Source organism: Streptococcus mitis, from assembly GCF_946190065.1.
Lineage (GTDB): Bacteria > Bacillota > Bacilli > Lactobacillales > Streptococcaceae > Streptococcus > Streptococcus mitis_DE.
Genome location: NZ_CAMHZD010000001.1, coordinates 173,014 through 218,173 on the forward strand (window position 1 = coordinate 173,014; position 45,160 = coordinate 218,173).

39 protein-coding genes and 2 pseudogenes (1 of these 41 cut by a window edge) are annotated in these 45,160 nt (G+C 37.3%); 30 read left to right on the forward strand and 11 right to left on the reverse strand.

Translation table 11 applies throughout. From position 1 onward, the window contains the following. The 8 genes from OCF96_RS00860 to msr(D) all read left to right on the forward strand — a co-directional run. A protein-coding gene (locus OCF96_RS00860) for an FtsX-like permease family protein (protein WP_261445103.1) crosses the window boundary here: on the forward strand, window positions 1-1,681 show its 3' portion. It extends 338 nt beyond the left edge of the window; only the last 1,681 of its 2,019 coding nucleotides appear in the window; the start codon falls outside the window, past its left edge; the stop codon is at window positions 1,679-1,681. 75 nt (window positions 1,682-1,756) lie between these two features. Beyond that, a complete protein-coding gene (locus OCF96_RS00865) occupies window positions 1,757-3,337 on the forward strand; it encodes a sensor histidine kinase (RefSeq protein WP_261445105.1) in 1,581 nt (526 codons plus the stop codon). Further along, window positions 3,318-3,914, forward strand: a complete 597-nt coding sequence (locus OCF96_RS00870) for a response regulator transcription factor (RefSeq protein ID WP_261445108.1) — start codon at window positions 3,318-3,320, stop codon at window positions 3,912-3,914. Before OCF96_RS00865 ends, OCF96_RS00870 begins: the two co-directional genes overlap by 20 nt. Window positions 3,915-4,119: 205 nt before the next feature. Further along, the gene (locus tag OCF96_RS00875; protein WP_000286248.1) at window positions 4,120-4,341 is read left to right on the forward strand and encodes a helix-turn-helix domain-containing protein; all 222 of its coding nucleotides are present in this window, start codon (window positions 4,120-4,122) and stop codon (window positions 4,339-4,341) included. A 489-nt stretch (window positions 4,342-4,830) separates the two neighbouring features. Further along, window positions 4,831-6,582 carry a recombinase family protein gene (locus tag OCF96_RS00880; protein WP_261445114.1) on the forward strand — a complete coding sequence of 584 codons (1,752 nt, stop codon included), beginning with the start codon at window positions 4,831-4,833 and terminating at the stop codon, window positions 6,580-6,582. A 542-nt stretch (window positions 6,583-7,124) separates the two neighbouring features. Then, window positions 7,125-7,295, forward strand: coding sequence for a hypothetical protein (locus tag OCF96_RS00885; protein WP_000873143.1), 171 nt, complete (start codon window positions 7,125-7,127; stop codon window positions 7,293-7,295). Between the two features lie 385 nt (window positions 7,296-7,680). Then, on the forward strand, window positions 7,681-8,898 hold the full coding sequence (gene mef(A), locus OCF96_RS00890) for a macrolide efflux MFS transporter Mef(A) (protein ID WP_000417519.1): 1,218 nt from the start codon (window positions 7,681-7,683) through the stop codon (window positions 8,896-8,898). 119 nt (window positions 8,899-9,017) lie between these two features. Continuing rightward, window positions 9,018-10,481: an ABC-F type ribosomal protection protein Msr(D) gene (gene msr(D) / locus OCF96_RS00895; protein WP_261445118.1), complete on the forward strand. Its 1,464-nt coding sequence runs from the start codon at window positions 9,018-9,020 to the stop codon at window positions 10,479-10,481. 117 nt (window positions 10,482-10,598) lie between these two features. Here the strand turns inward: msr(D) and OCF96_RS00900 are convergent, their stop codons facing one another. The 4 genes from OCF96_RS00900 to OCF96_RS00915 are packed head-to-tail and all read right to left on the reverse strand — an operon-like array spanning window position 10,599 to window position 11,843. Continuing rightward, a complete protein-coding gene (locus tag OCF96_RS00900) occupies window positions 10,599-10,898 on the reverse strand; it encodes a DUF5960 family protein (RefSeq protein ID WP_001072467.1) in 300 nt (99 codons plus the stop codon). Beyond that, window positions 10,885-11,253 (reverse strand): hypothetical protein, encoded by a 369-nt coding sequence (locus tag OCF96_RS00905; protein ID WP_000567222.1) that lies wholly within the window; start codon window positions 11,251-11,253, stop codon window positions 10,885-10,887. The genes OCF96_RS00900 and OCF96_RS00905 overlap by 14 nt, the downstream gene beginning before the upstream one ends. A 12-nt stretch (window positions 11,254-11,265) precedes the next feature. Then, the gene (locus OCF96_RS00910; RefSeq protein ID WP_000806926.1) at window positions 11,266-11,601 is read right to left on the reverse strand and encodes a DinB/UmuC family translesion DNA polymerase; all 336 of its coding nucleotides are present in this window, start codon (window positions 11,599-11,601) and stop codon (window positions 11,266-11,268) included. After that, a complete protein-coding gene (locus OCF96_RS00915; RefSeq protein ID WP_001813542.1) occupies window positions 11,598-11,843 on the reverse strand; it encodes a hypothetical protein in 246 nt (81 codons plus the stop codon). Before OCF96_RS00915 ends, OCF96_RS00910 begins: the two co-directional genes overlap by 4 nt. Before the next feature lie 422 nt (window positions 11,844-12,265). On the opposite strand from OCF96_RS00915, the gene OCF96_RS00920 reads away from it, so the two are divergent. From OCF96_RS00920 to OCF96_RS00965, 10 genes and pseudogenes are all read left to right on the forward strand, one after another. Further along, window positions 12,266-13,003: a CPBP family intramembrane glutamic endopeptidase gene (locus OCF96_RS00920; protein ID WP_060628313.1), complete on the forward strand. Its 738-nt coding sequence runs from the start codon at window positions 12,266-12,268 to the stop codon at window positions 13,001-13,003. A gap of 360 nt (window positions 13,004-13,363) precedes the next feature. Then, the gene (locus tag OCF96_RS00925; protein ID WP_261445130.1) at window positions 13,364-13,981 is read left to right on the forward strand and encodes an RpiB/LacA/LacB family sugar-phosphate isomerase; all 618 of its coding nucleotides are present in this window, start codon (window positions 13,364-13,366) and stop codon (window positions 13,979-13,981) included. Between the two features lie 203 nt (window positions 13,982-14,184). Continuing rightward, window positions 14,185-14,991 carry an alpha/beta hydrolase gene (locus OCF96_RS00930; RefSeq protein WP_261445133.1) on the forward strand — a complete coding sequence of 269 codons (807 nt, stop codon included), beginning with the start codon at window positions 14,185-14,187 and terminating at the stop codon, window positions 14,989-14,991. 11 nt (window positions 14,992-15,002) lie between these two features. Further along, window positions 15,003-15,117: pseudogene (locus OCF96_RS10280) on the forward strand (ADP-ribosylglycohydrolase family protein); the annotation flags it as partial. Between the two features lie 119 nt (window positions 15,118-15,236). After that, on the forward strand, window positions 15,237-15,854 hold the full coding sequence (locus OCF96_RS00940) for an SAP domain-containing protein (protein ID WP_004254379.1): 618 nt from the start codon (window positions 15,237-15,239) through the stop codon (window positions 15,852-15,854). Further along, window positions 15,853-16,026, forward strand: a pseudogene (locus tag OCF96_RS00945) (ADP-ribosylglycohydrolase family protein); the annotation flags it as partial. The gene OCF96_RS00940 and the pseudogene OCF96_RS00945, both read left to right, overlap by 2 nt. A gap of 111 nt (window positions 16,027-16,137) precedes the next feature. Then, a complete protein-coding gene (locus tag OCF96_RS00950) occupies window positions 16,138-17,022 on the forward strand; it encodes a diacylglycerol/lipid kinase family protein (RefSeq protein ID WP_261445148.1) in 885 nt (294 codons plus the stop codon). Window positions 17,023-17,183: 161 nt separating this feature from the next. Then, window positions 17,184-18,926: a glycoside hydrolase family 13 protein gene (locus OCF96_RS00955; protein WP_261445150.1), complete on the forward strand. Its 1,743-nt coding sequence runs from the start codon at window positions 17,184-17,186 to the stop codon at window positions 18,924-18,926. A gap of 119 nt (window positions 18,927-19,045) precedes the next feature. Further along, complete coding sequence (locus tag OCF96_RS00960; protein WP_261445152.1) at window positions 19,046-19,357, forward strand: hypothetical protein; 312 nt, start codon at window positions 19,046-19,048, stop codon at window positions 19,355-19,357. Between the two features lie 3 nt (window positions 19,358-19,360). Next, the gene (locus OCF96_RS00965) at window positions 19,361-20,077 is read left to right on the forward strand and encodes an alpha/beta hydrolase (protein ID WP_261445154.1); all 717 of its coding nucleotides are present in this window, start codon (window positions 19,361-19,363) and stop codon (window positions 20,075-20,077) included. A 129-nt stretch (window positions 20,078-20,206) separates the two neighbouring features. On the opposite strand, the gene OCF96_RS00970 is transcribed toward OCF96_RS00965, so the two are convergent. The 3 genes from OCF96_RS00970 to OCF96_RS00980 are packed head-to-tail and all read right to left on the reverse strand — an operon-like array spanning window position 20,207 to window position 22,056. Further along, entirely contained in the window at window positions 20,207-21,022 is an 816-nt protein-coding gene (locus OCF96_RS00970) for a TIGR03943 family putative permease subunit (protein WP_261445155.1), read from the reverse strand. Then, entirely contained in the window at window positions 21,019-21,924 is a 906-nt protein-coding gene (locus OCF96_RS00975; RefSeq protein ID WP_261445157.1) for a permease, read from the reverse strand. Before OCF96_RS00975 ends, OCF96_RS00970 begins: the two co-directional genes overlap by 4 nt. Beyond that, window positions 21,925-22,056 carry an SPJ_0845 family protein gene (locus OCF96_RS00980; RefSeq protein ID WP_000268685.1) on the reverse strand — a complete coding sequence of 44 codons (132 nt, stop codon included), beginning with the start codon at window positions 22,054-22,056 and terminating at the stop codon, window positions 21,925-21,927. A gap of 256 nt (window positions 22,057-22,312) precedes the next feature. Between OCF96_RS00980 and OCF96_RS00985 the strand changes: the two genes are divergently transcribed. The 6 genes from OCF96_RS00985 to OCF96_RS01010 all read left to right on the forward strand — a co-directional run bounded on the left by OCF96_RS00985 (window position 22,313) and on the right by OCF96_RS01010 (window position 29,748). Further along, window positions 22,313-23,629 carry a DUF1919 domain-containing protein gene (locus OCF96_RS00985; RefSeq protein WP_261047801.1) on the forward strand — a complete coding sequence of 439 codons (1,317 nt, stop codon included), beginning with the start codon at window positions 22,313-22,315 and terminating at the stop codon, window positions 23,627-23,629. A gap of 101 nt (window positions 23,630-23,730) precedes the next feature. Further along, on the forward strand, window positions 23,731-25,860 hold the full coding sequence (locus OCF96_RS00990) for a Tex family protein (protein ID WP_261445159.1): 2,130 nt from the start codon (window positions 23,731-23,733) through the stop codon (window positions 25,858-25,860). After that, entirely contained in the window at window positions 25,847-26,296 is a 450-nt protein-coding gene (locus OCF96_RS00995) for a SprT family protein (RefSeq protein WP_261067493.1), read from the forward strand. Before OCF96_RS00990 ends, OCF96_RS00995 begins: the two co-directional genes overlap by 14 nt. Window positions 26,297-26,354: 58 nt before the next feature. Further along, on the forward strand, window positions 26,355-26,627 hold the full coding sequence (locus OCF96_RS01000) for a PspC domain-containing protein (protein ID WP_084949699.1): 273 nt from the start codon (window positions 26,355-26,357) through the stop codon (window positions 26,625-26,627). A gap of 372 nt (window positions 26,628-26,999) precedes the next feature. Continuing rightward, window positions 27,000-27,758, forward strand: a complete 759-nt coding sequence (locus OCF96_RS01005; protein ID WP_000173372.1) for an ABC transporter ATP-binding protein — start codon at window positions 27,000-27,002, stop codon at window positions 27,756-27,758. Between the two features lies 1 nt (window position 27,759). Next, window positions 27,760-29,748, forward strand: coding sequence for an ABC transporter permease (locus OCF96_RS01010; RefSeq protein WP_261445163.1), 1,989 nt, complete (start codon window positions 27,760-27,762; stop codon window positions 29,746-29,748). A 42-nt stretch (window positions 29,749-29,790) separates the two neighbouring features. Here the strand turns inward: OCF96_RS01010 and OCF96_RS01015 are convergent, their stop codons facing one another. After that, window positions 29,791-30,486, reverse strand: coding sequence for a VIT1/CCC1 transporter family protein (locus OCF96_RS01015; protein WP_261445164.1), 696 nt, complete (start codon window positions 30,484-30,486; stop codon window positions 29,791-29,793). Window positions 30,487-30,665: 179 nt separating this feature from the next. Between OCF96_RS01015 and OCF96_RS01020 the strand changes: the two genes are divergently transcribed. Beyond that, on the forward strand, window positions 30,666-31,367 hold the full coding sequence (locus tag OCF96_RS01020; protein ID WP_112443585.1) for a response regulator transcription factor: 702 nt from the start codon (window positions 30,666-30,668) through the stop codon (window positions 31,365-31,367). Continuing rightward, on the forward strand, window positions 31,364-32,242 hold the full coding sequence (locus OCF96_RS01025; RefSeq protein WP_261445168.1) for a sensor histidine kinase: 879 nt from the start codon (window positions 31,364-31,366) through the stop codon (window positions 32,240-32,242). The genes OCF96_RS01020 and OCF96_RS01025 overlap by 4 nt, the downstream gene beginning before the upstream one ends. 38 nt (window positions 32,243-32,280) lie before the next feature. Here the strand turns inward: OCF96_RS01025 and OCF96_RS01030 are convergent, their stop codons facing one another. From OCF96_RS01030 to OCF96_RS01040, 3 genes are all read right to left on the reverse strand, one after another. Next, window positions 32,281-33,033, reverse strand: a complete 753-nt coding sequence (locus OCF96_RS01030) for an ABC transporter permease (RefSeq protein ID WP_112443587.1) — start codon at window positions 33,031-33,033, stop codon at window positions 32,281-32,283. Between the two features lie 10 nt (window positions 33,034-33,043). Beyond that, a complete protein-coding gene (locus OCF96_RS01035; RefSeq protein WP_261445173.1) occupies window positions 33,044-33,952 on the reverse strand; it encodes an ABC transporter ATP-binding protein in 909 nt (302 codons plus the stop codon). A gap of 141 nt (window positions 33,953-34,093) precedes the next feature. Next, window positions 34,094-34,903, reverse strand: a complete 810-nt coding sequence (locus tag OCF96_RS01040; RefSeq protein WP_112443589.1) for a Cof-type HAD-IIB family hydrolase — start codon at window positions 34,901-34,903, stop codon at window positions 34,094-34,096. A 117-nt stretch (window positions 34,904-35,020) separates the two neighbouring features. Between OCF96_RS01040 and rexB the strand changes: the two genes are divergently transcribed. The 4 genes from rexB to OCF96_RS01060 form a co-directional block, all read left to right on the forward strand. Beyond that, window positions 35,021-38,296 (forward strand): ATP-dependent nuclease subunit B, encoded by a 3,276-nt coding sequence (gene rexB / locus OCF96_RS01045; protein WP_261445175.1) that lies wholly within the window; start codon window positions 35,021-35,023, stop codon window positions 38,294-38,296. After that, window positions 38,293-41,943 carry a helicase-exonuclease AddAB subunit AddA gene (gene addA / locus OCF96_RS01050; protein WP_261445182.1) on the forward strand — a complete coding sequence of 1,217 codons (3,651 nt, stop codon included), beginning with the start codon at window positions 38,293-38,295 and terminating at the stop codon, window positions 41,941-41,943. The genes rexB and addA overlap by 4 nt, the downstream gene beginning before the upstream one ends. Window positions 41,944-41,960: 17 nt before the next feature. Further along, window positions 41,961-43,139, forward strand: coding sequence for a hypothetical protein (locus tag OCF96_RS01055; protein ID WP_261445183.1), 1,179 nt, complete (start codon window positions 41,961-41,963; stop codon window positions 43,137-43,139). 243 nt (window positions 43,140-43,382) lie between these two features. Next, on the forward strand, window positions 43,383-45,160 hold a 1,778-nt coding region (locus OCF96_RS01060), incomplete at its 3' end, for a G5 domain-containing protein (RefSeq protein ID WP_261039357.1).

A 45,160-nucleotide genomic window follows, 5' to 3' on the forward strand; every position in this document is an offset into this window, starting at 1 on the left:
GTTAGTAAATATCTTTGCTCTAGTTCTAGGATTTACTTTTGGGCTAATCTTACTTATTTTACTTGCTCACATTGCTTCTGAGTTTTTTATGGCAAATTATTTTGGAAATCTATTCTTTTTAGATCCTAAGTCACTCTCTCTGTTGGGCTATTCCTATGTGGTAACTAGTTTAATAGTTGGTTTAATGGACATTTTGAAATTTAGAAAGAAAACAATCATTAGCTTAATTCAAGAAAACGGCATTGAAAAATCACGAATTATTAAAGAAAGTTCTATTTTACAATTGTTAATTTTCATTATTTCAAGTATTGTTATCATCTCTGGTAGTATTTATTTTTCTGATTATCATCACTTATCCATTTTGAAAAACTGGGGAGTTTTATTAGTATCTATTTTAGTGATCTTTGTCATTTTATTTTACAACACCTTAAGTAATTTCTTACTTGGAGTTGTTAAGAAAGTATCTTCATTCTATTATAATAAATTAAACTCATTTAAAATCCGCCAATTTTCCAAACAAGCGGACAGCAATTCTGTAACGCTAGCAGTACTATCTATGACCTTGACTTTGGCTCTTAGTTTACTAGTGTTTGGTGGCAGTTCATACACAACCATGAACCATGAGTTGAATCGTTATGCCCCTTATGATTTACAAGCAAATTTATATAGAGGTAATGAGTTTCATTATGGAAACGAGAGTGTAAAAGATAGATTACAAGCAGACGGCTTTGATTTTGATGTCGTAAAAGAAGACTATGTTTATTCAACTTTTACGAGTGATCTGACTTATAAAGATATCATAGATACTAGTCAGTTATGGGAGCACGATAAAGGGTTACCTGATTCAAAAGTCCATATTTTAGGAATTTCAACTTATAATCATCTAAGAAAGCTACAAGGTGCAAAATATATTGACTTAGCTGATGATGGCTATCTAGTAAATGCCAATTACAAAGGAACCATTAAACAAATCCAAGAATTTTTACTACAAAAGAAAGATTTATCAATTGGCGGTTATTCTTTAAAATTGGCATCATCCCAACCATTAGATACTGTTTATTTTCTTTCTTCAGTAGGATTAAATGATTCGGGGACTCTTATTGTACCAGATAAAGTTATTAAAGAATTAAACGAAGACTTTACAACTTATGTGGTTAAATATAAAGAAAATATTGATAAAAGAAAAATTGAAACATTTATGAAAGAGTGGGTTGATAAGCATTACTTTACGGTGGATGGTACAGAATTAAATGACTTCACTTATCAAAGTAAGGTGAGATTATCTGAGCTTTATATAGGATTTATGGGAGTCATTGTACTAGTATTGATATTTATTAGTGTTGTGTTTATTATTATTTCACTTAGCATTTTATCTCTACAAATCTCAACTAGTGCACTAGACAGCATTAATGATTATCGTATCTTATATCTATTGGGAAATAAGAAAAAACAAAATAAGAAAATACTTATTCATCAAATTATAAGTTACTTCTTTGTTCCCTTGCTACTTGCTGTTCCATTAGTGGTTTCTCTAAGCAAGTCCTTATTAGGTTACTTTGAAAACTTTGCCAATACAACTATCACAATTGATGTGACCTATCTAGGAGTGGCAGCTCTCCTCTTTCTAATTTACTTAGTTATAACTTATAAAGTAAGTTGGCATATTCTCGATAAAAATTAGGATAAAACTAGGATACTGTTAAATAGTATTCTAGTTTTATGCTATACTATACTTATAAAATAGAGGGAGATGATTATGATGAAAAAAATTGTAAAAATCATTTCTAATCATTCATTATGGTTGTGGCAATTAACTTTGCTGAATCACTTGATCTTGATGTTCTACATATACTATAGAGTTCCTATTTATTATGCAAGTGGTCTCACGCAAAAGTTCTCCGTAATACTTGTGATTTTGTTGATTGTGTCCAGCTATGTTTGTAACTTTATCAAATTTCGATATAGTGAACTAAAATTATGGATAATACTTTTGTTATCTTTAGTTAGCTGGCAAGCAATCTTTCAACAAGAAATAAATAATACTCTCCTCCATTTTTTTGATATACTGAATCCAATTAATTCATTTTTATTGGTTTATAGTTCTCTTTCGATTATTTTACTAGGTGAGAGGATTGGGGAAGAATTGGTGAATGTTTCACTAGGTTTAACCATCATTACAATTTTTTCTTATGTGATTTACTTCCCACTATTTTTATTCCTATCGATATTCACTACTTTTTTTCTTACAGCTGTTCCTTTGCTTTTATTGCTCTTGTATCGAAAAGAGTTGAGAAATGTAATAGCTTCTCAAAGGAGAAATATTGTGATTCTTTCGGTAGTGTTACCTGTTTCCTACTTTGTATTATATGTTAATACTAGGGGGTCAAGTGTTCTAAATTTAGTGTGGTATATTGAGGTATTATCTATACTGACTTTTTTACATTTTAAAACAATTTTTACATCACTAAAAAAGAAAATTGATGAATTGAAATTATCATATTTAAAAGCCTTTACTCGCTTATTTTTTTTAGTGGGAGGATTGTTATTGCTTTCGTTTATCGGTTTTCAACTAGAATTGAATGTGAGTTTTTTAATTTTAAATATAATTTTGATAATCATGGCAATTGTTGCAGAAGAATGTATTCGATTGTTTCGTGTATCGGATATGAGAAATGCGAAAGATTACCTGGAAATTCTATTTTTGAAGAGAAATAAAATGGTTAATCATCTTCTTTCTAATGAAGTTGTAGAACAGCAATTTTCAGAATTTCTCCATAATGAAATTTTACAAAGTGTGATGGCTATTAAGAATTTCAATGCTTATAGTCAAAATGAGATGTTTGGAAATCAAATAAATCTTGTTACTGAAGAACTAGTACAACGAATTAGAGAACGAATGGATTATTACCAGCCTATGAGTGAGGTAGATGAACCTCTTTCAAAAAAATATCAGGCACTCATCGAAAGGATCGAGAAAAGATATAAGAAAAAAAGTTCAGTAGTGGTATATTTTCCACCTAAATTTTTTTTAATGACTCCCTATGATAAAATTGTCTACCGTTTTATTGAGGAGTTAATTACTAATGCTGTTAAATATTCACAAGAAGGAGAGATTTCTTTAGAAATCGAGACAAAACAGGATGTTATTTTTATAGTTTCTGAGAATAAATCTATTTCTAACAAAGAACATTCTCTGGGATATGGCTTGAAAAATATGGAAAATAAATTAAGTGTTTTAGGTGGTAAGATGAATACTTTAGATAAGAATGGTATTTTTCGTATTGTTATTGAACTACCGATTGATAAGGAGCTATGTTATGAAAATTTTGTTGATTGATGATCATAAATTGTTTAGTCAGAGTATTAAACTGATTTTGGAATTATCAGAGGATATTGAAAGGGTAGATTTGATGGATGATTTTTCTTCTGTCTTGGATTTCCCTTTTGATGACTATGACATTATTCTGATTGACATAAACTTGACTAGTTTGTATCAGGAGGATGGGCTATCTTTAGCTCAAATGATTATTAAAAATGGATGTTCTGCTAAAATTGTTATCTTAACTGGATATAGTAAAAAAATGTATGAGTATCGTGCTAAGATAATGGGTGCCTGGGGATTTTTGGATAAGAGTATTGCTCCAGTGGAGTTACTTCAAAACTTGATAGAAATTTATCAGGGTAGAAAGATTTTTTCAGATGAAGTAGTGGTAGATGTTTTAACTTCACGTGAAATAGAAATATTAGAATTAGTTCGAAATGGTCTAAGTATAGATGATATTTGTGAAAAGGTTTATGTGAGTAAGCGAACTGTTTCGAATCATCTTGCAAATATCTTTTCAAAATTAGGAGTGTCCAGTAGACAGGAAGCTATTCATGTCGCGGAACAGTTAGGTTACTTTTCACCCGAATAATTGATAAGTTCTATTGTTTAGAAATCTTTAATTGAATTTGAGTGAGGATGGTTGCAAAAGCAATTATTACTTACTCTTTTTTTTAAAAAAACTTTACATATAAATATAAGTCTATATATAGGTTGGAAAATTCTTTTGTCCGATTTGGACAATCTATTAAATATTTAAAATTTATGGTCTATACTTTTTCTCAGGAGAAAGCTAGATGTACAGACGTTTGAGAGATTTGAGGGAAGATCACGATTTGACCCAAAAACAAATAGCTAAAATACTTTCGTTTACAAACTCAGCTTATGCTAAAATTGAACGGGGTGAGCATGCCTTGACGGCAGATGTATTGGTAACTCTCTCAAACTTTTACGATGTCAGTACAGACTATCTATTGGGATTGACAGATTTTCCTGATAAAATTCGCTTTAGAAAATAATCTCCTCAATTGCATAGAGTCTGAAAATGAGGAGATTTTTTATTTGTTCTTTGACAATTGAATAGTCCAAAATGGTACTTTCCTCATTTGTGGAGCAGATTTGAATGGCTCGCCATGATAAGAGCGATTTTAAAACCATCAATAAAATAGAGCGATACTTTATATGCCATGATACAAATGATATACAATGATACTTCTGACCGTTCAGGCTGCCAACGTAAAAGAGCAGCAAGTGAAATTCTTATGATGACTTCATCAGTCATGCCATGGAGGTAAATGATAAAAATCAAAAGGAAGTGATTTTTTGAAATCAAGTTTAGAAAATTATGTAGTAGAGCTAGAGATGTTAAATCTATTATTCTTAAAAAAACTTATTAGTGAAAAAGAATATGATAAAATAAAGCTGAAACTACGTAAAATGTACATAAATTAGCTGACCTTTTCTATTGGTTGCGGTAAAATAAATGCAGAATAATAGGAGGTTAAGTCATGACAAATAATGTTGAAATCATAAAAGCAAACCCTTTAGTAACGAGAAGAAATGATAGTAATGGTTCTCTATTAAGAAGAGTGGCAGCGTATTGTCGTGTTAGTTCTGATAGTGATGACCAAAAGAATAGCTATGATTCTCAAGTTCGACATTATCGGGAATATATATCACAGCATAAAGATTGGAATTTAGTTGATATTTATGCTGATGAAGGTATATCGGGAACTCAAGTTGGAAAAAGACAAGATTTTCAAAGATTGATTTCAGATTGCCTTGATGGAAAAATAGACTATATCATTACTAAAGCTATTGCTCGATTTGCTAGAAATACATTAGATACTCTCAAATATGTTCGTCTGCTCAAAGATAAACAAATTGGTGTATTTTTCGAAGAAGAAAATATTGATACTTTAACTATGGATGGTGAGCTACTATTAACGATATTAAGTTCAGTGGCTCAACAGGAAGTTGAAAACACATCTGCTCATGTTAAAAAAGGGTTAAAAATGAAGATGCAACGTGGAGAACTTATTGGTTTTCAAGGTTGTCTTGGTTATGACTATAATCAAGATACAAAGTCAATATCAATAAACGAAAAAGAAGCCAAGATAGTACGTTATATTTTTGAACGATACATTGATGGTATTGGGGGTAGGGCAATAGCTAGAGAACTTGATGAACTAGGTTATAAAACTCCGAGAGGTCTTGATCACTGGCAGGATACAACAGTTTTAGGAATTATTAAAAACGAGAAGTATAAAGGTGATATTCTAATGGGAAAAACTTTCACTGTTGACCCCATTAGTAAGAGACGTTTAATAAATTTCGGTGAAGAAGATAAATACTACATTAAAAATAATCATGATGCAATAATTAGTCCAGAAATTTTTACACAGGCGCAAGAAATTAGATTACGGAGATCAGGAAACAAAAAAACCATAGCAAATACAAAAGGTAAACGAGAAAGATACTCAAGAATGTACCCTTTTAGCAGTAGATTGGAATGTGGTTTTTGTGGTACTGTTCTGTCTAGAAGAAGTTGGCACTCTAGTTCAGAGTACAAAAAGATTATTTGGCACTGTACAACATCTATAAAGAGAGGTAAAAAGTATTGCACTCATAGTAAAGGAATAGAGGAAAAAGCAATAGAAAATGCTTTCTTACAGAGCTACCAACAGTTGTTTTATGAAAATAATAACCTAACTGAAGACTTTCTTGAAATTATAAAAGAAGAGCTTACTGATGATACTTTAAAAGTGGAGTTGAATAAGATAGTTAGTAAATTAAATTCGTTGTACAAAAAAGAAGAAAAATTAGTTTCAATGAATCTTGATGGAAAAATAAGTGATTCTGTATATGAAGATAAATTCAATCAAATACAAATTGAGAAAGAAAAACTTTTAGAAGAAAAAGTAAACTTAGAAGTAACTTTAAAATCAGAAGTTGATATAAAAAGTAGATTAGAGAATTTTAAAGAAATTTTAACTTCACAAAAGACTTTGACTGAGTTTGACAAGGACATTTTTGAAAGTATCGTTGAAAAAATCATAGTAGGCGGAATAAATTCTGATGGAGAAATTGATCCAGCAATGTTGACTATAATTTTTAAAACGGGAGATTCTTCGACTAAAGATGCAAAATCTTACAAATCTAAAAGGAAGAATGCTAAAATAGAAAATGATAAATTGTGTTTTAATACCGTAACCGATGACGAAAAAAAGTGTACAAATAAAGAAAACAACGCATGTTGAGGCGGTAAGTTTGCTAGTCAAGGAGTAAAACGACGAAGATTAGCATTTACTTCCGCCCATGCGATAGCTGTCCGTGATTGACAAGTGCTAGCACGCAGACAGAACGGAGATAGCGAACCGCTGAGTGTGTCGCTCTGCTCGTAAAAGCTTAGAAACCTTTGAACGAAAGGGATAATGAAAGCCTTGATTGCAAGGCTTTTTGCTTTATGGTGGGTAAGTATCAGAGTGAGAAAATTTTTGGAATGAGTAGAAGTGATAGCTAGAAATTATCAGTTTCTATTTCCATTTACCCTGTGGGTACGTGTTTGTTTCCATTGACAAGGAGTTTGTGGGAATAGAAATGTACCCACCTTGTTTGAATCAAGTGAAGTGTAGTTGAAGGAAATCTGTTGAAAGCAATACTTCATTTTACCGAATAAGTAATAATTTAGGCAACTTCAAATCGATTAAAAAAAACTATTTTAAAGGTTAAGAGTAGACAAAAATTGTCCACTCTTTTTTGCAAACTCAATTTATCAATAAATGAAATGAGGGAATGTAAAATGAAATATTTTGAGGTTGAGTTAGAAAATCCTGATGAATTTTTAAAACTACAAACAGAAGATTTTGTGAAAGCTAATCGCTTGCTACTAAGGAAGATAATCCAGAGCGTTACAGTCTATGAAGAAAACTTCGTCATATCCTTTAAATCTGGCATCGAATTGGAAGTATGAGTCTCATTCCATAACTTTTATATTGAACATATCATCTTTTTGTGTTATACTATAAATTGATATAAACAAAGATGTAGGAGGAACCGAAACTATGACAGCCTCAATGCGTTTAAGATAAGCTGGCAATAAAAAAAGCAGAATCTATACCCGATGATAGGCTTTTTTGTTGTGCTTATTTATACGATATTGAGCATTCATTAGTTACGGTGAGGATATTGGTTATTTAACTATACCTTTATTTAACTATGTCTTTAATATGAATGTTTCCAAATTGTATGTATGCAGACCAAAAGCCACATTGTGGGGTTTGGCCTGCATTTTTTATTGCCTAGAATGCTATTCAAAATAGAAATTCAAGCAAAATAATATGCAGGAGATAATATAAATGGAAAAATACAACAATTGGAAACGAAAATTTTATGCAATATGGGCAGGGCAAGCAGTATCATTAATCACTAGTGCCATCCTGCAAATGGCGATTATTTTTTACCTTACAGAAAAAACAGGATCTGCGATGGTCTTGTCTATGGCTTCATTAGTAGGTTTTTTACCCTATGCGATTTTGGGACCTGCCATTGGTGTGCTAGTGGATCGTCATGATAGGAAGAAGATAATGATTGGTGCCGATTTAATTATCGCAGCAGCTGGTGCAGTGCTTGCTATTGTTGCATTCTGTATGGAGCTACCTGTCTGGATGATTATGATAGTATTGTTTATCCGTAGCATTGGAACAGCTTTTCATACCCCAGCACTCAATGCGGTTACACCACTTTTAGTACCAGAAGAACAGCTAACGAAATGCGCAGGCTATAGTCAGTCTTTGCAGTCTATAAGCTATATTGTTAGTCCGGCAGTTGCAGCACTCTTATACTCCGTTTGGGATTTAAATGCTATTATTGCCATCGACGTATTGGGTGCTGTGATTGCATCTATTACGGTAGCAATTGTACGTATACCTAAGCTGGGTAATCAAGTGCAAAGTTTAGAACCAAATTTCATAAGGGAGATGAAAGAAGGAGTTGTGGTTCTGAGACAAAACAAAGGATTGTTTGCCTTATTACTCTTAGGAACACTATATACTTTTGTTTATATGCCAATCAATGCACTATTTCCTTTAATAAGCATGGAACACTTTAATGGAACGCCTGTGCATATTTCTATTACGGAAATTTCCTTTGCATTTGGGATGCTAGCAGGAGGCTTATTATTAGGAAGATTAGGGGGCTTCGAAAAGCATGTATTACTAATAACAAGTTCATTTTTTATAATGGGGACCAGTTTAGCCGTTTCGGGAATACTTCCTCCAAATGGATTTGTAATATTCGTAGTTTGCTGTGCAATAATGGGGCTTTCGGTGCCATTTTATAGCGGTGTGCAAACAGCTCTTTTTCAGGAGAAAATTAAGCCTGAATATTTAGGACGTGTATTTTCTTTGATCGGAAGTATCATGTCACTTGCTATGCCAATTGGGTTAATTCTTTCTGGATTCTTTGCTGATAAAATCGGTGTAAATCATTGGTTTTTACTATCAGGTATTTTAATTATTGGCATTGCTATAGTTTGCCAAATGATAACTGAGGTTAGAAAATTAGATTTAAAATAAACAATATTGGAGGAATATTTATGTATCTTATTTTCATGTAACTCTTCCTGCTAAAATCGCAGGGTTTTCCCTGCATACAAGCAAATGAAAGTATGCGATTATAGACAGGAGGAAATGTTATGGAATTAATATTAAAAGCAAAAGACATTCGTGTGGAATTCAAAGGACGCGATGTTTTAGATATAAATGAATTAGAAGTATATGATTATGACCGTATTGGTTTAGTAGGAGCAAATGGTGCTGGAAAAAGCACTTTACTCAGGGTACTTTTAGGAGAATTAACTCCCCCAGGATGTAAAATGAATCGTCTGGGTGAACTTGCCTATATTCCCCAGTTGGACGAAGTAACTCTGCAGGAGGAAAAAGATTTTGCACTTGTAGGCAAGCTAGGTGTTGAGCAATTAAATATACAGACTATGAGCGGTGGTGAAGAAACAAGGCTTAAAATAGCACAGGCCTTATCGGCACAGGTTCATGGTATTTTAGCGGATGAACCTACGAGCCATTTAGACCGTGAAGGAATTGATTTTCTAATAGGACAGCTAAAATATTTTACAGGTGCACTGTTAGTTATTAGCCATGACCGCTATTTTCTTGATGAAATAGTAGATAAAATATGGGAACTGAAAGATGGCAAAATCACTGAGTATTGGGGAAACTATTCTGATTATCTTCGTCAGAAAGAGGAAGAACGTAAGAGCCAAGCTGCAGAATACGAACAATTTATTGCGGAACGTGCCCGATTGGAAAGGGCTGCGGAGGAAAAGCGAAAACAGGCTCGTAAAATAAAACAGAAGGCAAAAGGTTCTTCAAAGAAAAAAAGTACTGAAGACGGAGGGCGTTTAGCTCATCAAAAATCAATAGGAAGTAAGGAAAAAAAGATGTATAATGCTGCTAAAACCCTAGAGCACAGGATTGCGGCCTTAGGAAAAGTAGAAGCTCCGGAAGGCATTCGCAGAATTCGTTTCAGGCAAAGTAAAGCATTGGAGCTCCATAATCCATACCCTATAGTCGGTGCAGAAATTAATAAAGTATTTGGGGATAAGGCTCTGTTTGAAAATGCATCTTTTCAAATTCCGTTAGGAGCAAAAGTGGCGTTAACTGGTGGTAATGGAATCGGAAAAACAACTTTAATCCAAATGATCTTAAACCATGAAGAAGGAATTTCTATTTCGCCTAAGGCAAAAATAGGTTACTTTGCACAGAATGGTTACAAGTACAACAGTAATCAGAATGTTATGGAGTTTATGCAGAAGGATTGTGACTACAATATATCAGAAATTCGTTCAGTGCTAGCATCTATGGGGTTCAAACAGAACGATATTGGAAAAAGTTTATCTGTTTTAAGCGGTGGAGAAATTATAAAATTGTTGCTTGCTAAAATGCTCATGGGTAGATATAACATCCTAATAATGGATGAACCCAGTAACTTCCTTGACATACCAAGTTTAGAGGCTTTGGAAATACTAATGAAGGAGTACACCGGAACTATCGTGTTTATCACCCACGATAAACGATTACTCGAAAATGTAGCAGATGTAGTTTATGAAATTAGAGATAAGAAAATAAATCTGAAACATTAAATTTAAGGTAGTCGCTGGTCAGTATAGTCTGTTCTGGTTGGCGACTCCATTGTTAAAGAGTATAAAGACTTTAGATTTTATGAATATTAAAAATAGGAACAGTCAATTGAACTGCTCCTATTTTTCTGCTAAATATATTGTAGTTTTCTTATATGTATAATGATAGATTAGCGGATTCTCATCTACGGTACTTACTTCAAATATGAAGAAGTGATCGCGGTTATCTCTGGACTTTTCCTTATTGAGGACAAAGTAATTCTTACGTGAAGTCGCCATTGTTTTTAGGATATCATCAGTTAGGAAGGTCAATGGAATATTCATGTTAGAGTAGCGGTAGAAGTCACGTTCAAAATCTTGGTAGCTCTCGCTATAATAGTCCATTTGTAGGTGATTACGCTGAAACTCAAGCTGATTCATAGAGCACCTCCTCGACAAGTTCAATACTAATAATGTCTTTTAATTTCAAATTGATGTGACCTGTTGTAGTTTTTATCAAAATGAAATCTTTGGTCAGACTTGGTATTGTTCCAGTGTAGGAAACACGCTTGTTTTTTTCAATCACTTGAATGCGTGTGCGTAGCTGCCCGGCGTATACTTGACTGAGGAGTAATAATTTCTTCTCTAGTGATAAGTCAGACATGTACGTTACTTTGTTTGTATCATCAGAGAGTGCTGATGCATGTTCAGATAGGAAAAAGCCCATCCATTTTTGCATCTTTGTATCCTGGTACTCTCTTGCTGATTGAAATGGTAAATATGAACGGTCAATCATATCAAATCCTTTCTATGCAGAGGCAAGGGTATTTTTATCAAATTGAATCGTAAAACCTTGAATTCCCCCACCTGTGTAACATTCTTTAAAGCGATTGATTACCTCAGTATAGATTATCACAGATGAGCTTGTTGGCTTAATGCTAAATGTAAATTCCAATGGTAATCGGTTTTCAGATTTAGCATGTACTAGTCGTATCGATATTTCAGTTGTTTTGAGTTTTCTCTGACGAAGTTTTGAAGTTGCTGTTTCAACGATTCCATGTAAAAATCTTTCAAGCATTTCAATATCATTACATCCTTTGCTACGGATTTCTGAAAATTGTACTGTATTTTTTTCTTGTTTCATTTTAATCCCTCCAATCCACCCGCGGAATGACCACCGATAAGTTTACTGCGTTCAATATTTCTGGAACCTTCAGTTAGGACGGTTCCTTTTTGTATGGCTAAAAAACCAAACTGTTCTCTGACAACATCAATAGCTGTCTGAAGTCTATTATCTTTTTCAATTTGTTCTACATCATCAAAGAGTGATAGTAGAGTATAGCTTTCATCTACGAAGCCACTATAAGATACACCAATTTGTCTCACTGCACCAGAGGTGTATTTTTTCGGAATAATACAAGTACATGACTCACCATTGTTTTGGGGAGATTTGCGGGTTCAATTTTATTCTGAGCATTTATAGATTTTTTCATCTCAGTCCTAGAATAGCCAATATGAATAGAAACGACAGTAGTCAATACTAGGGCTACTGTTCCGTTCCACAGTATCATTTAAAAATCATTTTCACACCCTTTCGTCTATTAGTATAGAAGAAAGCTCTCAGCACATGTTGAGTGTGTAGCTTTGCTGGTAAAAGCCTAGAAACCTTCTAACAAAAGGGATACTGAAAAGCCTTGATTGTAAGGCTTTTTTGTGTTTTTATGATAGAATATAGGTAGTTATAATCGAGAGCAACTAAGAAGCAGTAAAAATATTATTCATAAAATAATCAAGATAAGGAAGATAAAATGACAGAAATTGACAAAAAGAATTTAAAAAATTATCTTTATTGTACTTTTGGAATTACTTATATAGCTTGGGTGCTTCTTGCCATATTTACTCAATCTCATATTTTGGGATTAGAAACATTTATAGGGAGAATGTTACATATAGTAGGTGCACTTGGTCCAGCTATTGCAAGTGGCTTTTATTTGAAAAGGAATAATATAAAATTTAAACATTTTGTATTTAATAAAAGAAAAAATAGTAGTATTTATTTCATTATTCATTTGTTAGCAATTTTGATACTATTCTCTGTATCTTCCTTAGAATTAAACGGAGTATCAATTTATCTGATGCCACTATTCTTTATACAATTAATTTTTTTTGGTGGTGGACATGAAGAATTAGGATGGAGAGGTATATTACAACCGTTACTTGATAAAAAATATACTTATTGGCAATCTAATTTGATTGTAGGATCAATTTGGGGGATTTGGCATCTGCCTTTATGGTTTATAGTTGGAGAGAGTCATCAAGGATTTCCTTTTATTTTATTTTTTATATATACATTATTTTTAAGTTTTGTTTTAGGGCTTCTTTACCGTCAAACGAAATCTGTGGGGTACTGTCTATTATTTCATGCGTTCGCAAATTTGTTAAATCTCTATTTTGTGTTAAAAATTAATGTTATTTTTATCATCATTTTTATTGGTTATTTGATTTATACAATATTGGCTAGTAATAGAATTAGTAAGGAAAAGTAATTTTAACTTTAGATTAGTATATCCATTATTGAAAGTAACGATTTGCTAATTAGATGATCTATGTTAGAGAATTATCTATTATAATTTAAAGTGGAGTGATGAATGCCGTTTCTTTTGAAGTGGTGAAAATCTTTCCGTTCCACAGTATCATTCTAAAATGATTTTTACTGCCTTTTGTTTATTAGTATAAAAGAAAAATATTTTCATATGTGGAGGCGGTAGTTTTGATGTCAAAAGTTGCAACCAGTGAATAAATGAAGTGTAGAAAATAAAGGCTTATTCAATTCAATATATGATGAATTACCTGCACCCAAACCAAAGAAAAAGAAATAATTAAATTAGAAGTTGTAGGGGGGAAGAATGAGAATCGGAGTTATTCAAGCAAGTTCGCAAGCGACCAAAAATCAAATAATCTATGATGCTGTATTAAAGTATGCTCCAAAGAAATCTGAGGTTATAAATTTTGGCTGTACGATGGAAGAAAATGAAAAATACTCGTATATAGAAATTTCTATTCTTATAGGTATCTTGTTGGCAAGTAGGACAGTTGATTTCGTTGTTACGGGCTGTTCTTCTGGACAAGGAATGATGCTTGCTTGTAATAGTATGCCTGATGTCATTTGCGGGTATGCACCTACACCGAATGATGCCTATTTATTTGCTCAGATTAATAATGGAAATGCGATATCATTACCATTAGGTGAAGATTATACATGGTCAGGTACTGAAAATCTTGAAAGAACAATAGAAGCTCTTTTCTCGGAGCCATTTGGGCAAGGATACCCCAAGAGTGAGGCAGAGAGAAAGATAAGAGATGCCGAGCAACTTAAAGAGATAAGAAGAATCGGACAGGTTCAGTTTAAAGAATTAGTAAATATACTAGATATATCACTGCTTGAATCAATCAAGAGGAAACAGAATGTAATTCAGAATGTAAAGGCGTATGGGAAGAAAGAAATAGCTGATTTAATGAAATGAGTAAATCACAGTTTGTCGGGGTAATACCTTTTAACGATAACCTTATGCTATCGTCAAAAGGTTTATAGACATGTTCCCACATACATGTTCACTTGGCATACATAGTGTTCACTCGTTTTATGTCGAGTATGTGGTACTGCTTTTAAGAGCTGATTGAACAAGGAAAACTAGCTAGTGAAAGTTCTACAGTAAGGAGTTTAAACATGAAATTCCATGAATTTGGGGATAAGAATTTACCTCCTATCTTACTAATACACGGTGGCGGCAGTTCTTGGTGGAATTATCTTCGTCAAGCACGTATCTTGTCGGTGGAGTATCGTGTCATTCTACCCACCTTGAATGGCCACGGCGAAGAATATCAACTTGATTATGTTTCTACTGAAGATTCTGCTTTGGAGATTCTAGACTATATCAAAGCAAACTGTGGTGGGAAATTGTTTGCGATTGGTGGTGTTTCACTTGGTGGTCAAATTGCCATGGAGCTTTTGTCTTTAGACAGTGAAATTGCTGAGAAGGCCATCATAGACGGAAGCCTCTGTATTCCTCAACCAAGTTTAGCTAAAATCAGCATCTTTCTAGTGTCTCTATTTGGTAAACTGATGTTCAATAAATTCTCTTGTAAACTTCAGTTAAGCATGATGAACAAACTCTATCCTAAACTGGCTTATCCAGAGGAAATAAAAGCTTATTATTTGGAAGATTTGCCAAGGACGCCTGTCAAAACATTGGTGACAATTTACAAAAACTATATGGGATGTTACAAGCTGAAAGATATGATTTCTGCTAGCAAGGCTCAGGTTTTGTATATCTATGGTGAAAAAGAATTGAACTGTGTGAAAGAATCAGCGAAATTATTTCATCAGCTACATTCAAATACAATTTGGTATGAAGCAAAGGGGTATAACCACGGTTATTTATCAGCTTACCTGCCTTATGAGTGGATTGATTTGGTGGTGCCATTTTTAAAGAGTGATTCATTAGAAATGTGTAACGAATCTGAAATGTCATAAGGAGGAAACGGATGCTAGGAGCAATTATTGGAGATATTGTAGGTTCAGTTTACGAATGGAACAATATCAAAACGAAGTACCTTTCCTTTATTTTGGAAAGACTGCTTTTTTACAGATAATACGGTAAGTTCGAACCGCTGAGTGTGTGAGTTTGTTAGCGAAACGTAGCTAATCCTCAGAATAAAGAAACTAAAACTCCATTATTTTGAGATGACAACCTAAATTGGTTTTAAGGAGGTGTTATATTGATAGAAAGCAGACCTGAGTTTGATAAAATCGCATCCTTTGATGAGTTTAATAAATACTATTGGTATCGTGATGAACTTTCACAGATATGCAAGTCATTAGGACTTGAATATAGAGGGACAAAACAGGAACTAAATGATATTATTGAGCAGTACTTTAAGGGTAATTTGATTAAAAAATCATCAATAAAAAGGAAAAAGAAACAAGTAGAAGTTATTAGCTTAGATACAGCCTTGTTTGAATGTGGATTCTCTTTTAACACTCACTTTAGAGAATATTTCTCAACTTTAACAGGTGTTTCGCCATTTAAATTTACTGCTGATATGGCTACAGCTTGGAGAAAAGTAAAAAGAGAAAATGATTTGAGTTTTACAATCCAAGATATGCTAAAAGTCTATTATGGAAATTCAGATTATGCTAAGTATGATCATTCGGTTTGTCAATGGAATCAGTTTTTAAAGGATTTCTGTGCAGACGAAAATAGTCGAACCTACTCGAACAAACTAAAAGTAGCTTCTATTCTTTGGAAAGAAGTCCGAGACTCAAAGAATGAAAAAGTTTATTCAAAGAATCTTTTGACTGAATATGCTGACAAAATAAAAGAGTATGGTAAGTAAAAATGCCATTTCCTTTGGTGGCGACAGTGATACACTTGCTGCAGTAACTGGTAGCATTGCCTAGGCAGCTTACGGAATTCCTGATTTAATCAAGGAAAAGGCCTTTTCTTACTTAGATGACCCCTTAAAGGATGTAGTTAGACGATGGGAAAATAGAATAAAAGCGTATTAATCTCCAGTACGTTATATTTCTTTTTTCTGAGTTTTCATTGTATAATAGGGTTACATTTAGTTTCATATAATGAAATATAAAGATTTCTAACGAATATTGAGGAGAATATTAATGAAAAAAGCAATGGTAATTATCAACCCTACTTCTGGTGGCGAGAAGGCTTTGGATTACAAAGAAAAGCTGGAGAATAAAGCAAAAGAATACTTTGAGCACGTAGAAACCAAAATTACCGAAAAAGCGCTGGATGCAACACATTTTGCTGAGGAAGCTTCTCGTGAGCAGTACGATGCAGTGGTTGTGTTTGGTGGAGATGGGACTGTCAACGAAGTCATTTCGGGTATTGCTGAGAGAGACTACATTCCTAAGTTAGGGATTATCCCTGGCGGTACGGGTAACCTCATTACAAAACTATTGGAAATCAATCAAGACATCGATGGCGCTATTGATGAACTGGATTTTGATTTAACCAATAAGATTGATATCGGTAAAGCGAATGACAATTATTTTGGCTATATCTTTAGTATCGGTTCTCTTCCTGAAGCGATTCACAATGTTGAAATCGAGGACAAGACAAAATTCGGTATTCTAGCCTATGCTGTAAATACCATGAAGTCTGTCATGACGGATCAGGTCTTTAACATTAAGGTGGAGACAGAGAATGGAAATTATGTTGGTGAAGCTAGCCATGTTTTGGTTCTCTTGACAAATTACTTCGCTGACAAAAAAATCTTTGAAGAAAACAAAGATGGCTATGCTAACATTTTGATTCTGAAAGATGCTTCAATATTCTCTAAATTATCCGTTATTCCTGATTTACTAAAAGGGGATGTTGTTGCAAATGATAATATCGAGTATATCAAAGCGCGTAATATTAAGATCTCTTCAGATAGTGAATTGGAGTCAGATGTTGACGGTGATAAATCGGATAACCTACCTGTAGAAATCAAAGTCCTAGCTCAGCGAGTAGAAGTATTTTCAAAACCGAAAGAGGATTAGTATATAGAGAAAGCCTTTTTTAAGGCTTTTTGTATACTTTAAAATATAGTTCTTTTAAGAACGGACATTCCTTGCAAATAATTTACAAAAATAGTATACTGGATTTATTAACTTTGAAAACGTTTGCGTAAAAATCGATTAAAAATTTAGGAGCCAAATTGATGGAATTAAGCGCTATTTACCATAGGCCTGAGTCAGAGTTCGCCTATCTTTATAAGGATAAGAAACTCCATATTCGGATTCGAACTAAGAAAGGGGATATTGAAAGCATCAACTTGCATTATGGGGATCCTTTTATCTTTATGGAGGAGTTTTATCAGGATACAAAGAAAATGGCCAAGATAACTTCTGATGCCTTATTTGACCATTGGCAGGTTGAAGTGTCCGTCGACTTTGCACGTATCCAGTATCTCTTTGAACTCAAGGATACAGAAGGCCAAAGTATTTTGTATGGCGATAAAGGGTGTGTGGAAAATTCTCTAGAAAATCTTCATGCTATTGGTAATGGCTTTAAGTTGCCTTATATTCATGAGATCGATGCCTGTCAGGTTCCCGACTGGGTTTCAGACACGGTATGGTATCAGATATTTCCTGAGAGATTTGCTAATGGAAATGCTCTATTAAACCCAGAAGGGACATTAGACTGGGATTCCTCTATCACACCTAAAAGTGATGATTTCTTTGGTGGTGATTTACAGGGGATTATTGACCATCTGGATTACTTGCAAGACTTGGGCATTACTGGACTATATCTTTGTCCGATTTTTGAATCTACGAGCAATCATAAGTACAATACGACAGATTACTTTGAAATTGACCGTCATTTTGGAGACAAGGAGACCTTTCGGGAGCTGGTCGAGCAAGCTCATCAGCGTGGTATGAAAATCATGCTGGATGCTGTATTTAACCATATTGGTTCGCAATCGCCTCAATGGCAAGATGTTGTCAAAAATGGTGAACAGTCTTCCTATAAGAATTGGTTCCATATTCAACAATTCCCAGTGACAACTGAAAAACTAGCCAACAAGAGAGAGTTGCCTTATCATGCTTTTGGTTTCGAGGACTATATGCCTAAGCTAAATACAGTCAATCCAGAGGTCAAGGAGTATCTTTTAAAGGTTGCGACTTATTGGATTGAAGAGTTTGATATTGATGCTTGGCGTTTGGATGTGGCTAATGAGATTGACCATCAGTTCTGGAAGGATTTTCGTAAGGCAGTTTTAGCTAAAAAGCCTGATCTTTATATCCTAGGAGAAGTCTGGCATACGTCTCAGCCTTGGCTAAATGGAGATGAGTTCCATGCGGTCATGAATTATCCTTTATCTGATAGCATCAAGGAGTATTTTTTACGAGGTATTAAGAAGACGGAACAGTTCATCAATGAAATCAATGGTCAATCTATGTATTACAAACAGCAGATTTCAGAGGTTATGTTTAATCTCTTGGATTCACATGATACAGAGCGAATCCTGTGGACGGCAAATGAAGACGTTCAACTGGTTAAATCAGCCTTAGCCTTTCTCTTTTTACAAAAAGGAACACCCTGCATTTATTACGGAACAGAGCTAGCTTTGACTGGCGGTCCAGACCCAGATTGTCGTCGTTGTATGCCTTGGGAACGCGTATCAAGTACCAATGATATGCTGAATTTCATGAAGAAACTAATCAAGATTCGCAAACACGCGTCAGCAATTATTCAGCATGGCAAATATGGTCTTCAAGAAATCAAACCAGATCTAGTAGCTCTGGAATGGACATACGAAGGCCGGATCCTTAAAGCTATCTTTAACCAATCAAAAGAAGATTATATTGTAGAGAAAGAAGCAGTATCACTAGCAAATAATTGCCAAGAATTGGAAAATCAGCTTGTGATCTCTCTAAATGGATTTGTGATTTTTCATTAAAGAGCAATTAAGAGTGACAGGAAAATTGTAGTATAGAGAAGATTTTATAAACAGACTATTTGTCGTCTTGCTACAATTGGTATATAATTTAACATAGAGAAAATAGGAGGATTTATCGAATGGAATTAAAAGATTTTACAGAAAAAGAACAGGAAATGATTAATAAGGGGCTTACGACGTCTAAGATTAGTGATAAGGAAACTGCTGAGAAGATTCTTGCACTAGTACCACAAGACTTGATTAAGCGAATCCCGTTTTTTGTCAGAAAGCATGCTACGACACGCACGATTAAACGCATTTCAATTGAACACCCTGAACTCTACGCTGCAGCTCAAACAAGTGGTGAAATTCCTGAAAAAGAAAGAGAAGAATTGCGTCAGATTATCACGACTATCTTTGAACAAAAGATGAATAAGCATAGTATTAAGTAGAGAATGAAAAAATATTTTATTGGCGGTTTGGGAAGCAATGTCTATCATAGCAAGGATTTTTTTCAAGAACTAAATTCGCAGATTTATTTTCTAAATCCATATGAAAAGCATCTTCGAGATGAGACAGAATTGAAATCATGGTTTAAAAAATCGATAGAAGAGGAAGAATCTATTTGTCTGATAGGCCATTCTCTTGGAGGAGATTTGGCGCGTTATCTTGCATCGGAATTTTATGAAGTGACAAAACTGATTCTTTTGGATGGTGGCTATCTAGATTTAGATAAGATTTTACCTTTAGATACAGAGTTAGAGGAAACTAAAAACTATATTGAATCTCAAGTCATTTCGGACTTAAATCTTCTTATTTCTAAAGAAAAATCCGAAGCAAAGCATTGGTCAGAAAATATGGAGAAAGCCGTAAGACAGTCCTATCACTGGAGTTCTGAGTATAATAGATATGAGTTATCTATAAATTATGAAAATATAGAAGCGATACTCAGCCTACGGAGGAAAATACAAGCTTTTAAAAGAGAAGTGGGAGATACCTTGTTTATCAGTCCTTGCTATTCCAATGGAGCTACATGGAGAGAGGAAGCCTTAAAAGAATTGCCAGACTATTTTGATACTATTTTTCTAGAGAACGTTAGCCATGAAGTTTATACTGAAGCACCCAAAGAAATCGCTAGTATGATTAATGAGTGGCTCGATTATTCTCAATGAGCTACTTATATTGCTTGAAATGGTATAAGATTTAAATCTACAAATCATTAATACTCAGATAACAAAAAACGAACAGGCTCTTTTTCTATCATTCAGAAGAGAACTTGTTCGTTTTGTCTTTTTATTCTTTTAAAACACGCGATACACATAGGGATTCTCTGGTTTATCGACTTTGGTAAAGCTATCGATTTCCAAGGTTGGGAGGTTTTGTTTGAGTTCTTTATGGTAGCGATTGACCAGTTTTCCTTTGGCTGTTATCCAGGTGTTATTCTCATACTGACGGGTATTTCCCTTGGTCAGTAATCCATAGACACCAGAATCCGCGATACAATGGATAATGCCGAAGCGGAACAGAAATTGGCTATTGGCATGACTGGGGTCGTTATAGACAAAGCCTGTAAACTGGACTGTCTTGCCCTCGAATTCATCTGGATAGTCGTAGATAGCCTCCATGACTTCCATATAGTTTTCATTAGTGATCTGAATACTATCTTGGGACAAGTATTTATCCGCCGCAGTTCGCATTTCCTTTTCATAAGCTGCTTTTGAAAAATAAGAACTGGTATCTGGTTTCAAATATTGGCTTGTCGTACCTTCAATTGTCTGAATGGCTTGATCCGTTCCTTCCGATAAGGGGAAATGATAGCCTTTGGCTGAAACGGTCTGAGAATCCAAGCTAACAGTTGGAAAAGTTAAACCGACGACAATTGGAATGGCAAGAAGAGCAATACTAGTTCCTTTAGCTAATCGGCTATTCAGATGACTGTGGGTTTTGACTTGCTTCATCCAGATATACAGCTGGACGATTGCCAAGATAAAGGAAAGCACCATGGAAATATAGGCCAGATAGGAATAGTGCATGTTGATGTACTGGTTTAATTTTCCGGACAGATGGAGATAAATAGTCAATTCAAAATAGCCAGCTAAAACTAAAAATCGAATCATAGGATGACTCCAATCAAGAGAGAATAGACTAAAACGACCAGAGTTACAATCGTTATGAAGTGACTGATAAATCGTGCTTTCAAGTAATTTTTCATCATGAGAATATTTTTGATATCCAGCATTGGGCCAATCACGAGAAAGGCCAGAACTGGTGCCAAACCGAAACTCGAGAGAAGAGAAGCACCGATAAAGGCATCCGCCTCACTACAGAGCGAAAGAAGAAAGGCCAAAAGCATCAAGAGCAGGATGGCAAAAAGAGGGGTCGCACTGATAGAGGTCAGAATGCGTGTAGGAACGTAGACCTGTATAACAGAGGCAAAGAGACAGCCAAATACCAAGTAACATCCCGTATCAAAAAATTCATCAATAGCTTGCACAAAGACCTGAAAAACTTTTTTTGCAGGAGTCAAGTGAGAAAAATCATGCTCATGACAGGCCAGACGATTTTCTTTTTGAATGGGTTCTTGCCAGAAAAATCCTAAAAAAATTCCTAGTATCACAGCCACTACAATGGATCCCAGAGCTCGTAACAGGGCGATGTGGAAGGAATTGCCAAAGGCAGAATAGGTCGCAAAAAGAACAATGGGATTGATAACTGGTGCAGTCACAAGAAAGGGAACGGCTGTGTAACTGGGAACCTTTTTTTCCAGAAAACGATTGATAATGGGGACAATTCCACATTCACAAGAGGGGAAAAGCATCCCGACAAAGGTCCCAAAAAAGATTCTCCCCCAACGATTTCGAGGGAGAAAATGATAAACCTTGTCAGGTGTGATATAAACCTCAATCAACCCTGAAACAATACTTCCTATCAGAACGAAGGGTAGTGCTTCAATGATTATAGAGAGAAAAATAGCCCCAGTCTGAAGCACACTAGAAGGGAGTTGTTGGAAAGCAGTCATCTAGTTTTTCTTTTCTGCTTTGGCTTTTTTCTCTTTGTCATCAGGGAAAGTAACTTGTTTCAAATCAGGGAGTTTGGCAAACTCTTCAAACATCTTGTCCAAGTCGTCTCGTTTTGTAAATTTTACAGCCATAGGTATACCTCGATTCTAAATTCTACCTCTATTATACTATTATTTTGAGGAAAAGGGAAAAGTTAAAATTTCAAATTGAGTAGCTAATAAATAATACAGCTTGATATCACATGATGTACACTATAATTGTGCTATAATTAAATAAAAGAAAATCATTATCAGAAAATTATAGGAGGTAGTCAAATTGACTGACTCAATTAGTGTTATTTTGTTACACCAAGGAGACAGAAATAGTTTATTAGAGTCTTTATCAATAGTGGATAGACAAACATTAAAAGATATAGAAGTTATTATTGTAAACCAATCCACAGAGGAAATAGATTCCATTAGCCAACAGATAGATCTAGCACTTGATATTAAGATTATAGGTGAGAATTCTTTTGCTGAGTTGTCTGATATGATTACGGGAGATTATATTACGTTTCTATCATCAAATGATTCATTATTTGATTGGACATTTGAAAAGATGTATCATGCGATAAAATTATCTGATTCTGATGTTGTTCTTGGTAATTTTGCTGATTTGGTTGATGGAGTATTTTACTTTTATCCTTGGGGTGATAATTGGTTGACAAAAAACTTAACGAATGTTCAAGTTTTAGAAAAGATGGATGATACAGATCATCGAATTAGAAAACAATATTGCTCATTGTTCGGAAAATTATTCAATAGTAAACTTTTACGAAAAATAAATCAATTTGATATAAATAACCTTATTTGGAGACTTTATATTCAATCTAAAACTGCAACCTATATTAATTTACCGACATATATCTATAAACCTGTTGTAGATGTTAAACCTCTCAAAGATTCCTATAAAATCATATTAGAAAATTATGAAAATAGAATAAAAGATTGCGTCGTCTTAGAAAACTATGATATAGAAATAGCGAAAAGACAATATATTCAAGAATTGGCAAATTTTAGTGCTTGGTTAAAAAATGACGGTGAACATTTAGATTCTGAAATTGTTTATCATAAGTTGATAGCTGCAGAGAAAGGAATTTTCCCTTTTCTTGACCTTGATAGATTAGATTTCACGATTATAAGTAATAATTGTGTTGGAGGATTAATTTATAAACAACTTGGTTTTCAATATAGAACACCTTTTGTTGGTTTATTTATTCTTCCTGATGATTATTATAAACTTACAAAGGATTTTCGGTACTATATGGAACAAGAACTTGTTTTCGAAGAGGAACTTATTTCACCGAGCTGGACTCATGAAGTTTATCCTTTGGGACATTTAGGAGATATAGATATTCATTTTCTACATTATTCTAGTATTGAAGAAGCACGAACTAAGTGGGAAAAAAGAAAAAAACGTATAAATTGGGATAATATTTATTTTAAATTTGATAATAAAGATTCAGCTAGTGAAGAAATTCTAAGTAAGATGGATAATCTTCCCTATTCTAATAAATTAATTTTAGTCAATCGTCCATATAAAAACTTGAAAAGTCAATGTGTTATTCCAGGTCAGGAACATCTTCCAGAACTGGCTATTATGTCTGATCCATTAAATACTTTTGATATCATGGCTTGGTTAAAAAAAGGCGGCAATGCTCTATAAGTACAAGTTATTGCTCTATAGCATATAAATCTATTCCCTACATATTTTTTAAATGTTCTACGAGTTAATTTGAAACGTTTAGCTTATGGTATAATAGATTCATGGATAAAAAATATGAAAAAATCTCCCAGGATTTGGGAGTGACGTTAAAGCAAATTGATACCGTTCTAAGTTTGACAGCTGAAGGGGCTACTATTCCCTTTATCGCGCGTTATCGCAAGGACATGACTGGTAGTCTGGATGAGGTGGCAATTAAGGCCATTATCGACTTGGATAAGAGTCTGACAAATCTCAACGACCGTAAGGAAGCTGTTTTAGCTAAGATTCAAGAGCAAGGCAAGCTGACTAAGGAATTGGAAGAAGCTATCTTAGCTGCCGAAAAACTAGCTGATGTAGAAGAACTCTATCTTCCATACAAGGAAAAACGTCGGACCAAGGCAACCATTGCCCGTGAAGCTGGACTCTTCCCACTTGCTCGCTTGATTTTGCAGAATGTAACTGACTTAGAGAAAGAGGCTGAAAAGTTTGTCTGTGAAGGATTTGCGAGTAGCAAAGAAGCTTTAGCTGGTGCAGTTGATATCTTGGTCGAAGCCTTATCGGAAGATGTGACCTTGCGTTCCATGACTTATCAGGAGGTTCTGAGACACTCTAAACTCACTTCTCAAGCCAAGGATGAAAGTCTTGATGAAAAGCAGGTTTTTCAGATTTACTATGATTTTTCTGAGACAGTTGGAAATATGCAAGGCTATCGTACTTTAGCCCTCAATCGTGGGGAGAAACTTGGTGTCTTGAAAGTCGGTTTTGAACATGCGACGGACCGTATTCTAGCTTTCTTTGCTGCTCGTTTCAAGGTGAAAAATGCCTATATTGATGAAGTCGTTCAGCAATCTGTTAAGAAAAAAGTTTTGCCTGCTATCGAGCGACGTATTCGGACAGAATTGACTGAGAAAGCGGAAGAAGGAGCCATCCAACTTTTTTCTGACAATCTGCGCAATCTCCTCTTGGTTGCTCCGCTGAAAGGGCGCGTGGTTCTTGGATTTGACCCTGCCTTTCGTACAGGTGCCAAACTAGCTGTCGTGGATGCTACAGGAAAAATGCTGACGACTCAAGTCATCTATCCAGTCAAACCAGCCTCAGCTCGTCAAATCGAAGAAGCCAAGAAAGATTTGGCGGACTTGATTGGTCAGTACAGGGTGGAAATTATTGCTATCGGAAATGGAACTGCCAGTCGGGAAAGTGAAGCTTTTGTGGCGGAAGTTCTCAAAGAGTTTCCAGAAGTCAGCTATGTTATCGTAAATGAAAGTGGTGCTTCGGTCTATTCTGCCAGCGAACTTGCTCGTCAGGAGTTTCCAGACTTGACCGTTGAAAAACGCTCAGCTATTTCTATCGCCCGTCGTTTGCAAGATCCCCTTGCGGAATTGGTCAAAATCGATCCTAAGTCAATCGGCGTCGGACAGTACCAGCACGATGTCAGTCAGAAAAAACTGTCTGAAAGTCTGGACTTTGTCGTCGATACAGTGGTTAACCAAGTCGGTGTCAATGTTAATACAGCTAGCCCAGCTCTTCTTTCCCATGTCGCTGGACTCAATAAAACCATTTCTGAAAATATCGTCAAGTATCGTGAAGAAGAAGGAAAAATCACTTCACGCGCCCAAATCAAGAAAGTTCCTCGTCTGGGAGCCAAGGCCTTTGAGCAGGCAGCTGGTTTCCTTCGTATTCCTGAAAGTAGCAATATCCTTGATAATACAGGAGTTCACCCAGAAAATTACGCTGCTGTTAAGGAACTCTTCAAACGCTTGGATATCAAGGATCTGAATGAAGAAGCCCAAAGTAAACTCAAGTCCCTTTCAGTCAAGGAAATAGCGCAAGAGCTAGACCTTGGTCCAGAAACTCTTAAAGATATCATTGCAGACCTTCTCAAACCAGGTCGAGATTTCCGTGATTCCTTTGATGCTCCAGTTCTCCGTCAAGATGTACTGGATATCAAGGATCTTGTTGTCGGCCAGAAGCTAGAAGGTGTGGTGCGTAACGTCGTTGATTTCGGTGCCTTCGTTGATATTGGGATTCATGAGGACGGTTTGATTCATATTTCCCACATGAGTCGCAAATTTATCAAACATCCCAGCCAAGTGGTATCTGTTGGTGATTTGGTGACAGTCTGGGTTAAGAAAATTGATACTGAACGTGAAAAAGTCAATCTGTCGCTCCTCGCTCCAAATGAAACTGACTGATTACGTTAAGCAGGTTTCACTAGAAGACTTCGGCAGACCTTTTATCCATCAAGCCCAGTGGAATTCTCGTCTACGTTCGACAGGTGGGCGATTTTTTCCCAAAGATGGGCATTTGGATTTTAATCCTAAGGTTTATCAGGAACTTGGTTTAGACGTTTTTAGGAAAATTGTCCGACATGAACTATGTCATTATCACCTCTATTTTCAAGGGAAGGGCTATCAACATAAAGATCGGGATTTTAAGGAACTGTTGAAAGCGGTGGATGGGTTACGCTTTGTGCCAACCTTGCCCAATAGCAACTCCAAGCCAATCAAGCTCTATCGTTGCCAATCCTGCCAGCAAACTTATCAGCGCAAGCGGAGGATTGATACCAAACGCTATCGCTGTGGACTTTGTCGAGGTAAATTGCTACTGATAAATCAGCCTGAGGACTGATGAAAGCCGAGCCTACCCATGATATACTAAGTCTAACCTAGTAGAAAGAGGTAATACCATGAACAGTAAATTTTATAAAATGAGACGAAATCGCATGATTTCAGGAGTTCTGGCAGGTCTAGCAGACAAATGGAACTTTGATGTTACCCTTGTTCGTTTCTTGTTTGCCATTTTTACAGTCGCAAACTTTGGACTTGGTGTGATTATCTATATCATCCTAGCTTCTATCATGCCAACCAAAGAAGAAATCGAAGCAGAAATGTACGGAACAGGCCCACGAAAACGCAAAGAAGCACAAGCAATTGACGACAATGAAGGCTGGTTTTGGTGAGGTAGAAACAGTTATTTTACTGTTAGTCTATGAATTCGACTAATCTATTTTAAAATTTTTGAACCCTTGTATCTGCAAGGGTTTTCTTCTTGCCTTCTTTTTATGGTAAAATATTTTTAATGAAATGGGTATATTCCCTCCAATCTTACAAAAATGTAAGATTAAAGTCTCTTTTGTAAGGTTAGGTTATGGCAAGCGGTCTTTTTTTGATGTAAACTAGACTCATAAAGAACAAAGGAGTAACATCATGAAACAAATCTTACAGAAGAAAACAAGAAAACCAAGTCACAAAGATATCGAGCGTGTTCAGCTGGGATGCGCTATGATGCAAGAAACATTTCATTTGATGGGATATTAAGAAAGGAAATTCTCATGACACTTTTAGATGTAAAACACGTTCAAAAAATTTATAAAACTCGTTTTCAGGGCAACCAAGTAGAGGCCCTCAAGGATATTCACTTTACCGTGGAAAAAGGTGACTACGTTGCCATCATGGGTGAGTCTGGTTCTGGTAAATCAACTTTACTCAATATTCTAGCTATGCTGGATAAACCGACTCGTGGTCAGGTTTACTTGAATGGAACTGACACCGCAACCATCAAAAATTCACAGGCTTCGAGTTTCCGGCGTGAAAAATTGGGCTTTGTCTTCCAAGACTTTAACTTGCTAGATACTCTCTCTGTTAAAGACAATATCTTGCTTCCGCTTGTCTTGTCAAGAAGACCTATTACGGAAATGATGAAGAAATTAGTGGTAACAGCTGAGAATCTGGGTATCAACCAATTGCAAGAGAAGTACCCTTACGAGATTTCAGGTGGGCAAAAACAGCGTGTAGCAGTAGCCCGCGCCATCATCACAGAACCTGAAATTCTCCTTGCGGACGAGCCAACAGGAGCCCTTGACTCCAAGTCATCTGCAGCCTTACTTGATGTCTTTGATGAAATCAACGAACGTGGCCAAACCATTCTCATGGTAACCCACTCAACAGCAGCAGCTAGCAGGGCTAAACGTGTACTCTTTATCAAAGACGGCATTCTTTACAACCAAATCTACCGTGGAGAGAAGACAGAACGTCAGATGTTCCAAGAGATCTCTGATACCTTGACTGTCATGGCAAGCGAGGTGAATTAGTATGTTTCGATTAACCAATAAGTTAGCGGTATCGAACTTGATTAAAAACCGCAAACTCTACTATCCCTTTGCACTGGCTGTTCTCTTAGCAGTCACCGTCACCTATCTCTTTTATTCCCTAACCTTCAATCCCAAGATTGCAGAAATTCGTGGAGGGGAAACTATCCAAGCTACTCTAGGATTTGGTATGGTGATTGTCACACTTGCGTCAGCCATTATTGTCCTTTATGCCAATAGTTTTGTTATGAAAAACCGTTCCAAGGAACTGGGGATTTATGGTATGCTGGGTCTGGAGAAACGCCATCTAATCAGTATGAGCTTTAAGGAGTTAGTTCTATTTGGAATTCTAACTGTTGGAGCAGGAATCGGTATTGGAGCCTTATTTGACAAGTTGATTTTCGCCTTCTTACTCAAACTGATGAAATTGAAGGTTGAGCTGGTTTCTACCTTCCAGATGAAAGTTGTCATTACAGTACTTGTTGTCTTTGGCTTGATTTTTCTAGGGCTCATGTTCCTGAATGCCCTTCGAATCGCCCGTATGAATGCCCTCCAGCTTTCCCGTGAAAAAGCTAGTGGTGAGAAAAAAGGTCGTTTTCTACCTCTTCAAACCATTCTTGGTTCCATTAGTTTAGGGATTGGCTATTATCTTGCCCTTACAGTAAAAGATCCCCTTACAGCCCTAACAACCTTCTTCCTAGCTGTTTTGCTGGTTATAATTGGTACCTATCTCTTGTTTAATGCAGGGATTACAGTCTTCCTACAAATTTTAAAGAAAAACAAAAAATACTATTACCAACCAAATAACCTTATCTCAGTGTCCAACTTGATTTTCCGTATGAAGAAAAATGCGGTTGGACTAGCAACAATCGCTATTTTGTCAACAATGGTTTTGGTAACCATGTCAGCCGCGACAAGCATTTTCAATGCCTCAGAATCCTTTAAGAAAGTGATGAATCCGCATGACTTTGGCATTACTGGACAAAATGTTGAAAAAGAAGATTTGGACAAACTCTTGAGCCAGTTTGCAAGTGACAAAGGTTATAGTGTCAAAGAGAAAGAAGTTCTTCGTTACAGTAACTTTGGTATTGCAAATCAAGAAGGAACCAAGTTAACCATTTTTGAAAAAGGACAAAACCGTGTCCAACCTAAAACAGTCTTCATGGTATTTGACCAAAAAGATTATGAAAATATGACTGGTCAAAAGCTTTCTCTATCTGGGAATGAGGTCGGTCTCTTTGCCAAAAATGACGGACTGAAAGGACAGAAAGCTCTAACTCTAAATAACCATCAATTTTCTGTCAAAGAAGAATTTAATACAGATTTTATTGTGAATCATGTCCCAAATCAGTTTAATATTTTTACTACTGATTACAATTACCTTGTTGTTCCTAATTTGCAAGCATTTTTAGACCAATTCCCAGATTCGGCTATCTATAATCAGCTGTACGGTGGTATGAATGTAAATGCCAGCGAAGAAGAACAACTCAAGGTCGCTGACGAGTATGATAAATACCTCGATCAATTTAATGCACAATTAAACACGGAAGGTAGCTATGTTTATGGTAGCAATCTAGCAGATGCTAGTTCTCAGATGAGTGCTCTCTTTGGTGGTGTCTTCTTTATCGGTATTTTCCTATCCATTATCTTTATGGTCGGAACCGTTCTGGTCATCTACTACAAACAAATTTCTGAAGGCTATGAAGACCGTGAACGCTTTATTATCTTGCAGAAAGTTGGTTTAGATCAAAAGCAAATCAAGCAAACCATCAACAAACAGGTTTTAACTGTTTTCTTCCTTCCTTTGCTTTTTGCCTTCATACATCTAGCCTTTGCATACCATATGCTTAGTCTGATTTTAAAAGTGATTGGTGTAATAGATACGAATATGATGTTGATTGTGACCTTGTCTATCTGCGCTATCTTCCTCATCGCCTATGTGCTGATTTTCATGATTACTTCAAGAAGTTATCGCAAGATTGTGCAAATGTAAAAAAAGATACCTCGACTTCAAAATCGAGGTATTTCTTGTCTTCTAAATGCTGAAAAGTTGTCCGAGCAGGAAGGTAACTCCCATGGTCAAGAGGCCAATAACAAGGTTCCGAATCATAGCTGTTTTGGTTGGGGCTTTTCCAAGTTTGGCACTAGTGTAACCAGTGAGAAGAAGGGCCACACCGACGATAAGGACAGTAGCAGGGATGCGGTATTCACTTGGGAAAATGGTAATTGAAAGCATGGGTGGTAAGCTACCAAGGAAAAAAGAAATAAAGCTAGAGATGGCAGCATGCCAAGGATTGGTAAACTCTTCACACTCAATCCCATATTTTTCCTCTACCAAAGCCTTGAGCGGATTATTTAAAAAGGCTTTGTTGGTGAGAAGTTGGGCTGATGTTTCACACTCACCATTTTGAATATAAGCAGCATAGAGAGACTTTTTTGCTAGTTCCATATCTTGGTCTAGCAAGAGTTTCTCACGCGCAACGGCTGCTTCCTCGGTATCTTTTTGAGTTGAAACGGATACATATTCTCCACCAGCCATTGAAAAGGCTCCGGCCAAAATAGCTGCAAATCCTGATAAAAAGATAATCCAGATATTGCTGGTAGCACTGACAACCCCGATAACAACACCAGCAATAGAAATAATTCCATCATTGGCACCAAGAACACCCGCACGTAGGATATTTAAACGACCTGCAAAATTTGAATCGATTTCGTGATTTGTTTCTGACATACTATTCTCCTTTTTATCCAGTATAAAGGAAAAATATAGGGAAATCAATCTTTTAAAAGTATCTGAAAAAAGTTGCACGATTTTAATGAACACGATTCTAATGAAAAATAGGAAAAAGCTTTTCTGTTTAAGCTTTATCAATAAAACGTGCTATAATAGTTGCAGAAAGGTTGGTATTTATGGCTAGGATATTGGTTATTGAAGACAATAGTGACATTCAAGAGATTTTGCGAACACTTCTTACTGAGGAGCATGAAGTGATTCAAGCCTTTTCAGGAACTGAAGGCATCATGCGTTTTGACCAAGGTGGGATTGAACTCGTTTTGCTAGATATCATGCTTCCTGGGAAAAATGGTGATCAGGTTTTAAAAGCTATCAGGGAACAAAGTCAAATTCCAGTCATTATGCTAACGGCTTTGAGCGATAAAAAACTTATCAGCCAATACCTTTTAGACGGTGCCAATGATTACATAGTGAAACCTTTTGATTTGGACGAAGTCTTTGCTAGAGTTACTGTTCAACTACGCCAAAGTGCAGAAAAACAGCCTGTGGAAATTGTAAAAACTGAAAATCTGCCACAAAACTTGAAAAATATCCAGTTTGATGCGGAAAGTTTTGAAATCAAAAATAACCAGGAAACGATTCGCCTTGCCAAGAAAGAATGCTTGATTCTCCAAACTCTCCTCAAACATCCTAAGAAAATTTTCACCAAGGAAGAACTTTATGAATTGGTCTGGGAGGATAGCTACCTACCTGGAGATAATACCCTCAATACGCATTTGAGTAATCTTCGTAAAAAATTAAACCAGCTTGACCCAAATCAAGAATATATTGAAACCATTTGGGGAGTTGGGGTAAGATTAAAAGGAGACAAGCAATGACCTACATGATAATCTTTATCCTACTGGTACTCTTAATTATTTTATCGATTGCATTGATTCGCTACCATCTAGCACTTAAAAACCTGAGTCAACAGATTGAAGACAAGATTCTCACGGGTAGTATGAAAAGAGTCGGAGTCAGCATTTTTTCCAAACATTTTTTACATCTCTACCAGCAGATTGAGAATTTATTTCAGGAAGTAGAACAATCTCGGTTGGTGATGAAAAGGGAAAAGCAGACTCTGGATATGGCCATCAGCAATATCGCCCATGATATTCGGACCCCTCTGACTATCGCGTCAGGCTACACCCAACAATTGATAAAAAATCCTGAAGACAAATCAGAAACCTTACAAAAAATATCCCAGCATCTTGATTTAGTTTCCAAACGTTTGGAGGCTCTTCTAGAATATCGTCGTTTGATGGAAGGAGCTGTCAAACCGAAACTGGAAGAAGTGGATCTTTCAGCTTTTATCACCAAAAAAACTCTGGCTTATTATGATGTTTTTCAAGTGGCAAATATCACGCTTGATTTTAAGGTCGAAGTTGGTCTGAAAATGAGGACTGATGAAGAGTTGCTGGATCGAATTTTACAAAATCTGCTTGGAAATGTCCTCAAGCATGGCAAGGAAGAAGCGCGTCTATCTTTGAAAAAGGAAAAGGAACAACTTGTCTTAGAGATTGCAAATCTTGTCAAACAGCCCATTAAAAAAATAGAAAATCTCAGCAACCGTTTTTATTCTGAAAATCTATCAGACACTGAAGAATCCTCTGGTTTAGGACTTTATATCACTGAGGAATTATGCCATCTTCTCGGTGCAGAGATGAAACTAGGCACAGATGGGCAATGGTTGTCGGTTTTCATTTACTTTTAACGAATAAACCTCCTCTGTAGCTAGAGGAGGTCATTTTTTTATAGACTTTTCTTTTTGAAAACTGTCAGTCCACTTAGATTAAAGATTACAATAACAGCTAAGGTAACTATAAGTGTATAGAAAATGGATTCACTATTAGCAGTCATAGCATAGAAAAACTGCAATGATAAATATGGCAAAATTTTGATACTTGGGAAGATGAGCACTGGCATAGAAAGTAAGATAGAGCTGACCAAATATCCAATAAATACTGCAAGATAAGAATGACTAACATAGAGGATGAAGGAAACAATGGAAAGCCAAGCAAGGAGGCAAAGGAATTGAAGGGAAATGGTTATCAGTAGATTGCCAATAAAGCCATCAGGCATAGTTCCAAATCCATTTAAGATAGTTGCTGGAATAAAGGCAATCACGAGACCGATGATGAGTTGCAAAAGTGCAATACAAGTCAATACAAAGGCTTTGGCAAGGAAAAACTCGGCGCGAGAAACACCCACTGTTAAATTATTTTTATAGAGTTTGCCGATTAAATCAACTCCAAGAACGAGGCAGGCTAGGACGATACAGAGAAAAACGAGGTTTGAACCTTGACTAGATGCGTTAATAAGTGCCTGTACACCGTCCCAACCATGGGTTGGAATTTCTGGTTCTTCTGTATTGATTGCCATCAGATGACCAGTAGCTCCAAAAATAGCCCCCATTAACATGAGTACAAAGAGAATGACCTCTGTAATCCAAAAACCTTTGGATCGGAAAAGACGGTAAAAGTCTGCTTGAATGGTATGTATCATGATTTTCCTCCTATTGGACCAATTGAGTAAAGTATTCTTCTAGGTTTTGACGGGCATAGTAAATCTCGTCAATGGCAACATCTGCCAAGGTTAATTGCTTAAGAATCTGTTTGACATCTTGTTCCTGACCAAAGATGTGAATTTCGTTTTCAGAATTAACAACCTTAAACTGGAGCTGGATTTGTTCTTTCAATACTTGACAAGCTTTCTCTTGATCAGCTGTCTTAAGGACAATATAATCCTCACTTAGTGTTTCAAATTCAGCTTTACTGATTTCACGGATAATCTTGCCTTGATCTAAAATACCAAAACGATTGGCTAGGAGATAGAGTTCTGACAAGATATGGCTAGAGATGAGAATGGTGATCCCTTTTTCTTGATTGAGCCGTTGAATCATCAGACGAAACTCTTTGATACCGATTGGGTCGAGACCATTGATAGGTTCATCTAAGATTAGGAAGTCTGGTTTGGATAGAAGGGCAATGGCGATACCAAGTCTTTGTTTCATTCCTAGCGAGAAATCACGAAAGACTTTCTTACCTGTATCTGACAAACCTACATAGTCCAGCGTTTCTCGAATGACTTGATCAGCATTTGGAATATGACGAATCATACAGTAATATTTCAGATTTTGATAGGCTGTTAAGTGATTATGAGCTACAGGTGATTCGATAACAAAACCTACTCGAGATAGGGCCTTGGTCCACTCATTTTCCGTTTGGCTAGAGAAGAGGGAAACAGTCCCTTTATCCGCAAACAGTAGTTGCGTAATGATTTTTATCAAGGTGGTTTTCCCAGCTCCGTTCTTTCCGATAAGTCCATAAATATCTCCTTCTCTTATCGTTAGATGAAGATCCTGAAGAATAGCTTGTTTGTCAAAGTTTTTGGACAATCCATGAATGTCAAGTACTGTTTTCATGATTCTCTCCTTTTGATTTATTTTGATAATTTTAGTATAAAGCATAGAAATCAAAGAAAGCTCAAGCATTTCTAAAGAGTTTCTAAAGTTTTAGGAATTCTTAAATATCAAAACCCAGTTGACACGAACTGGGCTTCTTAATTATAAAATATATTTCTCAATGGCACGCGCAACACCGTCTTCTTCATTGCTGGCTGTAACGGCATCCGCAAGAGATTTGACATAATCGCTGGCATTTCCCATAGCAATACCAAGGCCTGCAAACTGGAGCATTTCGATATCGTTATTAGCATCGCCCATGGCCATAATTTCTGACGGCTCAATCTTCAAAATATCTGCTAGTCGAGAAAGAGCAGTAGCCTTTGTCGTACCAAGTGGCATAGCTTCATAAATGACAGGCTGCGAACGAACTCCACTAAATCGTTGACAGAGTTCTGTAGCAAAACGCTCTTCAAAATCGTCTGTTTGACTCTCTGTACCCAAAAACATCCCTTGGAACATCCGGTACTTACCACTAGTCGCTTCCTCAAGAGAAATTTCAGTCAGGTCTGAAAAGACTAGTTTAGCATCATTTTGAATGATTTCATTAGGCTTACCACCGAGGACAAAATAATGCTCCTCATCAAAAAGAGTCAACTGAACATCACTTTTTTCAGCTAGGTCATAGAGGTATTCGATGTCTGCTGGACTAAGTTCTTGCCAGTCAACTAATCCCCAGTCACTTGTCTGGTGAGTTGAACAACCGTTGTTAACAATCACATACTCATTCTGAAGGTCAAGATCCAGTTTTTGATAGTAGGGAAGGACACCAAAAAGCGGGCGACCCGTACAGAGAACCAGTTTGACACCTTTTTCAATAGCTTGGTGAATAGCAGTGATGTGAGCTTGTGGAATTTCCTTGGCTTCATTGAGGAGGGTTCCGTCCATATCCAAGGCTAGTAGTTTAATCATAAGACTTCCTTCTTTATCTTTTGGTATTATTATAGCATATTTTGGAGGAAAGGAGGAGGAATCTTCGGGCTAATCATGGTATAATATAAGGTAATGAAAAATTCCAACGAGGCTGAGATGAAATTACTTTATACTGATATTCGGACTTCTTTGACAGAAATCCTAACCAGAGAGGCGGAGGAGCTGATTGCTGCTGGCAAGCGGGTCTTCTACATCGCCCCTAACTCTCTTTCTTTTGAAAAGGAACGCGCCGTGCTGGAATGCTTGTCACAGCAGGCTTCTTTTGCGATTACCGTCACGCGCTTTGCGCAGATGGCTCGTTACCTGATTTTGAATGACCTACCTGTCAAAACCAGTCTAGATGACATCGGTCTTGGGATGGCCTTTTATAAATGCCTTGCCGAACTTGATCCTAAGGATTTACGTGTTTATGGAGCTATCAAGCAGGATCCTCAATTTATCCAGCAGTTGATTGAGCTTTACCATGAGATGACCAAAGCTCAGATGAGTTTTTTGGACTTGGAGAGTTTGACGGATGAGGACAAGAGGGCCGATTTACTCTTGATTTTTGAGAAAGTAACGGCCTATCTTAACCAAGGGCAGTTAGCTCAGGGAAGTCAGTTGTCCCATTTGATTGAGGCTATTGAGAATTACAAAGTTAGTAGTGATTTTACTCAAATCGCCTTGGTTATTGATGGATTTACTCGTTTTTCTGCTGAGGAAGAGCGGATTGTGGACTTACTTCATGGCAAGGGTGTTAAGATTGTTATTGGGGCTTACGCTAGTAAGAAAGCCTATACCAGTCCCTTTAGCGAGGGCAATCTCTACCAAGCCAGTGTGGAGTTTCTCCATCATCTAGCCTCTAAATACCAAACTCCTGCTCTGGATTATTCTCAAACTCATGAGCAGATGGATAGCTTTGACAAGGTCTCTCGTTTGCTGGAGTCTTCTTATGACTTTTCAGAATTAACATTGGATGTCGATGAGAAGGATCGTGAAAACTTACAAATCTGGTCTTGCTTGACACAAAAGGAGGAGTTGGAGTTAGTAGCCCGTAGCATTCGTCAGAAATTACATGAGAACTCAGACCTGAGCTACAAGCATTTTCGTATTCTCTTGGGGGATGTAGCTTCTTATCAATTATCTCTAAAAACGATTTTTGACCAGTATCAGATTCCTTTCTATCTTGGTAGAAGCGAATCCATGGCTCATCATCCCTTGACACAGTTTGTCGAATCTATTTTAGCTTTAAAACGCTATCGTTTCCGTCAGGAAGATTTGATTAACCTTCTTAGAACAGGTCTGTATACCGACCTTAGTCAAGCTGATATTGATGCTTTTGAACAATATATCCGCTATCTTGGTATCAATGGCTTGCCAGCCTTTCAGCAAACTTTCACCAAATCCCACCATGGAAAATTTGATTTAGGGCGTTTAAATGCTCTTCGTCTGCGTATTTTAGCCCCTCTTGAGACTCTCTTTGCCAGCCGAAAGCAGAAGGCAGAAAATCTCTTGCAAAAGTGGAATGCTTTTCTAAAAGAAGGAGCGGTGACCAAGCAGCTGCAAAATTTGACAACTACTATGGAAACTCTTGAACAGGAAAGGCAAGCTGAAGTTTGGAAGGCATTCTGTCATGTTTTAGAACAATTTGCGACCGTTTTTGCAGGTTCACAGGTTAGTCTAGAGGACTTCCTAGCCTTGCTTCATTCTGGAATGAGCCTATCTCAGTACCGTACTATTCCAGCAACCGTAGATACCGTTCTGGTGCAGAGTTATGATTTGATTGCTCCTCTGACTGCTGACTTTGTCTATGCCATTGGGCTGACTCAGGATCATTTACCAAAAATTGCGCAAAACACTAGTCTTTTGACTGATGAAGAGAGACAAAGTTTAAACCAAGCGACAGAAGATGGGGCGCAATTGCTGATTGCCAGCAGTGAGAACCTCAAGAAAAATCGCTACACTATGCTTTCCTTGGTCAATTCTGCTCGCAAGCAGTTGGTCTTGTCGGCTCCGAGTCTTTTTAACGAAAGTGAAAGTAAGGAATCTGCCTATCTTCAAGAGCTAGTCCATTATGGATTTAGTCGGAGAGAGAGGAGGATGAATCACAAAGGGCTGTCTAAGGAAGATATGGGATCATATCACAGTCTTTTGTCCAGTCTGGTTGCCTATCACCAGCAGGGCGAGACGAGTGATACTGAGCAAGATTTGACATTTATTAAGGTTCTGGCGCGTGTTATGGGTAAAAAACTAGACCAGCACGGCCTTGCAAATCCAGCCCTCCAAACCAGTCCAAGCAGTAAGCAGTTGGCTAAGGATACCTTACAAGCTCTCTATCCTACTGATCAGGAGTTTTACCTGTCTACCTCTGGTTTGACGGAGTTTTATCGCAATGAATACAGTTATTTTCTCCGTTATGTTCTAGGCTTGCAGGAGGAATTACGCCTACGTCCTGATGCCCGTAGTCACGGGAATTTCTTGCACCGCATTTTTGAACGTACCTTGCAGTTGCCTGAAGAAGATTCCTTTGACCAACGTTTGGAACAGGCTATCCAAGAAACCAGTCAAGAACGGGAATTTGAAGCAATTTATCAGGAAAGTTTGGAAGCCCAGTTTACCAAGGAAGTTCTGCTTGATGTGGCACGGACGACTGGCCACATTCTCCGCCATAATCCAGCTATCGAAACCATCAAAGAAGAGTCAAATTTTGGTGGAAAAGAGCAGGCCTTTATTCAATTGGACAATGGACGCAGTGTCTTTGTACGAGGCAAGGTTGACCGTATTGACCGTTTGAAAGCTGACGGGGCGATAGGAGTGGTAGACTACAAATCCAGTCTGACTCAGTTCCAGTTTCCTCATTTCTTTAATGGCCTCAATTCCCAGTTGCCAACTTACTTAGCTGCACTAAAAAGAGAAGGGGAGCAGAACTTTTTCGGCGCTATGTACTTGGAAATGGCTGAACCAGTCCAATCTCTGATGGCCGTTAAAAGTCTAGCAGGTGCAGTAGTAGAAGCCAGCAAGTCTATGAAATACCAAGGACTCTTTTTAGAAAAAGAAAGCAGTCATTTGGGCGAATTTTACAATAAAAACAAGGCTAATCAGCTGACGGATGAGGAATTCCAGCTCCTACTGAACTACAATGCCCATATTTACAAGAAGGCCGCTGAGAAGATCCTAGAAGGACAGTTCGCCATCAATCCATACACAGAGAATGGCAGAAGTATTGCCCCATATGTTCAACAACATCAGGCTATTACTGGCTTTGAAGCCAATTACCACTTGGGTCAAGCCCGTTTCCTAGAGAAGTTGGACTTGGCTGACGGTAAACGTCTGGTCGGAGAAAAGCTCAAGCAAGCTTGGTTTGAAAAAATAAGAGAGGAGTTGAATCGATGAAGCCCATTCCCTTTTTAACTGAGGAAGAAATTCAAAAACTGCAAGAAGCAGAAGCACATTCGTGTAAGGAACAGAAGAAAACTGCCGAGCAAATCGAAGCTATCTACACTTCTGGTCAGAATATCCTAGTCTCAGCATCGGCTGGTTCTGGTAAAACCTTTGTCATGGCCGAGCGTATTCTGGACCAATTAGCGCGTGGTGTCGAAATTTCTCAACTCTTTATCTCAACCTTTACCGTTAAGGCTGCGACTGAACTTAAGGAACGTTTAGAGAAAAAAATCAGCCAACAAATCCAAGAAACGAATGATGTCGAGCTCAAACAACACTTGGGTCGCCAGTTGGCAGATCTACCCAACGCGGCTATTGGTACCATGGACTCTTTTACACAAAAATTCCTTGGTAAACATGGTTATCTGATTGACATTGCGCCTAATTTCCGTATTTTACAAAACCAAAGCGAGCAACTCCTTCTAAAAAACGAAGTCTTCCATGAGGTCTTTGAAGCCCATTATCAAGGGAAACAGAAAGAGAAGTTTAGTCATTTGCTGAAAAACTTTGCTGGACGTGGAAAAGATGAACGTGGTCTGCGCCAGCAAGTCTATAAAATTTATGACTTCCTCCAATCCACCAGTAATCCTCAGAAATGGCTGAGTGACTCTTTCCTCAAAGGCTTTGAAGAGGCTGATTTTACCAGTGAAAAAGAAAAACTGACTGAGCATATCAAACAATCCCTTTGGGATTTGGAAAGCTTTTTCCGTTATCATCTGGATAATGATGCCAAGGAGTTTCCAAAGGCTGCTTATCTAGAAAACGTTCAGCTTGTTCTGGACGAAATTGGCTCTTTAAATCAGGAGTCCGATAGTCAGGCTTATCAAGCAGTGCTTGCGCGTGTTGTCACCATTTCGAAAGAGAAAAATGGTCGGGCTCTGACAAATGCCAGTCGCAAGGCTGATTTGAAACCACTGGCCGATGCCTACAACGAAGAGAGAAAGACCCAGTTTGCTAAACTAGGACAACTGTCAGACCAGATAACGATTCTCGACTATCAAGAACGTTATCATGGAGATACATGGGAACTAGCTAAGACTTTCCAAGCCTTCATGGGTGATTTTGTGGAAGCTTATCGTGAACGCAAACGCCAGGAAAATGCCTTTGAATTCGCTGATATCAGCCATTATACAATTGAGATTTTAGAGAATTTTCCGCAAGTCCGTGAGGCTTATCAGGAGCGCTTCCATGAAGTCATGGTCGATGAGTATCAGGATACCAACCATATTCAAGAACGGATGCTAGAATTGCTGTCTAATGGCCACAATCGCTTTATGGTAGGAGATATCAAGCAGTCCATCTATCGTTTCCGTCAGGCAGACCCGCAGATTTTCAATGAAAAATTTCAACGCTATGCGCAAGATTCCCAAGAAGGAAAGCTAATTCTCCTCAAGGAAAATTTCCGTAGTAGTTCAGAAGTGCTGTCAGCAACCAATGATGTCTTTGAACGTCTCATGGACCAAGAGGTCGGAGAAATCAACTATGATAACATGCACCAGCTTGTTTTTGCCAATACCAAACTGACTCCAAATCCTGACAACAAGGCAGAATTTCTCCTCTACGACAAGGACGACACAGGTGAGGAAGAAGAGAGCCAAGCAGAAACGAAACTCACTGGTGAGATGCGCTTAGTCATCAAGGAGATCCTGAAACTTCATCAGGAAAGAGGTGTTGCCTTTAAAGAAATTGCCCTTTTGACCTCTAGTCGTAGTCGTAATGATCAAATTCTACTTGCCCTGTCTGAGTACGGAATTCCTGTCAAAACTGACGGAGAACAAAACAATTATCTCCAATCCCTAGAAGTGCAAGTCATGCTAGACACCCTTCGTGTCATTCACAATCCCCTGCAAGACTACGCCTTGGTTGCCCTTATGAAGTCTCCTATGTTTGGATTTGATGAGGACGAGTTAGCACGTTTATCTCTTCAGAAAGCGGAGGATAAAGTCCAAGAAAATCTCTATGAGAAACTAGTAAATGCTCAAAAACTGGCAAGCAGCAAAAAAGGATTGATTCACACGGCCCTAGCTGAGAAACTAAACCAATTCATGGATATCTTGGCTTCATGGCGCTTGTATGCCAAAACCCACTCCCTCTATGACCTGATTTGGAAGATTTACAATGACCGATTTTATTATGATTATGTAGGAGCTTTGCCAAATGGTCCTGCTAGACAGGCCAATCTCTATGCCCTAGCTTTGAGAGCAGACCAGTTTGAAAAGAGTAATTTTAAGGGCTTGTCACGTTTTATTGGTATGATTAACCATGTCTTGGAAGCCCAGCACGATCTTGCAAGCGTGGCTGTCGCACCGCCAAAAGATGCAGTAGAGCTCATGACCATCCACAAAAGTAAAGGGCTGGAGTTTCCTTACGTCTTTATTCTCAATATGGATCAAGACTTTAACAAGCAAGACTCTATATCAGAAGTCATTCTCAGCCGTCAGAATGGTCTTGGTGTCAAATATATTGCCAAGATGGAGACAGGAGCAGTAGAAGCTCACTATCCTAAAACCATCAAACTCTCCATTCCCAGCTTGACCTATAGTCAAAATGAAGATGAATTACAGCTAGCAAGCTATTCAGAACAGATGCGTCTGCTTTATGTTGCTATGACAAGGGCTGAGAAAAAGCTCTATCTTGTCGGCAAGGGTTCTCGTGAAAAGTTGGAAGCTAAAGAATACCCAGCAGCTAAAAATGGAAAACTAAACAGCAACACTAGACTGCAAGCCAAGAATTTCCAAGATTGGATTTGGGCTATCAGTAAAGTATTTGCCAAGGATTATCTCAGCTTTAGCTATCGTTTTGTTGGAGAAGATCAGTTGACTAGAGAAGCTATCGGAGAATTGGAAACCAAAAGTCCTCTCCAAGATAGCTCTCAAGCAGATAACCGTCAGTCAGAAACCATCAAAGAAGCCCTTGAAATGCTGAAAGAGGTGGAAGTTTATAATACTCTTCACCGCGCAGCCATTGAACTGCCAAGTGTTCAAACCCCAAGTCAAATCAAGAAATTCTACGAACCAGTTATGGATATGGAAGGTGTTGAGATTGCAGGTCAAGTTCAGTCAGTAGACAAGAAAATCAACTTTGATTTGCCAGATTTTTCAAGCAAAGAAAAGGTAACAGGAGCTGAAATTGGTAGTGCCACCCACGAACTCATGCAGAGAATTGACCTAAGTCAGAGACCAACGCTTGCTAGCCTGACAGAAACTCTCAAACAAGTTCAAACCAGCCCAGCTGTCAAAGACAAGATTAATCTTTCGAAAATTCTTGCATTCTTTGACACAGCACTCGGTCAGGAAATTCTCGCTAATACCAACCATCTTTATCGCGAGCAACCTTTCTCCATGCTCAAACGAGACAAAAAGAGTCAGGAAGACTTTGTTGTCCGTGGAATCTTGGACGGCTATCTGCTTTATGAGGACAGGATTATTCTGTTCGACTATAAGACAGACCGCTATGATGATCCAAATCAACTCATAGACCGTTATCGTGGTCAGTTAGCCCTATATGGAGAGGCTTTATCACGAGACTATTCGATTGAAAATATTGAAAAATACTTGATTTTACTCGGTAAAGATGAGGTTCAAGTTGTAAAAGTATAATCTAGAAAGGAGACCTCATGACACTTCCAGTTAGAAAATCCCTGCACGATGCGGTTTTACAGGCTTCAAAAGCTAATACTTGGGAACAAGCTACCAAGGAATGGAATGAAGTTTCCTTGATTTTTAATGGTATCGGCCGTAGCAATTGTGTCTGTGGAAACGCTATCAAATACGCCTACGAACTCTTTAACGGAGTGACTGGTCAACGACTATTTCCTATAGGTAGCGACTGCGTTCGTCATTTTCATCGATTGTCTCTTGACCAGCAACTGGAAGAGGAAGAAAAACTACTCAGAAAGGTTGAAAATCTGACCAGAAAAGCCCAGAAAAAGGAAAAAATCAAGGTCAATAAAAGTGACTTTGACGAGCGACTTCTAAAATGGCTCTGGGAAAAAGGTGTTTTTAAACCTAATCGTGGCAATCAGTTCTCACCTGAGAAAGACTACCAACTCTTCCTAGAAGTCTTTCAAGGAGGAAGTTGGACCAAGGCAGAGCCCAAGAAAAAGGCTCGGATGGAAGAAGTCCTAGAAAAGTATATCAAGCCCTTTTTACTTGGCAAATCAGATGACCAACTCTACCTTGTCAAGCTAGGCAAGGAGAAAATTGACTACGAACAAGAACTCCGTATCCAGGCAGAGAAAGAGCGCAAAAAAAGGGATAAAATTGCCAAGCAATATGCAGACAATCTAGTCCTAGCCATGGGACCCGCAGAGCGTGCTTATCAAGATTACTTTGGCTTTACAGAGATCCTAACTCAAGAAGAACGCAAGTGGGAGAAAATTCTTTTTGGTAAAAATCGGACAGAACGGGCTATCAAGGCCAAACAATACCAAAAAGAGTTGGAAAAAGACCAACGAATTGCTAGTCAGGATCCAATTGAAAGAAAGCAGAAGCAGACCTGGCTCCTCAATTCCTATTTTCGTGAGCTTCCTGAAGAAAAAGCCAGATTTGCTCGACTCTTATTAGAATATCGAAAAAGTGGAGAAGTTCCCTTTTCAACTGAATATCTGTCAGATCATCTGCTCGACTTTTTCTATAAAATGAAAGCTTTTGAGTTTGAAATCGCACCAGAACAAGTCCGAGATTTTCTAAAAGAAAGTCTCCAGTCAGAACATCTATCCTCAGCACAAGAAAGCTGGATAGAAGGAATTCTCCTCAACTGCCTCAAACCATTTTTAGAACGATTAGTGATATAAGTAACACCTACCGTGGAAATTCCATGGTAGGTTACATTTTATCCAAAAAGAGAAAATAGGAAATGGCAAACCCTGCTCCTTCGTATTTTATATATAAAACAAAGTATGAAAACGTAACGCAATTTTAAGACTTTTTGGTAAATTAAGAGTATAATTAAAGTGTGATGCCTTTTTTATAGATAATACGCTAATATATTAAAGGCCTTCGTAAGATAAATATAAATTTTATTTCAAGGAGGAATAATGGAAAAGTATTTTGGTGAAAAACAGCAGCGTTTTTCATTTAGAAAATTATCAGTAGGACTTGTATCTGCGACGATTTCAAGTTTATTTTTTATGTCTGTTTTAGGAAGTTCATCTGTGGATGCTCAAGAGACTAAAGGTGTTCACTATAAATATGTGACAGAGTCAGAGCTATCATCAGATGAGCAGAATAAGCTTATCTATGATATTCCGACATACGTGGAGAATGATGATGAGACTTATTATCTTGTTTATAAATTAAATTCCCAAAATCAACTGGGGGAATTGCCAAATACTGGAAGCAAGAATGAGATGCAAGCCCTAGTTGCTGGTGCTAGCTTAGCTGCTCTGGGAATTTTAATTTTTGCTGTTTCCAAGAAAAAAGTTAAGAATAAAACGGTATTACATTTAGTATTGGTTGCAGGAATAGGAAACGGTGTTCTTGTATCCGCTCATGCTTTAGAAAATAATCTTTTGCTAAATTACAATACGGACTATGAATTGACTTCTGGAGAAAAATTGCCTCTTCCTAAAGACATTTCAGGTTACACATATATTGGATATATCAAAGAGGGAAAAACGACTTCTGAGTCTAAAGTAAATAATCAAGAGAAATCCGTAGCCACTCCTACAAAACAACAAAAGGTGGAATATAGTGTTACACCGAATTTTGTAGAGAATCCATCAACAGTACAAGCTATTCAGGAACAAACACCTGTTTCTTCAACTAAGCCGACAGAAGTTCAAGTAGTTGAAAAACCTCTTTCTACAGAATTAACGAATCCAAGAAAAGAAGAGAAACAATCTTCAGATTCTCAAGCACAGTTGGCAGAACACAAGAATCTAGAGACGAAGAAAGACGAGAAAGTTTCTCCAAAAGAAAAGACTGGGGTAAATACATTAAATCCACAGGATGAAGTTCTATCAGGTCAGTTGAATAAACCTGAACTCTTATATCGTGACGAAACTATAGAAACAAAAATAGATTTTCAAGAAAAAGTTCAGGAGAATTCTGATTTAGCTGAAGGAACTGTAAGAGTCAAACAAGAAGGTAAATTAGGTAAGAAAGTTGAAATCATAAGAATATTCTCTGTAAACAAGGAAGAAGTTTCTCGAGAAATTGTTTCAACTTCAACAACTGCGCCTGTTACAAGAATAGTCGAAAAAGGTACTAAAAAAGCGCAAGTTATAAAGGAACAACCTGAGACTGTCACAGAACATAAGGACCTACAAGCTGGATCTATTGTTAAACCCGCGGTCCAACCAGAGTTACCAGAGGCTGTAGTAAGTGATAAAGGCGTACCGGAAGTCCAGCCAGCGTTACCGGAAGCAGTCGTAACAGATAAAGGGAAACCTGAAGTTCAACCAGCGTTGCCAGAGGCTGTAATAAGTGATAAAGGAGAACCAGAAGTTCAGCCTGAATTGTCAGCAGCAGTAGTGACAGACAAAGGCGAACCAGAAGTTCATGAAAAACCAGAATATACAGGTGTACAAGCCGGAGCTATTGTTGAACCTGAAAAAGTTGAACCGGAATATGCTGGAGTACAAGCTGGGGCTGTAGTAGAACCAGAGAAGGTAAGTCCGCCAAAAGAGTACACAGGTGTGCAAGCCGGAGCGATAGTCGAGCCAGAAAAAGTAGAAGCACCGAAAGAATATACAGGAGTACAAGCTGGGGCGATAGTCGAACCAGAAAAAGTAGAACCGCCAAAAGAGTACACAGGTGTGCAAGCCGGAGCGATAGTCGAGCCAGAAAAAGTAGAAGCACCGAAAGAATATAC

Coding starts and splice junctions, on each gene's coding strand:
- OCF96_RS01020 (WP_112443585.1), top strand. CDS start 30,666: ATGGCTAGGATATTGGTTATTGAAGACAATAGTGACATTCAAGAGATT.
- OCF96_RS00995 (WP_261067493.1), top strand. CDS start 25,847: ATGAAACTGACTGATTACGTTAAGCAGGTTTCACTAGAAGACTTCGGC.
- OCF96_RS01055 (WP_261445183.1), top strand. CDS start 41,961: ATGACACTTCCAGTTAGAAAATCCCTGCACGATGCGGTTTTACAGGCT.
- addA (WP_261445182.1), top strand. CDS start 38,293: ATGAAGCCCATTCCCTTTTTAACTGAGGAAGAAATTCAAAAACTGCAA.
- OCF96_RS00870 (WP_261445108.1), top strand. CDS start 3,318: ATGAAAATTTTGTTGATTGATGATCATAAATTGTTTAGTCAGAGTATT.
- OCF96_RS00950 (WP_261445148.1), top strand. CDS start 16,138: ATGAAAAAAGCAATGGTAATTATCAACCCTACTTCTGGTGGCGAGAAG.
- OCF96_RS01035 (WP_261445173.1), bottom strand. CDS start 33,952: ATGAAAACAGTACTTGACATTCATGGATTGTCCAAAAACTTTGACAAA.
- OCF96_RS01040 (WP_112443589.1), bottom strand. CDS start 34,903: ATGATTAAACTACTAGCCTTGGATATGGACGGAACCCTCCTCAATGAA.
- OCF96_RS00865 (WP_261445105.1), top strand. CDS start 1,757: ATGATGAAAAAAATTGTAAAAATCATTTCTAATCATTCATTATGGTTG.
- rexB (WP_261445175.1), top strand. CDS start 35,021: ATGAAATTACTTTATACTGATATTCGGACTTCTTTGACAGAAATCCTA.
- OCF96_RS01015 (WP_261445164.1), bottom strand. CDS start 30,486: ATGTCAGAAACAAATCACGAAATCGATTCAAATTTTGCAGGTCGTTTA.
- OCF96_RS00970 (WP_261445155.1), bottom strand. CDS start 21,022: ATGATTCGATTTTTAGTTTTAGCTGGCTATTTTGAATTGACTATTTAT.
- OCF96_RS00885 (WP_000873143.1), top strand. CDS start 7,125: ATGAAATATTTTGAGGTTGAGTTAGAAAATCCTGATGAATTTTTAAAA.
- OCF96_RS01025 (WP_261445168.1), top strand. CDS start 31,364: ATGACCTACATGATAATCTTTATCCTACTGGTACTCTTAATTATTTTA.
- OCF96_RS01010 (WP_261445163.1), top strand. CDS start 27,760: ATGTTTCGATTAACCAATAAGTTAGCGGTATCGAACTTGATTAAAAAC.
- OCF96_RS00965 (WP_261445154.1), top strand. CDS start 19,361: ATGAAAAAATATTTTATTGGCGGTTTGGGAAGCAATGTCTATCATAGC.
- OCF96_RS01000 (WP_084949699.1), top strand. CDS start 26,355: ATGAACAGTAAATTTTATAAAATGAGACGAAATCGCATGATTTCAGGA.
- OCF96_RS01005 (WP_000173372.1), top strand. CDS start 27,000: ATGACACTTTTAGATGTAAAACACGTTCAAAAAATTTATAAAACTCGT.
- OCF96_RS00925 (WP_261445130.1), top strand. CDS start 13,364: ATGAGAATCGGAGTTATTCAAGCAAGTTCGCAAGCGACCAAAAATCAA.
- OCF96_RS00905 (WP_000567222.1), bottom strand. CDS start 11,253: ATGATTGACCGTTCATATTTACCATTTCAATCAGCAAGAGAGTACCAG.
- OCF96_RS00910 (WP_000806926.1), bottom strand. CDS start 11,601: ATGAAACAAGAAAAAAATACAGTACAATTTTCAGAAATCCGTAGCAAA.
- OCF96_RS00990 (WP_261445159.1), top strand. CDS start 23,731: ATGGATAAAAAATATGAAAAAATCTCCCAGGATTTGGGAGTGACGTTA.
- OCF96_RS01030 (WP_112443587.1), bottom strand. CDS start 33,033: ATGATACATACCATTCAAGCAGACTTTTACCGTCTTTTCCGATCCAAA.
- OCF96_RS00960 (WP_261445152.1), top strand. CDS start 19,046: ATGGAATTAAAAGATTTTACAGAAAAAGAACAGGAAATGATTAATAAG.
- OCF96_RS00900 (WP_001072467.1), bottom strand. CDS start 10,898: ATGAATCAGCTTGAGTTTCAGCGTAATCACCTACAAATGGACTATTAT.
- OCF96_RS00920 (WP_060628313.1), top strand. CDS start 12,266: ATGACAGAAATTGACAAAAAGAATTTAAAAAATTATCTTTATTGTACT.
- OCF96_RS00975 (WP_261445157.1), bottom strand. CDS start 21,924: ATGACTGCTTTCCAACAACTCCCTTCTAGTGTGCTTCAGACTGGGGCT.
- OCF96_RS00955 (WP_261445150.1), top strand. CDS start 17,184: ATGGAATTAAGCGCTATTTACCATAGGCCTGAGTCAGAGTTCGCCTAT.
- OCF96_RS00980 (WP_000268685.1), bottom strand. CDS start 22,056: ATGGCTGTAAAATTTACAAAACGAGACGACTTGGACAAGATGTTTGAA.
- OCF96_RS00880 (WP_261445114.1), top strand. CDS start 4,831: ATGACAAATAATGTTGAAATCATAAAAGCAAACCCTTTAGTAACGAGA.
- OCF96_RS00930 (WP_261445133.1), top strand. CDS start 14,185: ATGAAATTCCATGAATTTGGGGATAAGAATTTACCTCCTATCTTACTA.
- OCF96_RS00875 (WP_000286248.1), top strand. CDS start 4,120: ATGTACAGACGTTTGAGAGATTTGAGGGAAGATCACGATTTGACCCAA.